This window comes from Luteolibacter algae, assembly GCF_042683045.1.
GTDB classification, from domain to species: domain Bacteria; phylum Verrucomicrobiota; class Verrucomicrobiia; order Verrucomicrobiales; family Akkermansiaceae; genus Luteolibacter; species Luteolibacter algae.
Window position 1 is genome coordinate 1 of the sequence record NZ_JBHUIT010000002.1, and the last position, 57,671, is coordinate 57,671.

Genomic DNA, 57,671 nt, shown 5'->3' on the forward strand with positions numbered 1-57,671 from the left:
CGGGGCTTGAACATCGGCGGGGCCAGCCTGACAGGTTGGCAGGCGTTTTTCAACAGGCTGCTAGGTGCTGCGCGGCCTTGATCTGCTGTCATGAATCAAGAAATAGAAATCTCAATCAAAACCACCGCGAGGCAGGTCACTTGGGCGATCAGGCTTATTGGCGCTCTAGGAGAAATGGCTCTCCGCCAGATTTGCTGGGGAAAGCCGATGCTTGGAATCCCTAGAAGACTGAACTTCAATGAGTTGAAAGATTTACGATGAGCCTGGTATGTGGCATTTTTCGCGCCTGCCCGCTCGTGGCTCCAATGGATCGGAAAAGCTGCGTCGGGCCCAGCTCGAGAGCCTTACCGCCCCAATTCGATCAGAGAATATGCGTAGGCAAATCTGACGGAGCGCCGGAGAAATGCTTCAGCTTTTTGAAAGTGTAGGCGATCCGGTGCCTCTGGAGCTAGATTACCTAGGCCAGCCTGGTGATCTCATAAACGACATGGTGGGGAGGACAATTGAGGCAATGGCCGGAATCAAAAACATGCTTGAAAACGAGAGCCAAGACGACGGTAGGGGGAGCTTGAGATCTGACTTCCAATTTAGGCGGGGAAGGTTGCAGGCAGAAGGAATTCAGCATCAATCACCATTGGATGAACAATATTTTTTCGGATTTTAAACTTTTCCTCTTGCTTTTGGCTCAACTTGGTATACTTGTATGCGCAAGCAAGTAAATGAGCTTGCTGAGAAACCAACCAAAACAACAAATGAATACTCCAATTATTAAACCAATCGATCCAGAAGCAGTTGAAGGGAAAGCCAAGCAATTACTCGATGGGGTGAAACGCTCGCTAGGAGCGACTCCTAATCTGTTCACAACTTTAGCTCATGCTCCTGCAGCTTTAAATGGCTACCTGCAGTTTTCTTCCGCTCTTGCTGGCGGAGATCTTCATCCCCAATTCCGTGAAAAACTTGCGCTTACCATCGCCGGGCTTAATGGCTGCGATTATTGCACTGCAGCCCATTCATTCATTGGTGATAAATCCGGGCTCAGTGGAGATGAACTTGCTCTCAACCGTCAAGGTCGTTCGGCAGACCTGACTAGCCAGGTTGGATTAGACTTCGCTGCAAAGCTTGTTAAGAACCATGGCTCAGTGACTTCCGAAGATGTTCAAGCCGTTCGTGACGCAGGTTTTACCGATGAACGTATCATTGAAATCGTAGCCCACGTTGGCCTCAATATCTTCACGAACTACTTCAATAGTGCCTTTGGCACGGAAGTCGACTTTCCGGCAATCGGGCCGATAAGCCAAGATCGAGTAGCATAAGAAAACTAGATATTTTTTTAAATTCGAAAACTTTCTTGCACAAGCAAGTTGAATCAGTAGTCTTCAACCATGTTTAATGACTGTCTCTATTTCAACCTCTCGTCAGTAAGTCGCAGTGTCACTGAGGCCTGCCGAGATGAATTTTCCCGTATAGGATTATCTCCATCTCATGGCTACTTGCTATTCGCGATGGTTGAGGAGAGAGGCTTGGGGCAAAAGGAATATGGCGAACTGTTAGATCTGGAGGCATCCACAATTAATCGTCTCGTTGAAACTCTTGTTGCCAGAGGATATGTTCTCAAAGAAGGCTCAGGAAGAGGGTCAACCATTGCAGTCACTGAATCAGCAATCGAAGAATACGATAGAATTTGTGAAGCGATGTCTCAACTAAAGCTCCGGCTTCAGAAAACTGTTGGTGAGAGCGATTTTGAAGCCTTAGTCGAAGGTCTCGGGAAAGCTCGATTAGCTTTTGAAAAGCTTAGTTCGTAATTCTTTTAGAGAAAATCCACCACTAACTAGTTAATTTTACTTGCTTGCGCAACCAACCTAAAACCGAAATCAATGAAGCACCATATAAATAAACTGATCCTAGCAGGGATTCTAACCACCACTACAATAATGAACGCAGAACAAAATATTGAACCTGAAAGTCGTGTCCGCTACGGGACCGAAAAAGTCGATGATCTAGACATCTTCTACCGCGAAGCGGGAGACCCAAAGAGCAACAAGCCCGCCCTTGTTCTTTTACACGGCTTTCCTTCATCCTCTCATCAATACCGCGAAGTCCTCGCCGCACTTGGTGATGAATACTACCTCATTGCTCCGGATTATCCCGGTTACGGCAATAGTAGTTTCCCAAGTGTCGATGAGTATGAATACACCTTCGATAATGTCGCCAAGACAATGGATAAATTCCTTATCCAGCGCGGCCTAAAGGAATACGTGCTCATGATTCAGGATTTCGGAGCCCCCGTTGGTTTCCGGATCGCCTTAGACCACCCAGAAAAGGTGAAGGGCTTTGTCGTCATGAACGGAAATGCCTACGAAGAAGGCATCGCTCCAGAAGGATGGGGCCCAGTGCTTGACTACTGGAAAGGCAAGACACCTGAACTGGAGAAAACCATCAAGGAAAACGTTTTCACCTTGGAAGGTATGAAGTGGCAATACACTCACGGCACTCGTAAGCCCGAATCAATCAACCCAGATAACTGGGTATTGGACTACTACAACATCTCCCGTCCCGGTGGTCACGAAATGGCATTGAAGATGTTCTATGATTATCAGAACAATCTCAAACTCTATCCAAAGTGGCAAAGCTATCTCCGTGAAAATCAGCCTCCTATGTTGCTCGTTTGGGGCAAGAATGACGCGTTCTTCCCTGTGCCAGGTGCAGAAGGTTACAAGCGCGACATCAAGGACATTGACTACAACATCTTGGATACCGGCCACTTCGCTCTCGAAGAAGAAGCACCCTTCATTATCCGCAAAATGCGTGGCTTCATGAAGACAAAAGTGAAGTAATCGTTCAACGGTGATCCCGCAAGGGGCAGCGTCACTCCACTCGGAAGACATGCCCCTTGCGTTTCTACCCTCCGCACTCTCGCCAAACTTCAAGTCACTATACATATCATGGCCAAAGGATTCCTATCTCGCTTGATCACTCCCGCTGTGCAAGATGCACAGGAGCACTACTACGGTCGTCCCCGCAGCCTTGTGAATGAAGGAGAAGATGCCCTTACCGAACGGGAAATCGACTTCATTGCTTCGCGCGATAGTTTTTACCTCAGCACCGTCAATCAAACAGGTTGGCCCTACGTGCAACATCGAGGAGGCCCCACTGGATTCTTAAAAGTAATCTCTCCGCAGGAGCTCGCATTTGCTGACTACACGGGCAACCGCCAAATGCTGAGTGTTGGAAATGTTACTGCCAACGACCGTGCCTGTCTCTTTCTCATGGATTATGCACGCAAAGCACGGCTCAAATTGATCGGCCACGTTGAAGTCCTGGATGCTCGTCAACATCACGAGCTTGTCCCAGACCTTGCTACCCCAGACATGCACGCAGCGGTCGAACGCATCTTTAAAATACGCTTAGTGAGCTATGACTGGAATTGTCCACAATACATCACGCCCCGTTTCACAGAAGCTGAAGTCAATGAAGTCATTACTCCCCTCGAAGACCGCATTGCTGAACTCGAAGCCCAACTCGCTAAACAAGGCTCATAAGCCACTACCTAAAATTTCATGACCATTTCTGACACTCATTTCGACGCCATCATCATTGGCTCAGGGACCTCAGCCTACTACGCGGCAACTGGGTTGCTCAAAGCGAACAGACGCATCGCTATCATCGACGAGCTTCCCTTCGGTGGCACCTGCGCACTGCGAGGTTGTCAGCCCAAAAAATACCTCATCGCCAATGCTGAAGCTGTTGCCAATGCCCAACATCTCATAGGTAAAGGCATCGAAGCTGCCCCGCGCACAGATTGGAAAGCCCTTCAGGCACTCAAAAATGAATTTCTTGAGGGGCGTTCCGAAGAAGATCTCAAAAGCTGGCAAGAAGACGGCGTCACGACCTTTCGTCATCGCGCCACTCTCACCGGACCTAACGAAGTGACACTCGATGATGCCCGCAAACTCACGGCCAACCACCTCATCCTCGCAACCGGATCCAGCCCCCGTCCAACCGACATCCCCGGATCCGAGCACATCCATATCAGTGACGATTTCCTCTCACTTGCAGAACTGCCGAAGCATATCACCTTTATCGGTGGAGGCTATATCAGCTTCGAGTTCGCACACGCAGCGATCCGCGCAGGCGCTCAAGTCACTCTACTACACCGCTCGACGCGTCCCCTCAATGGGTTCGACCCTGATATGGTGGATGTTGTCCTCGCAGCAAGTCGCGAAGCAGGCATCGAAATCCTGCTCGAGGAAGAACCAGTCTCTGTCGAGAAGACGGGTGCCTCTTATTTAGTCAAAACAACGACAGCACACACGATCGAGACAGACTTCATCGTATCGGCAACAGGGCGTCTCCCAAACCTCAGCGTTCTCAAGGGAGATACCGGAAACGTTGCTCATGGCCCGAAAGGCATCGAAGTCAACGACTACCTGCAAAGCACCACAAACTCCGCCGTCTACGCCATCGGAGACTGCGCATCCCACGGACTCATGCTCGCAACCGTTGCCGACGATCATGGAAAAATCGCTGCTCGCAACATTCTCGAAGGAAATACAACACCAGTCGATCACCGTGTCGTTCCCAGCGCGGTCTTCACCATTCCCACTCTCGCCACAGTCGGGCTCACCGAAGATCAAGCGAAAGCACAAGGCCTCGACTTCCGCATCAAACATGGCAGCCCCACGGCTTGGCCCTCCTCCAAGCGTATCGGTGAAACTCACGCGGCCTTCAAAGTCCTGATCGACAACAAAACCGACCTCATCCTCGGAGCCCACCTCGTGCGCCATAACGCTGCCGAAGTGATTAACCTCTTTGCGCTCGCAATCGCTTACAAAGTCCCAGCCAAAGACATCGCCAACTTCCTTTGGGCCTATCCCACCTCCACCTCCGACATCAAGTCGATGGTCTAAAGGCACAGAAACAATTCACTCAAATAACTAAAAACCAAAAAGAACTCTCACAAAAATGGAAACTCAAAGACCACCTTTGCCACCCTTCGACCACGAATCCGCCATCAAGAAAGTGCAAGCCGCCGAAGATGGTTGGAACGGCCGCAATCCGCAAAAAGTCGCGCTCGCTTACACTCCCGATTGCCTCTGGCGCAACCGCGCGGAATTCATTTCAGGGCGATCTGAAATCGAGAATTTCCTCACCCGCAAATGGGATAAAGAACTCGACTATCGCCTCATCAAAGAACTCTGGACTTACGGACAAAACCGCATCGCCGTCCGCTTCGCTTACGAATGGCACGACGACTCCGATCAATGGTATCGATCCTATGGCAATGAAAATTGGGAATTCGATGTAAACGGACTCATGGCGCACCGCATCGCCAGCATCAATGATCTCCCGATTCAGGAAGCCCAACGCAAATTTCATTGGGCACTCGGACCGCGCCCTCAAGACCATCCAAGCCTCTCAGACCTCGGACTTTAATTCCACAAAAGCTCATCACAAATAGACAGAACCAAAAATCACAATCACCACAATGAAAGTAGTAGAAACCAACTTATCCACCCGCCCGCCTCGTAGCCCTCGTGTCCGTTTAGGAGGCTTTGCGCACTTGCCTCGTTTAATCGACAAGGCGAGAGCAACCGCGAATGAAACCGCCGGAGACTATGTCTATGGAGACGATAGCTTACTCGACCGTGAGTTTTTTAATTTAACAGGAATTTCCTCAGAGGATTTTCTCGCAAAAGTAAGTGAAGGAGGAGGTGACTGGGACATCCTTCAGTGGGTTTTAGAGCATCTGAATCGCCCTATGGCACCCTACGAAATCCAGTCCTGGAGCCAATGGCTGGAAACCCTCCCCGGTTTAAGCCTTGGAGCTCGCGCTTGGTTTGCAGAATACGCAAGCAAGCTGAACCCGCCGCGTGAAGATGTAGCGACATTGTGTGATTATCTCGATATCGACGACTACCTCACTTTTGGCGGAAAAGCATAAACATTAAAACTAACATACAAAATAGAACACCATGAAAAATTCAATTACCCAAGCACTACGACTCGTTGTCGCCGATAATTATGCTCTAATTGGGCAAACGCACGTCTGTCACTGGAATGTTCGCGGTCCCTCTTTTTTCTCTCTGCACACCGCGTTCGAGGAGCAATACAATGAAATGTTCGTCGCTGTTGATGACATTGCTGAGCGCTTGAGAGCAATCGGTTCACTTGCTCCTGGAGGCTTATCCAACTTGGCAAATCTTGCGGAGATCAAAGAAATTTCCGAAGATGCAAGTGCCTCCGAGATGGTCCAACACCTAATCAAGGCCCATGAAAAGCTGTTGAAGGATTTGAAAGCAGCAAGAGACTGCGCACGGGATGCGGATGACTCTGAAACAGAAGACTTAATGATTGCTCGTATCCAAGTGCACGAAAAAACAGTCTGGATGTTAAAAAGCTATTTGGAGGTGTGAATAGAGTCTTACCGATACTCAAGGTTCAGCCCGTTGCCTGTTCCAACTCATGGGTGATAAACTCCTTTTCCATGAACCATACCGAGCCCCCAAGTGGGTTATAGCGAGCCGATCTATACACCACTTTCCCGTTTCAGAATGCTGAAAATGGATCGGTGCAGGTGCAGGTCTCCAGTTTCAGCACGCTTGATCAAAGCCATGAAGTATCCGGCGGGTTTTGTCACCGGGTCGCTCGTCCGCAAGGCGGCATGGTCGGTGAGGAGCACGCAAAGCGCGGCTCCTGTCCGTCCGAGAGCGATACAAGCATTGCCCCAGCTCTGCTGGCTGATCCCGAGAATGGGTCGAAGGCGTGCAGCGGCTTCGACGAAATCGCGCCAGTGGATCTGGCTGGTAGCGAGCGAGAGTTGCTCCCGGAATCTCGCGGAAGTGGCATGAAGCGCATGGGTGAGGGTGATGTGCTGAATCCCGGTGTCAGAAATCGTGCGCTTGCTTTGTCCTCGGCTGTGAACCTCCGGTGTTTCCTTCTTCGAAGGTGGTCGAGGTTCCTTCCTGGATTCGCTGTTACGTCTTCCTTGGAAGCCAATGGGCGAAGCCCCACCTGTATCTAATTTATTAGATTGAGAGTGATTTGTAGAATTGTAGTGGACGACATTCGCGGCGTCCTTGGACGACATTTTCATGGATTCTCTGCATGAAGAGGTCGTATCGCTCAGGTCATCCAGTCTGGCGGAAATGCGTGCGTGAAGCTCTCTGTGAGCCACGAGGATTCCCCGAAGCTCTTCGAGCTGAATGTGGGTGCGGATGGGCTTTGCCAATTCGCGGTAGCTCGTCTCAAACTCCTCGCATTTAGAAATCGCTTCCGGCTGGGCCTCCAGCTCGGCGAGAAGAGCGAGAATTTGTCGGCGATACCACGAGACCCGTCGCTTGGTTTCCATCCATTCACGATCATGCGCCTTCTTCTCTGCGAGCTTCTGCGCAAGCTCGGCCTTCAGATACGCCAACGGGGTAAGATCCACGCCGTAGGCGAAAAGAATGGCTCCTGTCTCAGCGCACCGTTGTCCGTAGCGACGATGATTGCCGCTGTCGTGCCAAGTCATCGCCCCCACCTCGAACAATGCCTGTTCCAGCCTCTGGATCTGGCGTTCTGAAATGGAGAGGTCAAGGGCGGTCCGGGACAAGGACTGGTAAACGATGGGGCTGTGCCCCTCGCTCCAGTCGATGTCACGGGTGAAGCTCATGTAATAATCGAGAAGCTCGATCATGCGGGAAGTGAATCCCGCGCTTTTTCCAATGCGTTTGACGAGTGTGAGCAAGTCATAGCGGTTGGTGTTTTCCTCCAATCCGAGGAAGCTCTCGGCTTCTTCGAGTGATTTGCGAAGCATCGGCGAGCTGACGCGTCCGCCTCTGGGTTGTGACGTGGTTCTTTGTGAGTGGATTTGAAATGTCTGCATGTGATTGTTCTCAGCTCCCTCAGCCTCACGCCGACGAAAGCCGTCGGCCTGAATCAAATACAACTTGCAATAAGGAACGCATGGAACTACTATAGGAACAGTAATCAGGAGTAATCCTCCACGTTCTGAACCGTCGCGCCAACGACGGTTTTTTCGTATCGGTGAAGTGAGGTTGCCTTTCCTCCTTTGCGTTGGTTGAAGGGCGTTCGGAAATCGAAGCCCTCGATTGAATGATCCAGTGAGGCCAAGCCGTGGCCGAATCAATGACTTTGAGCGAGGACACTCGCTCGTGAATGAAGCGAGAATCCTCGCCATCTATGATGGTATCTCATCGGATCGACGCTGTAAAGATGCCGGGTGTTTGACCGGGCTGAAGCCGGGAACGGTGAAAAAGTATCACTGCTACCGGATGAGAAGCACCTTCAGGCCGTTTCATAGTCAGAAACCAATTTGAAGACCATGAAAACTCTTAACACCATCAAAACTGCCTCCGTGCAGGACAAGCTCATCACAAAGAAGATGGCTGCTCAGCGGCTGTCAGTTTCGACAAGAACCATCGACCGCATGGCGGCTGAAGGTTTGCTGGAGAAAGTCTTTGTGGGTTCTGCTCCACGCTTCAGGAACAGCGACATTGATCGCATCGTCGAAAGTGGCCTGTAAAACGCCTTTCGCTTCTTGGAAGTATCCATCCGCCTCGCACTTCGCGAGGCGGATTTTTTTGGGTTTCGTGGCGCGCCCTGGTTGGCAGGCGGAATGCCGAAACCAAGGCTGACGCTATGACTTCACCAGATTGCCGAGTCCTACGGTGAGATGGCGGGTGTCATCGGCGTAGAAGCTCGCGGTCACTTGAATGCTCGAATGCCTCAAGAGCTTGGACGCGGCAAAAATGCCGTGCTGCTCGGTGATGAGACGACCGAACTCCTTGCGCAAGGTGTGAATCGGCTTGTTGTCCTCAACGCCATTCGAGCGAAGCCAGTCGAGCAAGGCTTTGAATTCTTTTTCGGCGCGATAGTAGCGGTAGGATTTGGAGATCTTCGGTGCCCGATCCGAACGGATCACGAAAACTTCACCTGCGGCTTCTTCATGGAAGGCTTTGAATAGAGCCATGACTTCCGGCTCGACCGGAATGTCGTCCGCTGATGCGTCGGATTTCAGACTGTGAAATTCGGAGTGCTGGACGCGGATCACGGATCGCTTCCAGTCGAACGCGGACCACATGAGCATGTCGATCTCCTTGCGGCGAAGTCCGACAAAGATCGCGAGAATGAAAATCTTGAACTGCTCCGGCTCTGCCTCCTGAAGTTCCTCCCCAGCTTTCGCGATGAGGTCTTCGACATTGACCTTGCTGTGGTAGCGGTTGGCACTTTGCCGGAAATACTCGACTTCCCGGAATGGAATTTCTTCGGGAAGCTCGATGCCTCTGAGCTGGCGAATGATCCGTTTACCAAACAAGGCTTTGGAATTCCTGATACAGGAATTCGCGGTTCTCTCCGCCCGCTTGCGCTTCAGAGGATCGGTTCCGGCTTTTTCGACATACCGCTTTTTCCACATGTTGATCTTGGCCGTGGTCAATTGCTCCAATCGGAAGCCGTCCACCTTCTTGCGCCATGCGCCTTGTCCGCCTTTGACGTAATCATACTTTTTGGGCGAATAGGGGATGTTGAGAATCTCGCCCACGATCTGACGAACTTTGCGTGCGTAGCTGTAAAGCGTCTCGGGATTGAGCGTGCATTGAGCCTCCACGGCCTCGATGTATTCGCCCAAGGTCGAAACCTTGGTTTCCTCTTCGGGCTTGGCTTTGAAACGAGCCACCGTTTCCGCCATGCCATTGGCTCTGAGAAAGAGGTAGATGTCCCGCGCTTTGCGGGCGGCTGCCGATTGGTTCTGAGAACCAAGATTGAACCATTCTTCGGATGAGCCGGAGAACAAGCGCACCTGCCATTCCTTAATTTCGACGGTCTTCCCACCGCTCTTGTAAGAGCGTTTCTTGAGACGGCTCTTCCAGTAGCGAACATCGTCTTTTCCAAGTTTGACAGCAGTCCCTTGCTTGTTCCACTGTCCGGTTTCTGTCCGGTTTTTCATGTCCAAAGTAAATCACGCCTGTCTCACTCTGTCGAACTCAAAACTTCATAAACAACTAAAAAAGAATCACTTACAAAGACAAATTGAGACAGAGCGAGACACAGCCAGAAACCGTAATTTACAAACTCATAATCCTTTGGTCGTGGGTTCAAACCCCACCGGCCCTACCCTATTTCCTTTCGACTGAAGGATTCGGGTGCGGATATTTTGGATGAGTTACCATCAATTAGGTATCATTCCAATCTACTCTCAGAATTCCACAAACTCCGCGCGTAAGTTCTCTACCTGCGTCCACACGCGATCTTAACGAGCGTTCATAAGATCGCGACGAATGAGCATCGCATGATTTTGTTGCTCCCCACCACCCGGTCGTCCCAACTCTACTCGCGCAAGGACAGTGAATCGGCAGTGAACATTCGTCGCTTTCGCGAAGTTGACTTTTCTATTCTCGGAAAGGAGCTGATTTATTTGGACATTCTTCGGATACGGGGGATTTTGCGATAAACCAATCTATTCATGTTACTGACCGTCATAGTCGTTGGAGCCGTTTCCGCAGCGCTTATTATTGGAGCGGTTTGGGGCATTTACGGTAAACTTTCCGGTCGGACGGAAGGTTTCATGGTCGCTCTGGCCGGGGGCGCATTAATGGTTTCGGCGATTCTCGAGCTCATCGAGCCTGCGACAAAAAATGCTCCGCTCGGCTGGGTGCTTGGTTCTGTTTTTCTGGGAGCTTTGGTATTTGTTGGCATGGATGTTTTGGTGAAAAAGAAATGGGGCAGCGATAGCGGAGGTGGGTTGCTTGCCGCGATCACCCTGGACGGAATACCGGAAAATTTAGCTCTCGGGGTGGCTCTCATTGGTGCCAGCCCGATGGCTGTGGCGGCACTTTCCGGCTCCATTTTTCTCTCCAATCTCCCGGAGGCAGCTGGCGGAGCCAAAGAGATGGCCGGGAACAAGCGGAAGAAAAAGGGGAGCCTGCTTCTTTGGATCGCAACTGCCCTGATTCTGTCGATCGCAGCGCTGGCAGGAAATCTATTATTGAAAGACACGTCACCGGAGATTCTCGCATACATCCGGGGCTTTGCGGGGGGAGCGGTCATCGCCTCCCTGGCAATTGAGGTTTTCCCCAAGGCGTTTAAAAAAGATAGCTATTATACGGGATTAGCGGCGGCTCTCGGCGTTATTCTGGCAATTTTTCTGAGTTCTTTTTCTAAATAAACTCCAGCAGTTCCGCCCTTTCGCAAAAAGCGCATAGCCTCTGAGACTAAATGCGGAGCTGGAAATGGGCATAGATGGCATGTTTTCCGCGTGTCCACATCACGCAGCCCGCAGACCAAGCGCCCGAACCTCGATTCCGTAACGACCATCAACCCTGATGGCTCGCATTACGTGCTTCATCCGGCGGATGTGAAGGGCCGTTTCACATTTTTCCGCAGAGTCTTTGGTTATCTGCTCATCGCTGTGTATGTGTTGCTCCCGTGGATACCGATCAATGGGGCGCCGGCGTTGTTTTTTGATGTGGAGAACCGGCGCTTCCACATGTTCGGGATCACCTTGTTGACCCAGGATCTATGGGTATTCTTTTTCGCGCTAAGCGGGATGGGTTTTATACTGTTCTTCATTACGGCCCTGCTGGGCAGGCTTTGGTGTGGCTGGGCCTGTCCTTATACAGTTTTCCTCGAGCATGTTTTCCGGAGAATCGAAAGATTCATTGATGGGGATGCCGCATCCCGCCGCAAGCTTGATGCAGCTCCGGGAAGCGTGGGAAAAACTCTCCGGCGCCTCGTGAAATATGGCCTTTATCTGATCGCTTCCGCGCTGATCGCCCACGTTTTCATCAGCTATTTCGTCTCACTGCCGCGGCTATATCAATTCATGCACGAAGGTCCGCTGCAGCATGGAGCGACATTTACCATCATCGCCGCGCTTACCGGTGTGCTGTATTTCTGCTTCGCGTGGTTCCGCGAGCAGTTCTGCATCATCATGTGTCCTTACGGGCGCATCCAATCCGCGCTTAGCGACGATGAGACTATTGTCATCGGCTACGATGCGAAACGCGGGGAGCCGCGCGGAAAGGCCACCAATCCCAATGCCGGCTCCTGTGTCGACTGCACCCGCTGCATCCAAGTCTGCCCGACAGGAATTGATATCCGCAACGGCCTGCAAATGGAATGCATCGGCTGTGCGGGCTGCATTGATGCCTGCGATGATATCATGCGGAAGCTAAAGCGTCCGACAGGGCTCATCCGCTATGACTCGACAAAAGGCTTGGCCGGTGAAAAGCGCAACATTCTGCGTCCGCGGATTATCGTCTATTCAGCGCTCGGACTCCTTGGATTGCTTGCCTTGGGAGCGACCGCTTATTTCAAGGCAAAACCCTTTTTTGCGGAAGTTTCCCGTATGAGAGGGGCGCCTTTCTACGTAGATCCTACAGTCGTAAGAAATCACTACAGACTGCGCCTTCAAAACAAACGCAATCAGCCTGTAGAATTCAAACTCACGCTGGAAAATCCCCCACCGGGTTTCACGCTCAGTGGCACAGGAGATTCCATCACGCTCGGAGCCATCGGTGAAACCAGCCGCCCGCTGGTTATTATCAATGACCGCGTTCACTACAAAGGCCCCACCGATCTCACGCTAAAAATCACTTCCACTCCCGGCAGTTCCACCGTCCGCCAAAATCTGAAATTTCTCGGTCCAAACCCCCGTCAACTCAAGTAATCATGAATTCCGAAACTCCTTCCACGTATCTAAAATTCCGTCCGTGGCTCTTTGTTATCGCGGCATTTCTCTTGTTAATCGCCGCCTGGAGCAGCCTGATATTCATCGCGGTAAAACACGCCCCGGAAACCATTACCGTCCAATCTTCCAACTCGGGACACTAAGCTTTTTAACCTGGAAAACTTGGATCCCGTCCATACAACTCTCGGCGCTCTGATCGCCGGTCTGGTCACCAGCGTCCATTGTGTGGGCATGTGTGGCCCTATTGCCTGTGGGATGGCAGCCATGCCGGCAACCGAGACTGAACGCCTGACAGCGATGACCGTATATCATGGCGCAAGACTGACCGCATATGCCACGATCGGGGCGATCTGCGGTGCGCTCGGGAGACAGCCTTTGGAATGGTTTTTCGGGTCTCCGGCCGTGCTTTTGCCGTGGGTTCTCGTCGCAGTATTTCTAATCTTCGGACTAGGCCTGGAAAAAAAACTGCCTCGTCCTCCGGCTTTACTGAAGTGGACCGCGAAAATGCGGTTCAAACTGGGGCGTCTTTCACCGGTGCGCAGCGGCTTGGCGATCGGGTTTCTCACCCCGCTACTCCCATGCGGACCACTCTATCTGCTTTTCGGTGCGGCGCTACTGACTGGCTCCGCCATGCGCGGCGCTGAGTTCGCGCTGGCTTTCGGGCTCGGCACCGTGCCCCTGCTTTGGCTAGCCCAGCATCAGCTAAAACACCTCCAGAAACGCTTCAAGCCCACCACGCTTGTCCGCATGCAGCGCTCGCTTGCCCTTCTTTCCGCCTGCATCATGGCCTTCCGACTGTGGGGGACCCTTCCTCACACCTTTGCTCCAGCCAGTGACAAGGCACCGGCTTCGCTTCCATCGTGCTGCCATTGAGCAATTTTTTCACATCTGTAGCAGCCAGCTATCCTTTCACTCCGTATGGCCACTTGCATCCACTGCGCAACTCCGTTTTCCGCTTCAGATCAGCTGGAGAAATTCTGCTGTCGCGGCTGCGAATATGTCTACGACCTGATTCATGAGGAGGGGCTGGATCGGTTTTATGAGCTCCGCAGCAGCTCAACCATACGTCCTGTTCGCAGCACTCCATTTGAGGCACAAGACCTCGCTTGGCTGGCGGAACACATCGCCAAAACCGAAGAGAACCACCCCGTCGGGCAGCCGGTGGAGGCAGATTTTTCACTCGAAGGACTTTCATGCGTGGGGTGTGTCTGGCTGGTGGAAAGCATCTTCCTCAGACATCCCGGCGCGTTGGAGGCATCCGCCCACCCCAGCACGGGCCTACTAAGGTTGCGCTGGTCTGCCGGAGAGATGGATCTAGCCGCTTTTGCCAGGGAAATTGCCTCATTCGGCTACACGCTTACCTTACGGAAAGCCGGCATGAGCCGCAGCGAGGCCCGCGAGCTCGGGGCAAGGCTCGGCCTCTGCGCTGCATTTGCGATGAACGCGATGGTCTTCACGCTTCCCACCTACGTGGGCATGCCGGAGGACTTCGCCTTCGCCGGAATCTTCAAGCTGGTGACCTTTCTCTCCGCCACGCTCTCAATGTTGGTTGGCGGCTCTTATTTTATCAAACGGGCATGGCACGCCGTCCTTTCACGGACTCCGCACATCGATCTACCCATCGCACTCGGCATACTCCTCGCCTTCGGAGGATCGCTCATCGGGTGGGCTTTCGATCTTGATGGGTTGATGTATTTCGATTTCGTCGCCACCTTTATTTTCCTGATGCTGGGCGGTCGCTACCTGCAGCTCGCAGCAGTCGAAAAAAACCGGAATCGCCTGCAACGCCGCCGCCCCCTGCCAGAGCATTTCTCTTCCCCGGACCGGGCGGAACCTATTTCGATTTCGGAGCTTAACCTTGGAATCCGTTTCAAGCTTCAGCCCGGCCAATCGGTCCCTGTCGCAGCCACCCTTGATTCGTCCGCTGCGGACTTTTCCCTCGAATGGATTAACGGGGAAGCGGAATCCCAAACTTTTCATGCCGGCCGCACACTTCCCGCCGGAGCCATCTACCTAGGGAAAGACTCCATCACCCTCACAGCCGGAGAAACCTGGGAAAACTCCCTTCTGGCCCGCCTCACCGGCTCTGACCGGACTGCCGCACGCATACCCGCGCTTGAGAAGATTCTTAGAATCTATCTCCTCGTTATCATTCTGGTGGGCTGCGCCGGATTTGGTGTCTGGCTGGCCACAGGAACCGCAGCCGAGGCCTTGCAGGTGATGATTTCCGTATTTGTGGTCTCATGCCCCTGCGCATTGGGAGTCGCTTTGCCCCTGGCCGATGAGCTCGCCAGCTCCCGCATGGAACGCGCGGGGGTTTTCATCCGGGAAGCTCAGATCTGGCCAAGGCTCTGTACAATCAGGTCTATCATCTTCGATAAAACAGGCACCCTCACCCTCGAACGCCCGGTTTTGAAAAATCCCGAAGCTTTGACGGCTCTGGACGATTCCGGACGCCTGGCACTCGCCCGCCTTACTTTCGGCTCCCTGCATCCCGTTTCCCGCAGCCTTCTAGAGGCATTGGGAAAAAAAGGGCAGGAATTACTTCGTTCCGCACCGGGCGCAACCGTCGAGGACGTTCCCGGGCTGGGAAGATTTTTCGAGAACGATACCGGCAAGTGGTCCCTTGGACGCCCCGGCTGGGCAGCTGGCAAACCGCAGACACTTTCGCCCCACGATGCGGAATTGTCGCATAACGGGGAACCGATCGCGCTTTTCAACTTCAGCGAAATGCTGCGTCCGGACTCCACCCAAGCACTCCGGAATCTCAAAGCCAGCGGACACCGCCTGATTATTTTATCCGGAGATAACAAGGAAAAGGTCGCCGCCGTGGCTGACTCCCTGGGTATCTCCAGGGACGATGCCCATGCTTCGCTTTTCCCGGAGCAGAAAGAGGAAATCGTCCGCAGGCTGGACCGACAGGATACCCTCTATCTAGGCGATGGAGCAAACGATTCACTCGCGTTCAATGCTGCCTACGTGACAGGCACACCGGTGGTCGATCGCAGTCTTCTCGAATCAAAATCCGATTTCTTTTTTCTCGGGCAAAGTCTGCAATTCCTCCCCGCTATGCTCTCTCTCGCCCGGCGCCGGAAGCAGACCGTGAGAATCGCCTTCAGCTTTGCCCTGATCTATAATGCTGCTGCAATTACCACAGCCTTGTTGGGTCATATGAACCCGCTCCTTGCAGCGATCATCATGCCGTTGAGCTCCGCCATCTCCCTTGCAATCGTTGCCCGTGGTCTCAGAGGCAAAGGCTGATCGTTCATGCCCCTTAAAAAAACGGCTCTCACCCGTGCGAAGCGGGAGAGAGCCGTGAAAGCAGATACAAATTTTACGTTGAAACCGCACCTTTAGCGGCGACGGCGGCGGATCAAACCCAGAGCTCCCAGAGCTGAAAGAACTGCCACGGAAGGCTCGGGAACATTGATTGCCACGTTGTCCAGGATTCCACCGGAGACTACCTCGGAGCCATCAACGCCGGCGTTGAATTTGACCGCGATGTAGTCGAAGTCCTCCATGTTCACCCCGCCAAGATTGAGATCGATCGCAGCCGTGCCCAGAACTCCCGCTGTGCCGGTGAAGGTTCCGAAAGCGGTAGCGGAGGTGTTGCTTCCCGAACTGCCATCCAGGAGGTTGGTCCATGTTGCCAGGCCGCCCAGATTTCCAGGCTTATAGTCGCGGCCGTTGATGGCATTGAAAAACTTGTCCGCCGCGTCCGGAGTCGCTCCCTCGTTGATCTTGAATCCAAGGATCTGATAGGTGACACTCAAGGAATCCCCAACTGCGGAATCCGGTGCAGTCCAGTCAAAAGATAGCTGGAAATTGTCAGTTCCCGTCTGGCCCGCGATCGGAGAGAATGCGGATGCCACACCCCGCCCATAATTCGAGCCAACAGTCGCTTGCTCATTCGAAAAGGTCTGGGTTGTGGAGCTCCCAGAACCCCACGTGAAATTTTTCGCTTCCCAACCTTGGTTCGCTGAGCTGAAAGCCAAACTGTTTCCGTTAGCAAAGCGGGCGTCTCCTGAGAAATCTCCGAAGGCGATCAAGGCAGCTTGGGAGCTTGCCGTAAATGCGGTTGTCGCGGCCAGCGTGATGAGTAGTCGTTTCATAGAAAAATAAATATGGTTTTACGACCGATCTCCTCCCGGCGAATCCTGAAAAGGAGGATATATCGGTATCTTCTATCCCAACCCCTACGCCGATTGCCGTCTACCTATGATCCCGCATAAAATATAATACATCCCGCGTTTTTATAAACAAATCGGTAAAAATTAGCCGATTCCAAAACAGTCGGAAGTTGCTAGGCGGATGAAAGCTGTCTACGTTCTGCTCTGAACGCCCAAACCACATCAGAGAAATGACAAGCGACCCGGATCACTTCAATCATGCACTTCAGGAAAAGGTGCTGAAGTCCGAGCTTTTTACCACCTACCAGAACGCTTTCCGCTGCGCCACAGGGTTGCCGCTGAGATTTGTCCATGCGGATGCGGATATTTCCTATCTTTGTGAACAAGCGGAAAATAGCAGTTCATTTTGTGACAAACTCAACCTATGCGAGAGTGCCTGCAAAGCCTGTATGGAGGTGAATCGCAGACTCAACGAGGACGCTAAGATAAACGGTCCGACAACCTGTCATTGCTTTTCCGGCATGACTTCCACTGCGGTCCCGGTGATGTGTGGTGGAGCGATTATAGGGATGTTGCGCACCGGACAGGTTTTCCACAAAACTCCTGATGAGCAGACCTTCTCCGCCGTTGCGAAGACTTTATCGAGGCAAGGGCTCAAGCCAGAAGATGTGAAAGCGCTTCACGATGCCTGGTTCAAGACGCAGGTGATAGATCCCGAGCGATATCAGGCGATGGTCAATTTACTTGTCACCTTTGGAAAACAATTGAGCAGCTATGCGGAAAAGTTGGCGCTCATCAGCGATGGAAGTGAGCCTGCCGCTGTGGCACGGGCGCGGAAGTTTATCGAGAACACGCTGGCAGATCCCCTGCCGCTTTCACTTGTCGCCAAACACGCCGGACTCAGCGAGTCCCATTTCTGCCGGGTCTTCAAGGAATCCACCGGGCTTACTCTGACAGACTACGTGAATCGCAGGCGGATTGAATGGGCAAAGAAAGAACTCCTGAAGCCGGAAGCCCGCGTCTCTGAAATAGCGTTCCATATTGGTTATCAGTCGCTCTCTCAGTTCAATCGAAGTTTCGCCAGGTTCACTGGAAATTCTCCGACGAACTTCCGCCGTGAAGAACTGGCGAAGGCGACCTCCTTGTCTGCGGGCGGTTGATTTTTACTAAAGAACAACCATCAAAGCATGGATGACACCCGGGAGCCACATGATGATGGTGAGGATGATATTTAAAACGAAGCTTTTCCCAAAGCCGGAATGCAATCCCACCGCAAGCGGAGGAAAGATAAAAGCGAGAATAACTAGAAGGATTTTGTTCACTGGTGCTGCTTGTGCCATAATATTGATGATTGGTTATGCTCCGTAGCTCTGGGCACGGAGTCATGGAACGTTTTCGCATTCGACGTGCCGCAGGTGCAAATCCCTGGCAAAAAGGCCCAGAAGCGCCTTTTTCCATGGGCTGAAGAGGATTGACCAACTTGGGCGCTACAGCACCCCACGATCCATAGAGCGGCAATAGTGCAATCTTCGCTGAATTAAACATTGCACATTGCACGAATCCTCAGTGGAGCGCACATTACGGAACCTACAAACTCAACGACTGACGGCAGTGCCAAACAAGGCACGCTGCCTGCAATAAGGATTTTCTATGAAAATTGGTCCAACTCACTTGAAGCGCTACAAGGATGTCGCAATGTTGTTTCTCAAACACGGCAACTCCGAACTGGCAAAACAAGGAGACTTTGCGTCCAGCACAGATATCGAAGAAACCCAAGGAAAAGCCTCGGCAGAAGACCTCGCAAACGACCTTGAGAAACTGGGGCCGACATTTGTGAAGATCGGACAGTTGCTCTCCACCCGGAGCGACTTGATTTCCCCCGTTTACATGGATGCGCTCAGTCGCCTGCAGGACGATGTGGAGCCTGTGCCTTATGAAGCGATCGAAAAGGTGGTTCAGGAGCAACTGGGAGTGAGAATTTCGAAGGCCTTCGAATTTTTTGACAAACAACCAATAGGCGCGGCGTCTCTTGGGCAAGTTCACCGGGCAAGGCTGCGCGGAGGACGCGAGGTAGCGGTAAAGATTCAGCGTCCCGCCATCCGCCAAGAAATCATTACCGACCTGGAAAGCCTTCAGGAAATCGCCGACTTTCTGGATGACAACACAGATTTTGGGAAGCGTTATGAAGTTGGCCGGATACTTGCGGAATTCCGGACCAGTTTGATGCGCGAGCTGGATTACCAGAAAGAAGCCAGACATCTGAAGGAACTCAAAGAAAACCTCCGCGAATTCAAAAAATTGGCCATTCCGGAGGTGATTGATGATTACAGCACCTCAATGGTTCTGACTATGGATTATCTAGCCGGCAGCAAAGTGACTTCCCTTTCAGGCACGGTGTTAGCGGACCTGGATGGTGAGGTGCTCGCGGACGAGCTTTTCCGCGCCTATCTGCAGCAAATCCTGGTGGATGGCTTCTTCCATGCGGATCCGCATCCCGGGAATTTGCTACTTACTCCGGATCACAGAATCGCCATTCTGGATCTGGGCATGATCGGACGATTGAACCAGCGCCTCCGCGATCAGTTGGTTCACCTGCTCGCAGGAATAAGCCATGGGGATGGGATACAAACCGCAGAAGCCGCCATCCGCATCGGGGAACCTCGTGCCGAAGGGATTGACCGAGCTGGTTTCATAAACCGAATCGAAGATCTCGTCGGGGAGTCCCACAAGAGCGATCTCGCGGGTCTGCAGATTGGCAGTATCGTGCTGCTGGTCATGAGTGCGTGCGCCGATTCCGGCATCCGCATCCCCGCGGAAATCAATCTGCTCGGGAAAACCCTGATGAATCTGGACCGGGTGGGGATCGCTCTTTCACCTAGATTTGATCCCGCCTCCGCGATCCGCAGAAATCTCGAAACCATCTCCGCCTCACGGGTGAAAGATTCATTTTCGATCGCATCGCTGATGGGGGCAATGACGGAAACAAAGGATTTCCTGGGTGCCCTCCCCAGACGGATGAACGAAATCCTGGAACTGGTGGCGACAAACAAACTTCGGGTAAAAGTGGATTCGATCGATGAACACAAACTGATGCTCGGTCTGCAGAAAGTGGCGAACCGTATCACGATCGGTCTGATCCTATCATCCTTCGTGCTAGCGTCATCCATGCTCGCGCGCGTGGGAACCAGTTTCCGTATTTGGGGCTATCCGGGGCTTGCCATGATCTTTTTCCTCATCGCGGTCATCGGCTCCTTCATCCTGATCGCGAGTATTTTGATCAAAGATGAATAAAAATCAGAAAACCTGGCACGGCCTGTGCTTAATTATGATCGGCGGTCCGACTGAGACGCCCTGGGTTATTGGGTTTTCCCTGGGGATGATCGGTCGGGCCGCCTTTAATTTCTTCCGATAAATAGACGGATGCACATTCCAAATTCCGTATTATACTGGACTGAGAATGACCGAGACAGAGCCAACCATCGAAGCGGAAGTCGTCGAAATAGACGGGATCGCCGTAGACCCACGTGCAGCAGCGGATCATACCAGGCAGGAGTGGAAGGATTGGCGGAAATGGCAGGGAAAAGTAAGACAGCTGGACGCGAGATGGATGCCGTTATGGATCGTCCTTGGCTTTATCCTTCTCGTGTTGGTGGTAGCCATAGGGATGTGCGCCGCAGTCCTGTGGCTAGGCTATAAATTCGTGAAGAACATACTCGGCGGAATAGCCTCAGTATTTATTCCAAGCCATGAACTCCAACGGCGCTGATTCAGCTGAAGGAACGGCCGATCATCAAAAGTCTCAATCCATTCAGGCAAACCAGAACCGTGCTGCCCTCGTGACCGACAACACCCACGGGGAGAGGTAATGAAAAGCCTAGCGACGCTGCCAACAAAACCAATATGACCGCCGAGGCGAAGATCAGATTTTGCATCAGCACTCTCCTGGCTCTTCTCGAATGACTTAAAAGGAGAGGAATATTTTCCAATCTATCACCCATCAATACCACGTCCGCCGTCTCCATGGCCACATCTGTCCCAGCCGCGCCCATGGCCACGCTTAGGTCTGAAGTGGCCAGGGCCGGGGCATCGTTCACACCATCCCCGATCATCATCACACGACCTTCCTTTTTGAGTTGGCGGATGATGTGGAGCTTGTCTTCCGGAAGTAGCTCGGAAAACACCTCATCCACTCCTGCCTCCCGTGCGATGGACCGGGCTACAATGCCGTGATCACCGGTAAGCATCACCACTTTTTTCACGCGGAGCTGATGGAGCTTTTCTGTCAATGTCCTGGCTTCTTCCCGGATGGTATCGGCCATCGCTAGGACAGCGATCGCCTCCACCTTGTCATCTTTTTTCGTCCCCATCCATACGCAGCTGCGTCCTTGCTCTTGAAGCTTCTTCGCTTCTCTCAAAAGCTTCGCAAGATTCACGGCATTTGCCTCGCGGAACCATCTTTCGCTACCGATGATATAACGGATGTTTTCAATCGTAGCCTCGGCTCCCTTACCTGTGATTGACTGGAAAGCTGTCGCTGAAGGCAGTTCCATTCCCATCTTTTCCGCAGAGCCGACAATCGCATGGGCCAAGGGGTGCTCCGACCTCACCTCCAATGCAGCGGCCGAGCGAAGGATTCCCCTTAAATTATCAGGCAGTTGCCCATCGAACCCGAAGATTCCGTCTAGTGTCACTATTTCCGTAAGCGAAGGCTTCCCGATCGTCAGGGTGCCTGTCTTGTCAACAGCTACGATATCGATAGTAGCTGCCCGCTCCAGATGCGAGCCACCCTTGATCAAAATTCCGCGCCGCGCCGCACCACCGACAGCTGACAGGACTGTGGCGGGCGTGCTGATGATCAGTGCGCATGGAGAGGCGACGACCATGACCGTCATCGCCCGATAAAATGCCGCGGAAAAGCTCTCCCCCCATAGCGCCCAGGGAATCAGGAAAACGCAGCCAGTGAAAAGAATCACTCCCATTGCGTAATACTGTTCCGCTTTCTCCAAAAATCTTTGCGTTTTGGATTTTTCGGCTTGGGCTTCGGCCACCAGTTTCACCATACGCGCAAGGGCAGAATCCTCGGAACGCTTTGTTACGCGTAGCTCGATGCCACCGCTTTGATTGATCGTTCCGGCAAAAAGACTGCTACCAATTTCCTTGGAGACCGGCATGGACTCGCCTGTTAACGATGCTTCATCCACGTGTGTGCTGCCTTCCGAAAGCTCGCCATCCACAGGGATTTGTTCGCCGGGCTTTACGACAACCGTCTCGCCAATTTGCAAATCCTCCACACGCACCAACTCGGTGCGGCCATCGCGCTTCACGTGCGCTTGCTCGGGCCTCAAGGTAAGCAGGGATTCGATCGCCCGATGGGTGCGCTCCATCGCATACCTCTGCAAAACATTGGAAAAACTGAACAGGAAGAGGAGCAACGCCCCCTCGAAAGGGGCCCCAACCACCGCAGCACCGAGAGCAGCCAGAACCATTAGGACATCCACATCGAGAACGCGCTCGCGCAGGGAAGCAATCGCAGACTTCACGCCTTCCTGCCCCGCGAAAAAATACGCAAGGAAGTAAAATAAACCACTCGCCCAAGGTGCCGCCAGGTATTTGCCTGCCAGCAATGCAGCTATCAAAAACATCAATCCGAGAGCACAGGAAATTTCCTCATTGAGACGCCCAGATCGCAACTCTTCCACAAAAGATTTCCGCTTCCTCTTACTCACCTCCAAAGGTGCGAGATTCGCCCCGGTTTCCCGCAGCCCGGATAAGACCTCGCCTTCCGGAGCCAGCGATGAGTCAAAGGTCAGACAGAGAACTTTTCCCAGATAGGTTGCCGTTGCCCGCCGGACGCCGTGGATGGCTTCCACCTTTTTCTCTAGCCTCAAAGCACCCGCCTCGCAGCCGGAACTCTCCAATCGGAAGCTCAGCTTTTTCAAATCCAATGCCACACCGCCGGCATCAAGTTCCGCAGCTTTTCTAAGATCTGCCTCGCTCAGCTGATCGGGATCATACGCAATCTCCAGGCGACCATGCTTTGGATCCGCATTAACTTCCAGAATCCCCTCCCGGTCGGCCAATTCGTGAATATTTTCTCCGAGAATGTCCGGTATCGAGGATTCGTTCTTCATTCGGATTATTGATACGCCGTTCCAGGATATTGTGCGAGTGCTGAATGGACTGGAGCTTTTTTCCGCCAGCTTATAAAAATATCCAAATGAACGCTCTGAAATCTTTGTGTCTCGTGCTCGCTGCCATTTTCGTCACGTCCTTGGAGTCCCAAGCTGAGTTAGCTCCGGAAGCCTATAGGAAAATGCAGCTAAGCTCTCCGGAGGCGCTGACGATTCAAGTGGTGGACATCACCAGCACAAGGACGGGTCTCTTTGATTTCAGCGGGGACAGGGCCCAGGAAGTGACTGCAAAAATTATCAAAGTCGAGCGGACGATCACCGGACTAAAAATTGGCGACCATATTGTTATCCGCTACATCAGCGAGAATCCCGGGCGAAAGATTGCCGGACCCGGTCCCATTGCGAAGCTGGAGAAAGGTCGTATTTACCCCGCCTGGCTCGAAATTAGCGCGGGGAAAACCAGTTATTCACCGGCAGCCCGTCGTGCCAGCTTTTCACCCCTTGTTGAGTAAATCCTTCTTGAGCTTCTCCGCCTTCAGCATGCCGCAGCCCGCAGCCACATCGATGCCCCGACGCTGCCTGAAGGTGCAGGGAATACCCGCCTCACGGATAATTTTTTGGAAAGCCAGACCGCTCTCGCTAGCAATTCCTTCGAAGCCATTTGTCGGATTGAGCGGGATAATGTTCACATGGCTGTCGATCCCTTCCAGTAACGCGACCAGACGCTTCGCTGTCTCCGGAGAATCGTTTTTCCCCGCAATCAACGTCCACTCGAAGAAGATTCTCTTCCCCGTCGTTTCGCAATAGCTCCGGCAAGTATTGATGAGCATTTCCAAATTCCATTTCTTGCTGGTAGGAACCAGAGACACCCGTTCCTCTTCTGTGGATCCGTGCAGACTCACCGCCAGCCGGTAGGGACGTCCCTCCTCCGCCATACGGAGGATATGCGGCACGTAGCCAACCGTGCTGATTGCGATTCGAGAAGGGCCGATGGATGATCCGCGCACATCGGAAACCGTATCCATCGCCTTCATCACCGCGTCATAGTTATGCAAAGGCTCTCCCATTCCCATGAGAACGATATTCCGTAAACGACGGTGCGGATGGCTGGCTGCAAGCGCTCGGCGGACATGCAGGACCTGGGCGACGATTTCACCCACAGTCAAATGACGCACAAAACCCATCTGACCTGTGGCACAAAACACACAACCCATCGCACAGCCCGCCTGAGAACTGAGGCAGGCGGTATAGCGGCCATCGTAGCCCATTAGAACTGTCTCAATGACCTGACCATCCTGTAGACGCAGCAAATACTTTCGGGTCAATCCGTCGCTGCTGTGGATTTCCTCCACCTGTGTGGGAGTATCGAGAAAATACTTTTTTCCCTGCCCCACATTTGCTTCCCACCACTTTTTCACGGGAGGAAGGAAATCGCCGGAATCGGCATCCCTGACATGATCCCGATGAATGGCACGCCAGACCGCCTTCGCATGAAATGATAAAACGCCATCGGCCTGCAGCGCATCGGAAAGCTCTGAAAAGCTCAGACCAAGTAAAGAAATAGAAGAAGAAGAAGGTTTCACGGTTCGACAGGGAGTGCGCGGGGTGCGCGGGGAGAAATTTCAACCGGTTGTGCACGGGGAACCACGATTTGCGCCTTTGGCGGCTCCGGCTCCTCCACAGGGATCGCCTTGAGATTGGGCTTCACCAAGATCGCCTTTGGCGGCTCCGGCTCGGCAGGCTTGACTTCCGGCGCCGGCTTTTCCTCAGGCACCGGCTTCGCCGTTGGGACGGGCTCTGCCTTTGGAGTAATTTTGATCGGCTCGTCGCCAGGGGGAGTTTTGCGCATCTTGATCTCGACACGCCGGTTCGGTGCTTGGGCATCGGCATCCCCGGAGGTGATGAGTGGCTGGCTTTTTCCATAGCCTCTTGTGATGATCCGGTCCGGATCCATCCGCATGGACTCGACCAAATAAGCTTTGACCGCTTCCGCTCTCTTTCTCGAAAGTACAAGGTTCGTCTCCTCCCCGCCGATCAGGTCCGTATGACCTTCGATCCAGCAGTAGAGATTGGGATTCTTGTCTATCAGGAGGGCAAGTTTCATCAGCCCGATCTTGGCGCTTTCCCGCAATTCGGAGCGGTTGAACTCGAAGATCAGATCACTCGGAAGCAAGGTCTTTTTCGACAGCAACAGATTCGGCGGAAGATCCAGCAAATCATCCAGCGATTCAATTCCATCAAGCTTCCCGTTTTCCACCAATCCGTTGTTTCCCTGTTTGATAAGCTCGTCGGTGAAATCGGTCATTTTGCCATCATCCACTTGCACAGCGCCCGGATCGACAGTGATCTGGCCTATCGCGGCAGGCTTCAAATCCTCCTCCATTCTGCCGAAATCCGGTAAATCAGCTTCCATATCAATCTCTGTGGAAACCGCGGAATCCACCGCATCCAGATCTCCCTCAGCCAACGGATTGGACATTTTCAAGGCGTATTCCGGATCCAGAATATTGGGAGCGATATCCACTTCTACGTCTTCCGGAAGCAGGTCCAGCAGATCCACTTCCTCGAGAAGCGCCGCACTCTCATCAGGCGGAGTGACTGTCTCCTCCGGCGGCAGAGCATTCTGAGGCTCGTAAGGACGGACTTCTATCTGCCTCACGTTCACCGGCTGAGTGGAAATTTCCTCTCTCTGCTGGATGCCCAGAGCGATTTTGACATGGTCCAGAGCGAAGAAAACCATCACATGCAGCAGCAGAGAAACAAACATCGCGACGGCTGCCCAGCGCCCGAGATGCTCCGGCCCCGGCAGCCGGTAACTACCCGTATCGCGCGAGTCGCTCCATCGAATTTCCTGCTCCATAGGGGATACAATAAACTATGGAATCAAGCTGGCAATGCTGGAAAAATCTGCCTATGGCGTTCTCGGCACCAAACGTGCTAATCCCATATCACAACCTCCAGAAATAATATGCCAGCCAAGAAAACAACAAAGAAAGCCGCCGCTAAAAAAGCTCCGGCAAAGAAAGTCGCGGCAAAAAAAACTCCTATAAAAAAAGAGACCGAGAGCAAGCCCGCAGCGAAAAAGGCCGCGCCTGTCGCCAAGAAATCAGCCGTCAAAAAGCCCACTGCCAAGAAAACAGCCAGCGTGAAGCCAGCACCAACTCTGGAGGAAATCACGAAGGCCGCTTATCTCAACTACCGCCGCCGTGTGGAACAAGGCCTTCCGGGTGACCACGATAGCGATTGGCTGGAAGCCGAGCGCAGCCTGAGCAGCTGATAACCGCATCATAAAACCTTCTGAAACGGAACGCCTGTCACGCCAATGACAGGCGTTTTCATTTAACTTGTTATTCCAAATGGATCGATGATAGTTGATGTATCTTGATCAAAAGAGATGTCATTTGGCTGCCTTTTGAAAGCCATGAACGGATCGGTTTCGATCCCACCGGATGCTCCCGTGATGCTACCTCGCGGCACGCTCCATCTACTTCTCCCGCCTGCCAGTGCGCTACCTTTTCACGCCTGAATTATAAACATCAACCCCATGAACCCCAACACAGAGGCCATGCAACCTGCACTATTTGAAGAAACAAACGCCGTCGCCCCACCACGCAAAACCCGTCGATCAGCGGCAAAAGCGATCGAAGAGTTTGGCCTCAAGGCTCCGTCCAAAATGGGCAAGAACTACGTATTGGATACAAATGTGCTGCTGCACGATCCAGCGTGCCTGGAGAGATTCAAAGAAAACCACATTTGCATTCTGGTGGATGTCCTTGCCGAGCTGGATAAATTCAAGAGCGAGCAATCGGAGCGGGGAGCGAATGCCCGCCGGGTCCATCGGCGCCTTACCGATATTTTTTCCGGTGCCACTACGGTGACGGGAGGCGTAGCCACCCAAGGCGGAGGCACGATACGTTTGGTGATTTATGATCCGGATGCGTGTCCGGATAACATGGATCAATTGAAACAATTTTATCGGATTTTCCCGGACCGTGAGCGTGTGGATCACCGCATTCTTGCCGCTTGCTTCCTTCTGAAGCAATACAATCCGGACGGGCAGGTCGCCCTCATCACAAAGGACATCAATCTTCAGCTCAAAGCACGGGCCGTCAGCGTAGAATGCCAGGATTATCTCAATGACAAGGTCGACGCCCGCGAAGTATCGAACTACGAGGTCCGCCGTATCGAGGTGGATTCCTCCGAGTTACAGCGCTTTGCGAGCAGCGGCGAGTTAACGATCGATCAAGAGCGTTATTACAATATTTCCACCAATGAGTATGTGCTTCTCTGCTGCGGAGATAAACAGACGATTCCCGCTAGATTGCAGTTTGAGAAAAAGTTCGTCAGATTGAACATACCGGAGGTTTTAAAAATTCCCGACGGACAGTCCCTCAAGCCATTGAATCTCGGCCAGCGCTGCCTGATCGACGCTTTGCTCAATCCCGACATTTCACTCGTCACCTGCTATGGACATGCCGGAACCGGAAAGACTCTTGTGGCCGTAGCCGCAGGCTTGCATGAAATGTTCAACCGCAAATATAACGGTATCACTGTGAGTAGACCGGTAGTTTCCATGGGAGATCAATTGGGATTTCTCCCAGGATCGCTGGATGAAAAAATGCGGCCTTGGTTGCAACCAATCCATGACGCTCTCGATCTGTTGATGCGCCCGAATGTTCCTCTCGGTCCGAAACGGAAACAGACCAAACCAAATCCCGGCGGCACTCCACCCAAGAAGCCTTACGAAGCTCTCATGGAACAAGGTATCCTGGAAATAGAAGCTCTCTGCTACATCCGTGGACGCTCCATCCCCAACCGGTTTTTCATTCTCGACGAGGCCCAGCAGCTGACCCCGCAGGAGGCGAAAACGATCGTTACCCGAATGTCCCGTGATTCAAAGCTCGTCCTGGTGGGAGATCCGGCACAGATCGATAATCCCTACGTTGATAGCCGTAGCAATGGACTCGTTTACACCCGGAACCGGCTAAAAGATCAGCCTTTCTCCGCCCACGTCGCCTTGAACCGCGGAGAACGCTCTGAGCTGGCGGAAGCTGGAGCACAGTTGATGTAGAAAAAAATCGGCCTGGATTTCCAAATAGCCACGTTGCGGAATCTACTCCGCCGCGTGGCTATTTTATTTCCTCCAGAATATAGAACCTACGTGGCTCGCCCAGCGCGGATACATGCGTGTAGCTGCCTCCACCCAGCACTCCCGAGAGAGGCTCCCAGGTAGCCAATGTCGAGGAATGATGAATTCTATACGTGGCACCAGGCGCAGCAATCCATGTCAGGACCACATCCTGCCCGGAGATACTCACCACCAGATCCGGTGCACTCCCGCTTATATCAAAAATAGAAATGGATCCGCTCGAAGAGCCCGAAGGATCGTCCTGAGGAACTCCTACTGAAACGTTCCTTCCCGAGATGGCGACTGCCTGACCGAAGAAGTCTGAAGAAGCAGGACTTGGGTGGACCAGCTTATGTTTCTGCACGCCCGTGAGATCGAAAACATAAGCCGCTCCAGCGGAGCTCGCCCCATCATCATCAAAAAAAGCACCAATCACCGCTAGGTCTTCTAATGCGACCGCACTGCCGAACCGGTCATCCGCAGCTCCATCCCGGGGGCTCAATTGAGCGACTTGGCTGCCGGTGGTGAGAGCATATAAGTAAGCCTTTCCCGCACCTAATTCCGTGTCAGAATCATTGCTGTCAAAACCGGGAGCACCGATAAGACATTTCCCGCCATACGCACTTACTGCAGCGCCAAAGACGTCTCCAGTCGTTCCATCAATCGCGGTGATTTTCCTCAGCTGGTTGCCCGACGCGCTATCGAAGAAATAGGCAGCTCCGGAATCCACACCCTTTGCATCCGCAAAAGGCGATCCCACCACCACGAAACTGTCACTGATCCCAACCGCCCCTCCGAATTGATCCGAAGGAGCAGCATCGGAGGCTGTAAGCTTTCGCAGCTGAGCTCCGCTTGAGGCATCAAAGATATAGACAGCGCCGCGGTTATCACCGCTGTCCCCGTCTTTCCATGCCCCGACAACCACGTAACCATTCCCTATTGCAACGGAATACCCGAATTCATCGCCTGCGGCCGCATCGCTCGCGACAAGCTTCATGGGTTGGTAGCCAGCCTCATCCAGCCGGGTGGTCTCGAACAAATAAACAGCTCCGGAGGCATCACCGGCATCATCATCTTCTGGTGCGCCCACCGCAATCCGCGTCCCTGACACAGCAACTGACGCACCAAAGGAATCGCCTGCCACTCCATCATGGGCCCGCAATTTTCTCAGTTGAGTCGCATTCGCCGTATCAAAGAGATAAACCGCACCCGCATTATTGCCCAAGTCATCATCACCTGTGGCACCGGCAACGAGCAGATCTCCGGAACAAGCGATCGCCTGCCCGAGACGATCAAAAGATCCCCCGTCCGCTGCCACGACTTCCTTCCACTCGCCAGCTGCAAAAGCTGAATTCACAATGCAAAAAAATAGTAAGGCACGACGGATCTTCATATGAACTAAAATTAACTTTCCGGACGCAAATTACTCCATGCTTTTTTCCAAAATCAGCAACGCGGCATTTTCCGCCCCCGGCATCTGAAGCACGTCTTCAGCCATGACAAGTGTGCGCAGGCAATGTTTGTAATCGAAACGCTTCGGATTGCCGCTGCGGGAAAGCTCGGAAGCAGTCCTGGAAGTCGGGCTGATATAGATCATACCAGTTGGCGAGACGTCGGCGAGAAAACGTGACACACCAATCCACATCGCCTGGCTGAGTTGTGTTCTGAGATTTTCATTCCTACTCGTCGCCAGATATCGGGAAGCAAACGCCATCCCCACCATTTGGTAGCTGGGATCGAATTCGTTTCTTTCCACGAAACAACCGTCCGCCTGCTGAGCTGCGAGGCCCGCCACAATGTATTCGTCCGCCAATGCCTCCAGCGTGAGATCCCGGCTGAACCATGCGGTCTGCTGTAACGCCGCCGCACGGAGAAAATACCGGTGTCCAAAGGGCAAAAGGTTCGAGCTACTTCCCGCATCATCAGCGATCACGAACCAATGTGCGCACAACTGGCATTTCCTCCGCCATTCTCGGATCGTATTGCGATACATCTGCGGCTGATGTCTACGGAGAGCCAGGCCCGCCCTGCTTGCAGCTTCCAGAAAAAGCGACGCGCTGTGCACTGCGTCCCCGGTGCCGGGAAACGAACCGTCACTAGCTTGGCGCGCGAATCCCCATTCAATCATTTTTATCCCTTCTGCGATCAATTCCTCATCATCCAGAATGATTCCCGTCTCTATCACATCCGCTCCGTATCTTTGCTGCTCTATAAAAAATTGGTCTTCAATTCCCGCTTCCCAATCTTTGTTCACCGAAAGGGCGCCATTTTCTGAAACCGGCAGCGACTCCCCATATTCGTTACGCAGAAACTGTCCATCGGGACGGCTCAATGTGGTGAACAATACGTTCCACCGGCTCGTCCCCCTGGCCGCATCCAAAACCTTTTCGACATCAAAGGATGATGAATCCGGCACCAATCCATTGCCGGGGAAAAGACCCATCGTTCTACCTAGCGCACTCCCGTAAAACGCTCCGTAACGCTCGCCCATTTTCAATGACGGTGTGAACCTCAGCTGGACATCGTCGAAGCTGGAATCACTCAGCTCGCCAGCCTCGACCGCGCTCCCACCCCGTGCACGATCCTCGATCAGTAATACGGTCTTTCCAGTATTTCCAAACAGCAAGAACTGATCTTTCGCGCCGGGATTCGCATCAGCAGCGGAAAAGAGCGGCTGCCTCTTTGTATTATCACCACTTCCCTTGGGGGTGTATCTCCAGGCATTTGAAAGAAAGACGTCCTTTATATTATTCGGAATGACAAAGAAGACGACCCGCTTCCCGAGTAGCTCGAAATCCGCAGGACGGAAATTCACAAAACCACCCGGATCCAGGGTCCTGTCATCCATAAGAATATGTCCGTATTTCACCGCACATTCGCGGAATAGCAGGCTGGAAGCACCGAGATCGGAAACGGTATCCAGCTCCACCACGCCCAGACTAAATTTCATCGGCGACCGATCGTCCAGGAAATCGATGCGGTAGGAAATGTCCTCCGAAGGCATTTGGAAGACTCCTCCCGTTATCTCATATTCGGGCAGATCCATCATCTCAGCAATCAATCTGGCTTTCACACCGCGGGAGCCCAGATCGCTCATTAGACCGGCTTGACCGGCAATGACATCATCATGCTGGGTCACCTCCTTGGCATGCGGAATGATGTCGATCTGAATAACCACATCATCAAAGCTCCCATCTCCTGCTGGCTCATCTTCAAATGCCAGGACGATGGACTTCTCGTCAGATTGGGAAAATCTGGAGGCAACCAATACCTTCCCCAGAGGATTTCTAGCAGCATCCTGACAGATTACATTTTCCCCGTTGCTCGAAGAAATGAGAAAGCGTAGATCCGTCCCGGCTTTCAACAAGCCCAGGCTCATCCGGGATCCCTGCTCAAGGGGACCGTCCGCGCCTGTAGCGACATGACTCCAGATTACCTGACCACCAGGCGGCAATTCCGATAACGCATTGTCATACCACGCCAGAGAGCTGTTCTTTCCCGCACCATCAAATAATAGGGTGACAATCACTTCGCTATCCTCAGTGAGATGAAATGCGTTTTCATCAAAACCTTTGACTGCGGGATCAAACACACCTGTAAAATACTGGTTCCGCACGGAATTCCATTTATCCCGAGCCGCCTGATATGCCTCGTCGGACACTTCGAGAAATCCCAGATCCGTAATTCCATTGGAATCGACCTTCACAAATAATTTTTTACTGGATCCAAGCTCTCCATCGGAAACATTCAGCCGCAAGGTATAGTCACCTGGCTCGGTAAAAGTAAAAAAACTATCCGCCGCCGCCGGAGCGGAGATGAAGCACCCGGAGGCCGGGCCACCCACCAGCTCCCAGGCAACCAACGAACCGCCCGCGGCGGGGAGACCATCATCATCAATGGAAGGGGAAACCCAGAGCCTGGCATTTCCCGAAATATCCATATCCGCCGGATGAATAAATATGTGCGGCGCTTCGTTCCCACGTGCCAATCCTATTAAGGCTGCCACAAGAAAGCATGGAATCGATATATATTTGGCACTCATTCATCCATTAGCTTTGAAAAACTACATTCTTAAAAGCATATAACCGGAGAACCCTAACGTCCTCCGGTTATATCGTTCCTTACATCCAATTAAAAATCGCCTTTTTGGCCTTTCAGGTATCCATCAATCCCATCCCAATCGAGCGTTGGATCCGGAGTTCCCTGATAATATCCGCCACCTCCGAAGCTCATCGGAGCAAGGGCAGGTGTAATACGCAGCCACGTGTCGGAGAAATTCGAATCACTCGCCTCGCCGGCCTCACGGCTGGAAACTCTGCTGTGGTCTTCGATGGCGATGATCGTGCTATCGACATCAGTGAAGCTCATGAATTGATCCAAGGAACCAGGATTGGCATTGATCATGGAGAACAACGGCTGGCGTTTGGTATTATCCCCCGCTCCCCTTGGAGTGTAACGGAATGGATTCGTCACAAACCGATCCAGCTTATTGTGCGGCAGAAGCATCAGAACAACCTGCTTTCCAGCTAGACCAAGAGCGGATGGATCAAAGGTCACCCGATCACCTACATCTGCATTGCGGTTATCGAGCACCGTTACTGCATTGGCAGCAGCGATTTCACGGAATTCCAGCAAGCCTGGGACAACCGTTTGGATCTTCCCGTAATCAACCAGCGACAATGTGAAATCCAACGGACTCTCATCACGCAGCAGCTCAATACTGACCGGTCCTGAAGCAGGAAGCTGGAAAAGATCCGCAGTGATCTCATTGGCAGGATCATTGAGCCCGAGAGAATCGAGAACCGATGAAACCGCATTTGAGTTCAAGCCATCCCGGCCAAACTGAAGTGTAGCAGGTGCAGTTGGGACGATCTCGATCATCACAATAACATCATTGAAGTCATTATCACGTCCTGCTGCCAACTGATCCTCGAAGGCAAGCACGAGCTTATCTCCGGAAACCTCGATCCGTGAGGCCACCATTTCCAAGCCACCGATATTCATGTAGGAGTCCTGATAGATTTTCTGCTCTCCCGCATTTCCGCCATCCATCACCAGACCGAGCCTCAATTCCGTGCCCGCAGGTAGGATGCCCAGGCTGGCAGTCGAGCCGGGGACCAGCGGTGCGGCTGGGCCGGTTCCAAACTTTTTCCAGAATACATCCCAGCTGCCTGCAGGATCCGCAGCATCATACCACGCGACAGAGTTCACATGTTTTGCCCCATCATAGATGACGGTTACGAAGACTTCGGAGTCCTCCTCCAGATAAAAACGCTCTTCATCAAAGCCACGCTTCTCATCCTCCAGAGGAATGCCCTGGGTATTGCAATTGAGCTTGGTCTTCACCTCATTCCATACATCGCGGGCATAGCTGTAGTAGGTTGGGTCTACGCCGTAGCTGAGAAGCTGGGCATCCGTCAGTTGGAACTCGATGTAATTGTCCTCCAGATTGCAGAGTGGACATGGGTCAAGATCTGTCGGGATCCCGTCGTTATCGTCGTCCTCGTCCAGGAAGTTCGGAGATCCATCGCCATCAGAATCCAGGACAAGTCCGGTGCGGGCATTTTCATCGCGGTCGCTGACACCATCGTTATCTGAGTCTGTGTCCAGTGCGTTGGGAATACCATCACCATCGAAGTCTCCGCGCCCTTCGTCACCATTCAGAATACCATCGCCATCTTCATCACGACCGTCGAAGCCGTCGAGATAATCGATAATGCCGTCACCATCGGTATCGCCATCGCCTTCTTCTCCATCGGATAAGCCATCGTTATCGGAATCCGCATCAAGGGTATTGGGGAGGCCATCCCCATCAGCATCACCCGGAGCCTCGTCCACATCCAAGCGGCCGTCTCCATCCGAATCCGTATCCAGGTGATTCGGGGTTCCATCTCCATCCACATCAAAGGCATCCGGAATACCGTCTCCACTACTATCGGTGTAGTCGGTGAGCGTTCCATCGCCATTGTCTCCATTATCGATTGTGTCTGTCCAGTTACGGATACCATCTCCGTCCTCGTCACCATTCGGATTATAGGTTCCTCCTTCGAAGTCATCCTGTGTGCCATCGTTATCATCATCGATATCGTATTCATCGGAGATACCATCGCCGTCTGTATCAACGACTAGAATTTCGTTGGAATTGATCGTCCCGTCATTGATATTTGTTTTCGGCGCACTGGCAACCCAAGTTACACTTCCGTTCACAAGGTTTACGCGATACGCACCAGTGCCGCGGTTATCAAAGCCGTAGACCGCCCCGTTGAAATCGCAGATCAAGGCACCGAAAGTTTTTCCATTATTTCCGAGAACGATGGTATTTCCGTTCGTCCGGTCAACCTCGAAAAAGCCACCATTGCTCGTGCTGCCATACATTTTCCCATTCACCGGATTGAACGTCAGGTCAATCTCTGTGGAGTTCGGGTTCGGGCTATGGGCAAAATTTTTCTCAACGCTCATTGTTTTCACGTTGATGCCGAAAAGACGACCACCGCCGGAAACCCAATAGAGCCCGTCATCAGCGAAAGTTCCCGCCACATATGACCGGGGGAGACCCGCAATTTTTCCCATTCTGATGATACTGCCGTCACTGCCGATACGTAGCAACTCGGGAGAATTCGTCGTAGTATCAAGCCCGTAGATATAATCGTCCGCCGTGTTGTAGGCGATTGCATTGTAGGTCAATCCGTGATCGGTATTTCCGATCTTGATGAAGACGCCTTTGTTCACATCCACCAGCGCAAACTGGGTGGGAGAATTATATGACTCAAATGCAAATCCGGAACCCGCAAAGGCAGGCTGGTAGTCCCGATAGTCGGGAATTCCATCCGCATCGGTATCATTAAAGCCTTCCACAGCGTCCAGAGCACCATCGCCATCGGAATCGAGGTCGAGATAATCCTTTGTGCCGTCGTTGTCGGTATCCAGAGTAAGTGTTTCCTCGGAATTCCATAGTCCATCCTTATCGCTGTCTTCACCTGGAGCGTCCGGCGTTCCATCGTTATCGGAATCCGTATCTTCAAAATCCGGGATACCGTCTCCATCGAAATCCCCCGAACCTTCGCGGAAATCCTCTACTGAGTCGTTGTCGGAATCCGTATCAATGTATCCGGGCTGCCCGTCCGCATCGATATCGCTGCTCCCATCAATGGAATCGGGAATGGTGTCTCCGTCGGAATCCAGATCCAAAAAGTTCGGCAATCCGTCGCCATCCACATCAAGTTTTCCTTCAAATGCGTCGAGCAAGCCATCGCCATCAGAATCCAGATCGATAAAATTCGCCGCACCATCACCATCGCTGTCGGTGGTGAAAGGCACGAAGGAAATATCATCCAGACCGAAAGCCGATGCCTGGAGTGTCGTCTTTGCGCTTACAATTTCCAGTTTCACCGAAGTAGCGCCCTCATTGTAGTATGCCGCATAAGTGCGCTCCCATTCGCCTGGGTCACCTCCAATTACGGGAACTCCCAGAGAAACTCCGTTGACCCTCAGATCAAGCGCTGGCCCTAAATTGGGGATCGCCGTGGCCACCGCCGCAGAGAACGCATAAGTCATCCCCGGCTCTACGGGAACTTGTTGACTCCAGACTACTTCGCCTACCGTAGGTCCGGTCAGCACTGCCATCATATTTCCGCCGCCGCTGGCGTCTCCGAAGGAAAGGAAATTCACCGTTGCCCCATTCGCATCCTCGGTGATCTCATACGCCCCATTAGGCTGTGGGACACCTTGATCTATCTGGCCGAGCGTTTTCTTATACGAGGTGGAGAACCCGGTATTTCCCAAAGTAAAATCTCCGTTGGCAACGAGTTCGATACCTCCCTTTGCGGCAAAGGATTCTTCAGCATTCGGGATTCCATCACCATCGACATCGCCGTCGGCACCATCCGGGATCCCGTCCTCATCAGAGTCCGCGTCCAGGTAATTTGCCAGACCGTCGCCGTCATTATCAGCGCTACCTTCCACGGAATCTTTAAGCCCGTCATTGTCGGCATCTGTATCAAGATAGTTTGCGATACGATCATTATCCGGATCTGCAATACCCTCTTCGGCATCCGTCCTTCCATCGCCATCAGAGTCCGTGTCCCGGAAATTTGCGATTCCGTCACCGTCGACGTCCGCAGTTCCTTCAATCGCATCCGGAATGCCATCGTTATCTGAGTCCCTATCCCGGTAATCGGCAAGTCCATCGTTATCTGAGTCCGCATCTTGTTCGATCAAGTCGCTGATTCCATCGGCATCGGAATCTTTATCCAGATAGTCTTTGATTCCATCACCATCGGTATCTGGATTCACATCCACATAGCTTCCCGCATTGATGAGAAAAGACTCAGGGCCGGATACACCGCTCCAGAATTCGCTGCGGATTTCAATGTGCCTGAGGTCTTTCATCACTGCCTCGAACTTTTCCTGGGTCGCCTCGAAGGCGGAAGCAGTCAGCGGCACCGAATACTGGCAAACTTCTCCGAAGGCAGCCGCCGGCGGCTGACTCTCGAAAAAGCCATGCTTCAAGTCCATGTTGATTTCGACTCCGGAGTTCGAAACAAACGCCACATCCCGCGTGGTCGTCGTAGCCCACTTCCCGTTCAGATTCTTTACCAGAATACCGAACTTCAGATGTGATCCGATCGAAGCAGACTGATCACCTGTCCATTCGGTAATACGGAAATAGCCGTAGCCGGACTCGGTATCATTGAACTCGAGCGCGGCCAGCCCATGGGCGGTTGTCTCCGCGACGGATCCTTTCCAGCCGGCATAAGCACCTGAACCAAAAGCTCCGGAAGCAACCACAAGATCGGAAGAAACACTGCTGAAGTTATCGAACTCCACAGTATCCACGATGGTATCCGCGTCAGCGTCAGCAGCCATAATATTCTGCTGGAGCGCCAAAGCGCAGATAATTCTAAAACATGTTTTCATAGTAAATTCTGAAGATTTATAATTCCCGAAACTCCGGATTAAGCTTTCCACGGTCCTCTGATGATCACGCCTGCGACAGGGGGAATCCCCTGCGCGGAGCCCGTCCAAGGACCGGCGACAACATTATTTTCCCCACGGCTTCCACTAGGCCTTGCCGCGTGGCTACTTCCGGATTCTTCCGCTCTGTTGAGCTGAGTGAGGCTGTAGAAGGAGATAATGTTCATGATCTTATTTTTTGGTTGAGGCTTTCAGGAGGCGATTACGTTAACTTTATACCCTCCCACTTGCTTTCGCGGTATAACGCCTTCACGGCTACGTCATCGCGGAGGGAGCCGGCGCTTTCAAAGGCCGGCAATCAGAACACAAAAAAAAGCCACCGGATTTCTCCGGTGGCTTTTGGGAAACAGATCTGGGAGGCGGATTATGCCTTGAAGTTTTCCGAGACAACATCCCAGTTAACCACGTTCCAGAATGCATCGATGTAAGCAGGGCGCTTGTTCTGATAGTTCAGGTAGTAAGCATGCTCCCAGACGTCGAGGCCAAGGATTGGAGTGCCGCCGCAGCCGCCGAACTCTTCTCCCATGATCGGATTGTCTTGGTTTGCCGTAGAGCCGACACAGAGCGAGCCATCAGATTTTTTGCACAGCCACGCCCAGCCGGAGCCGAATTGACCCGCACCCGCATCCGCGAATTTTTTCTTAAAATCCTCGAAAGAGCCAAAGGCTTTGTCGATCGCTTCCGCGAGGTCGCCGGAGGGTGCACTGGCACCGCCCGGAGAAATAACTTTCCAGAAAAGTGAATGGTTCACGTATCCACCACCATTGTTGCGCACCGCAGTGCGGATATCCGCCGGCACAGCTGCAAGATCCGAGATAAGTGCCTCCGCGCTTTTGGATTCGAGATCGCTTTTGCCTTCGATCGCAGCGTTGAGCTTATCTGTGTAAGCCTGGTGATGCTTGTCGTGATGGATTTCCATAGTTTTCGCATCGATGTGTGGCTCGAGCGCGTCAAAGGAATATCCGAGGTCAGGTAATGTATAAGCCATAATATAAAAGTGGTTGTTTGTCTGGTTTGAATTGTCGCGGGGACACAGGGAAAGCATGATCCCGCCAACAACTTACATCAACGCTAGCTTTTCCCTGGCCGCAAGCAGAAATCTCCCATGTCAGAACTTGAACCCTATATCCCATATATTGCCACGGCACTAGTCGCCCTTTTTGTTGGCTGGCTTATTACATTTCTTGCAGCCGGCAGTGGCAAATCCGCGCTTCTCGAGCGCTTGAAGGCGGAAGAGCGCCGCTCCGCGGAAATCGAAGCACGGCTGGCGAATGCCGAAGCTGAAGCGGAGCGCAGTGAAACAGAAGCCCTCACATACCGCACACAGCTTGGCGAGCTCACCAGCCGCCTGGATGCGGAGCGCAAAGCCGCCAATGAGAAACAAGCCCTTTTGGAGCGGGCGGAGGCCACACTATCAAACACCTTCAAAGCTCTCTCTGCAGACGCACTGCGGGGTGCCTCCGAGCAATTTCTCCATCTGGCCAAGTCCACCCTCGCCGCCCAGACTGAAGAAGCGAAAGGTGATATTGAAAAGCGGAAAACGGCGATCGAATCGCTCGTCCGGCCAGTAGCCGAGTCTTTGGGAAAATTCGAGCTCCGCATCGGGGAAATCGAGAAAATCCGTGAAGGCGCTTATTCCGCGCTGAAGGAGCAGGTTCGCGCCCTCGGCGAAGGCCAGCTTGGGTTACAACGGGAAACCGCCTCCCTGGTGAAAGCCTTGCGCCAGCCGACCGGCCGCGGCCAGTGGGGTGAAATGCAGCTCCGGCGCGTTGTCGAGCTCGCCGGGATGCAGGAACACTGCGATTTCTCCCTCCAGACATCGGTCACGACCGATGAAGGCAAGCGCCTGCGTCCGGATCTGGTGGTGAAACTACCTCTGGGTAAAACAATCGTCATCGATTCCAAAACACCTATGGACGCATACCTCAATGCACTTGAGTCCGCCGATGACAAGGAGCGCACGAATTTCCTTCTTCAGCACGCCCGCCAGCTACGCGATCATATTCAACAGCTTTCCTCGAAGAAATACACAGAACAGTTTCCCGAAAATCCTGAATTCACCGTGCTTTTTCTACCCAGCGAATCCTTCTTTTCCGCAGCTCTCCAGGCAGACCCCGGCTTGATCGAGCGCGGTGTGGAAAATGGTGTGATTCTCGCCACTCCGACGACCTTGATCGCGCTTCTCAAGGCTGTAGCCTACGGCTGGAGACAAGAGGCTCTGGCTATCAATGCAAAAGAAATCTCGGAACTTGGCCGCACCATGCACGAGCGGCTCGGGAAACTGGCGGAACATTTCGGCAAGCTTGGCAACTCGCTCAATAGCGCGGTAAGCCACTATAACAGCGCCATTGGCTGCTACGAGACCCGCGTGCTAAGCACGGCCCGGAAGTTTGAGGCATTAAAAGCCGCTCCAGAGGGGATGACTCTTCCTGATCTTGATGCGATCGATAAAAGCACCCGCCCATTGCTCACTGCGAATCCCGATGTCGATATCGAAGCCGCTGACGATTTCGCATTCGTCCCGGAGAAAGATACCGCCTCCAAAAATGCAGCCAGCGATCTCCGCAGTGCTTTTGAGGACTTTTAGCAAGGGCAAATGATCATCCAACGGCTTCCTTTTTCCTACGAGGGTATCGACGGTGATATCCAGCGGCTTGGAGCGTTGCTCAAGCATGCTTTCACTACCGCCGGGTTACGGTTTAGCGGGCGATTGTCGATCCTGAATCTCGCCTGCGGACGGGCGGACGAGACCGGTGTGCTTTCCACTGCCATCGCACCGGCAGAATGCGGATTCTACCTCGGGATGGACTTGCGGGCGGACGCGGTGGCGGAGGCCAGAAGACGCTGGGAGCTAGTGGATGGTGAAATCGATTTCCGTGAAGGAAATGCCGCCATGATCGGCAGGATGAAATTGCTGCCAAAGTTCGATCTCATTTTCATCCGTCATCAGAATTACTGGCATGAGCCTATGGTCTGGGAAGGGATCATTGATGAAGCCTTGGCCGCTTTGGACGATAGCGGAGTGCTTGTCTGCACGTCCTATTTCGATTTGGAGCACGAGCTCCTGGTTGCAAGCCTGCGCACACGTGGAGCACAGATTCTCGTAAATCTCCGGCATCCGTTCTCCCGGGAGCTACCGGATGCCGAAGGAAAAAGCGTGGATCGCTGGGTGGCGATATTTAAAAAAGATCCGCTTTAAATATGGACGATCACCCGCTCGTGCGGGTAACGCGCTTTCGGCGCTACTGCGTATTTGTCATCCGCGGAGCGATAGCCGAGCGCACATGCCACGGCTGTCGCATACCCACTATCCTTCAGGCCCAGCACCTCATCGTATCCATCGGCGGAAATTCCCTCGAGAGGGCACGAATCGATCCCCATGAGTGCTGCTGAAGACATCAGCTGCCCGAGCGCGATGTAGACCTGCCGGGCGTTCCACGCCTGTTGCTCAGCTGGGGTTTTGCCAGAGGAGAAAGAAGAAATCACGCCCGATAACCCTGCCAGAGCATCGAGAGGTGTGCCTTGCACTTCCGAAAGCCGTGCGATCCAGGAATCGATATCCTGCCGGGAGAGATCTGTGCGCGCCGTAAGAACCACCAGATGCGAGGCATCCGTCACCTGGCTCTGCCCCCAGGATTCCGCCTTGAGTTTTTCACGGATATCCGGGGAATCGATCACGAGGAACTTCCACGGCTGAAGCCCGAAGGAAGATGGAGTCAGCGTCAAAGATGTCTCAATAGCCGACCAGACCTCAGGTAAAATTTTTTGAGAAGAATCGAAAACCTTGGTCGCGTAGCGGAAATTCAGAGCAGATAGTAACTCGCTTGGTGAGATGGACATGATAAGGGCACTATTGGGTCTCCAGACTGAAAGGCAAGGAGGCGGAAGGGAAATCTTTCAATGTCAGGCTAAAGACGATGCCGAACTCATCCTCGTAGCGGTTATCCCGGTGGCTGATGCCCACTCCGGCGACCCAGTTTCCCAAATCGCGCTGAAGCACATACTGCTGCAGCTCCAGGATACCATCGTCCATTTCCATGACATGGTTCGTGCCAACACCCCAGTTCTCGCTGAGCCGCAGATAGGTATCCAGCTCGATACGATCCGAATCCAAGAGCACTGGATGATTGCTAAGATGGCGATAACCCAGGGCGAACTCCAGGTTCTCATGCGGCATGAATCTTACGCGGGAGCTGAGCTCCGAGAAACCGGATCCTCCGTCGATCACAGGAACCTGGGTTTCCAGATCGAGACCCAGCCAAGGCAGCGGCTGCCACCGGATATCATTGTAAAGATTTGAGAAACTCCGGTTTCCTTCCGGATCATCCACGTAGGAATCCATGTAGGTATCGACAAACAGCCATTCGTGGGATTGATCGTCCCGGCGGGTGATGAGGTGGTTCCGTGCGCCGAAGCGGACGATATTCCAGCTGTCAAACTCATCAATCGCCGTGAAACGCGATGGATCCAGCGAGCGCGGACGGGTGGTAAATGTCAGACGATCGATTTTCGGATAATCCGAGCTCAACTCATCCGCGGCAACTACCGACCAATTCACGTAGGCCTGCATCACGTGTAGAATTCCGTTCAGCCCCAATCCCGGGTTTTCATAGTTTCCGTAATCCTTGGAGAGTTTCACCGCTGCTTCCGCACCGCCATGCAGCATAAATCGGGCATCGGACTCGGCAGGTCCCTGGACGGAAGAGTAATGGGTATATGCCCCACCCACGTGCGGGGTGAGCGTAAACCAATCGCTATAAGTGATCGGGGCCGAAAATGAATGATTGGTATGGAATCGGTTGAAACCGGTATCGAGCAGCTGCGAGCGGATGGACTCCGCACGGGGATCGCCCGGCGGCAGAGACCGTATGAGCTGCACCAGGGATCGCTCGTATCCATTGAGCTGGGAAAGCAGATCCGGATTGAGCGGAGTGCCAGCGGGCTGCGCGAGAAGTGGATCGATGATGTTGCGCCGGGTTAAATCCGCTGCCTGCACTCCGCGGACGGAAAATGAAGTCTGCCCCTCATGCAATAGCGGAGAGCCAAACAATGGCCTGCGGACCTGATCGAGAGCAATCTCGGGACTTTGGGTATCCTCACGGTAGAAGTCATTTACCCGGATCCGCCCGAAGATCGAGAGCAAGGAAGTCTCGTCACGGCGGAAAAGCCCGATGGTATTGTCCGGTGCCGGATTGGAGCGAAAGATGTCCGGCTGGAAATCCTCCAGATAATATTGATCCGAAAGCAGGGTCAAATTCGTATCGAACCTCCAATCGGCATTCGGTTCGAAGTCCAATTCCTGACGATCTTTCAGCTGGACCTCATAGCGGTTGGGATCCGTGGAAAAACGCGGAATGCCGGTCCGTGAATCCTCCGGATCAAGATCGTGAAGGTAATAGAAGCTCAGCCCGGAGATTTCTTCCCGATTTTCTTCACGGATATCGATAAGATCGAGACCGACTCCCGCACCACGCGTCGTCCGGATGTCAAAATTCCATTTGGAAAGCAGCCAGGCATTCTCGTTTTCACCGGTCAGAGGGTTCGGCTCCCCACCGAGCATGATTCCATAGCTGTTCAAGAGGTATGGCCCCCAGTTCGAACGTGCTCCGGGCACGAAATGATAGCCCAGCTCCGCATCAAGTGGCTGGCTGAAATATGGCAGCCAGAAAACCGGCGTTTCTCCCGCGTAAAGTTTGAGATTTTTGAAGGTAACCTTATCTCCCGGATAAACTGTCGTCTTATCGGAACGCACCCAGAAATTCGGGTTTTGCACATCGTGCGTTGTAATCCCCGCATGCTCTCCGATGAAGATTTGTTTACCGTTTACGGATTCACCGGTGAATTTACCGGATTCCAGCAAGATCGGATCCATCGAGACCCGCAATCCCGAGGCGTCCAGCCGGCCGGACTCATAATAATAAACCGCCGCATCGCCGCGCTGCAGAATATTGTCTTCGTAGACTGATACATTCCCCACGAAGGTGACGGACTTTTCCTTCAAATCCACGTTCGCGCGATCGGAAAAAATTTCCAAACCATTATCTCCTGTGACATGGACAGGCCCACCCAGCCGTATCCCGTCCTCCAGATTTCCTTCTATGGTGCCACCGAGGTTATCGATTTTGAGATTATCCGGCAGGCTCGGTCCCTCCGTCATCGCTCCGAGTGGAATTTCCGGGGCTGGCACGGGCTGGATGAGATCGACAGGCGGTGGCACGGAGCCATCCGGCAAAAGCTGCCCTTCCTGAGCGGACAGGGTGAGTGACAGAAGCGGGAAAAGCCTTGCGGCGGCCGGGATTCGGAAGGACGACATCGCCGCAAAGTGAACAGGAAAGCACCGGGGTAAGTAAAGGAACAAGATGGATTCCCCTAAAGACCCTCCAAGCCCTGCATTCCGGCGTTTAACGCAGTCCAAGCGCATAGCGCACTTCCGGATCCTTCAGTGCATCTGTAAGTAAAGGGTGCCGCAACAGAGTGCTGAAACGTTTCTCCCGGGCAAGATTTCTCAGCTCCGGCTCGTCCACAATGATAGCACGTGGATAAGGACGCCCCGTGTCTGGATCAAGCACAGGCGCCAACGGGTTCTCGGGATTTGCTGCAATAATCTTGGCGAGTTTGACTCTCGGGTCGGAGGTAAGCGGATCCAGGTAACCCATCACTTCTGGCGGGATCGCTACAGCAATGGAGTTTTTGAGCCGACCGCCCAGCCCCCAGCTCTCGCCGGTCTTCTGAGTGGATTCCTTGATGTCCGCGATGGAGCTGAAATGATGTAGAATTGTTGCTGCCATCAGGCAAAGAAGCGCCGCAGGAAGCAACGTAACCATCAGCCGGAAGACCAATTGCCCGATTGAACGTGGAGCCACATCCTCCGCCGCCTTTGGAAGCGGTGCGCGAAAAAAACCAATGATTTTCCGCAAAACCACAAGCGTTACCAAAAAAGCCAGGATCGGTAGCCCCGTAGTGATCACAGGAGAAGTTTTCCCTGTCCATTCGATCGCCAAAGCCGGGGCTTTTTGCCAAACCTCGAAGCCAGCCCAAGCACTCGCCACCAAGAATGCCGAGTTAACAAAAGTCCTCGCCAGCCCCCGCAGAAACATGTAGCCGGCACATACCGCAAAGACGATGAGAGCTGCCGTGCCTAGAGAGATTTCCGGAAGGGTTTCCATACGAAGCTCACACTCGCATGATCGCCCGTTGGCGCAACAAGTGATCGGTAAGGACCAGAGTCGCCATCGCTTCGACGATCGGAACCGCACGTGGGAGCACGCAGGCATCGTGTCTACCACGTCCTTGCAGTGTGGTATTTTCCCCCTTGTCGGTGACGGTGTCCTGCTGGGAAATGATCGTTGCCGTAGGCTTGAAGGCCACCCGGAAGATGATGGTTTCACCATTGGAAATGCCACCCTGGACACCGCCTGAATGATTGCTGGTTGTGCGGATCTTTCCGTCTTTCATGACGAATGGATCGTTGTGTTCCTTGCCTGTGAGAAGCGTCCCGGAAAAGCCCGAGCCAATTTCAAAACCCTTTGTCGCGGGAATCGAAAGCATTGCCTTGGCCAATTCCGCCTCCAGCTTGTCGAAAATCGGTTCACCCAAACCCGGAGGACAATTCCGTATGACACACTCGATCACCCCTCCAACAGAATTTCCGTCGGAGCGGATCTTCTTGATATGCTCGATCATGTCTGCGGCCATTTCGGGATCCCCGGTGCGGACGATATTTGATTCGATGGTTTCGGCGGTCACCGTCTCCGGATCCACATTTGCCTCGAGATGCTGAATCGTCTTCACCCATGCAAGCACTTCAATGCCCGGAGCGATCTTATCCAAAACCTGTTTCCCTACCGCCGCTGCCGCCACGCGGCCAATCGTCTCGCGGGCGGATGCTCGTCCCCCACCCGATGGAGCACGGATACCATACTTCGCATCATAGGTGTAATCCGCATGGGAAGGACGGTATTTCACGGCCATCTCCTCGTAGGCCGAGGGGCGCTGATCCGTATTGCGAACCAGGATCGAAATCGGCGTGCCCAGAGTTTTCCCATCGTGAAGGCCGGAGAGAACTTCCGCAGTGTCCGCTTCTTTACGCGGAGTGACAATCTCGGATTGACCGGGACGGCGCCGATCCAGCTGATACTGAATGTCTTCGAGAGAAACCGGTATGCACGGAGGGCAACCATCGATAATCACGCCGACTCCTCCGCCGTGTGACTCGCCATAAGTATGAATGCGGAAAATTTCGCCAAAAGTGGATGACATGGGAAGAATAAGGAAAAATGATCTTACAAAATGCGCCGGGGCGCTGGAGAAACGTGTAGCTATTCCAAGTGCTTGGCCAGCTTGAAGGGCAGCAAGAAACGCAGAACCGCTTGGCGGAACGGCGGGTTGATCTCGAGACATGTTACGGAACCTTTCCGGACCTCGATGCAATCTCCCGCCGCGCCTAACGCGTATTCAATGAACTGGGAGAAATCGGGCTCATGCCCGACAAGCATGACGGTCTCGAAATCACGGAAGCCGGCCAGCTCGGTCACCGCTCTAACCGGGTTCATCCCTGCGGATAACCAGGATTGACTGATCGCTCCGGGCAATCTTGCCGCCATCGTAAAGGCATCCGCCGTTTGTCTTGTCCGGACCAGCGGACTGCAAAGAACGAGATCCGGCAACATTTCAGCCGCGGACAGGACACGTGCTGCTTCCCTGGCTTGCTGGTGGCCTTTTTCGACCAAAGCTCGTGAGAAATCGGTCCCTCCAGCCGGCCTGCGTTCTTCTGCTTTCCCATGGCGGAGTAATAGAAGATTCATAGACTGGAAGGATTCGATTGATTGGGAAGCAGGTCTCTGCTGCGGGACATTACATCGTCATGCCACCGTCGACTGCGATGACCTGGCCAGTAATATACCGGGCGGCGGGACTAGCCAGGAAGGTTACGGTTTTTGCAATATCCTCCGTTTTCCCGAAGCTTGCCAATGGAATTTTCCCGATAACTGCTTCTTTCACGTTTTCGGGAAGTTCATCAGTCATATCCGTAGTGATGAAACCCGGCGCAATCGCATTGCAGGTCACCGCCCGCCCGGCAAGCTCGCGCGCCACCGCTTTGGTAAAGCCGATAAGGCCGGCCTTACTCGCGGAATAATTCGCCTGCCCGGCATTCCCGATCAATCCGATGACCGATGCAATATTGATAATGCGGGAGTTCTCCCCCTTCATCAGAGGCCGCATGAAAGCTTTCACCGTATTGAACGCACCTTTGAGATTGGTATCCACAACGCTATCCCAATCCCCTTCCTTCATACGCATAAGCAGTCCGTCACGAGTAACGCCCGCATTGTTTACCAGGATATTCACCGCGCCGACTTCGTCTCCAATACGTTTTGCCAGAGCTTGCACCGCCTCGTGATCGGCAACGTCTACCGCATAGGATACGCACGAATCCGGGAAGGACTTATTGATTTCCTCCGCTGCAGCACCACAGCTTCCTTCACTACGGCTGATGAGCACAACTTTTGCTCCACCTTCGGCGAAAGCTCGTGCGATTTCCTGACCGATTCCTCTTCCGGCTCCGGTAACTACAGCGATCTGATTTTCGAATAACATGATTATTTCTTCTTGGGGTAAAATTTTAAGCTTGGGTGAAATTTCTTAGAAGTTTCTCGAAATTCTCGAGCGCGGTCGAGTATTTCCCGGAGAGTTCCTTATTCGGCTGGAGCAACGAATCCGGCGAGGCCTTGCAGAACGATTTCTGCAGCTCCGGAAGATCGTGACCAGCGGATGCGGCAGCGATCAATGCGGCACCAAGAGCCGCTGAGTTTGTGACCTCAAATCGCTCCACGGGGACCTGGAAGACATCCGCGACCAACTGGGCGATTCCATCATTCATCGCAGCGCCACCCGTCAGACGGACACGTCCGGTCTCAACCCCCATCCAAGCGGAATGAAGCTTCATATTCAGAAACTGACCTTCCACCAACGATCGGATTCGCAATGCGGCATCCGGACGTTCGGAAAAGTCGATAACCGGCTCCTCGAAATCAAAACGAGGAGTGATTTCCGCTCCATAAAATGGCAAGGTGATGTTCTTGCCTGCCGAAGACAACGTCTCTACCAATGCATCCTTATCGAAGGCTGACCAATCCACACCGAGCTCGTCACGGAGAGCCTCCCGGGCAAGTGAACCATTCCGGAAACAGATCAGCGACATGAATCCTCCAGCCGGATTGCCAAACACATGGCCAAAGCCCTGCGGGTCGGTCTTCGGAGTCGGCATAGCAGCAAAGAATGTGTCGCTGGTGCCGAGAGAAATCACCACCTGTCCTGGAGTCGTCGCACCCATTCCAACGAGGGACGCCGGATTATCTCCCGTAAACGGACAAACTTCGCAGTCCGGAGAAAAGCCATATTTTTCGGTGAAGTAAGAGGAAATCCGCCCCCCGGCAACCAAACATGAGCCCACCCCCGGAAGCTTCTCCGCCAGATCCGGTGCAGTCGCTTCCAACAGCTTTTCATCCCATTTCAAATCACCCAAGTTCAACAAATTCATGCCTGCTCCATCCCCGTAATCAATCGGCATTGATTTCCCCGCCAGCACAGATGCGATGAAGGAACTTACTAAATGTATACGTCTGGTTTTTTTGTAAGAATCAGGATTCTTTTTATAAAACCGTCGGATTTGAGGTCCTGTAAACCGCTCAATCGCCACCGATCCCGAGAGGACGCACACCTCTGCTGCGCCGCCCACCTGGGCCGAGATCTCAGCACACTCCTCATGTGTCGAGGTGTCCATCCAGATCGGCGAGGTCTGGCGCACCAGCGCTGGAGCGATCTGCTCCGGGAGCGACTTTCCTTTTGCTAGGCTCTCAAGCACTTCATCGAAGTTTTCGCCAAGATAAACCGAGCCATGTTGCTGACCGGAACCCGCAATCCGCTCAATGGAAGAAAGATCCGTGATTTCCGAAAGACTGGAAAACAGTGAATCCAATGCATCAAGCCACATCATCGGATCCGCGTGAACTACACCATCTTCCCCGCCCGGGATAAAACCGCTCGGCGCTTTATATTGAGGCAGGTCTTTCCCGAAATTGATCGAAGAGGAAGCGACAACCCGTCCAGTCGATGGATCGATAACCATCGCGCTGAGGGATTGGGTAGAGGAATCAAGACCTAAATACATGGGCGGAGTTTTTGTAAGAAATCAAAGCGTTCAAGCACGAACACAAAAAAAGAGCGGCTGCCTAAGCAACCGCCCTTAAAATATATTCTAAATCGTAAACTTCAGATTAGAAGCTGACGGAAAGAAGGGAACCAGCAACAAGCTCGTTGCTGTAACCTTGCGATGCTGTGGTGCCGAGGCCCCATGAGTGTGCAACGAAAGGAGAAAGTGTAGCTGTTTCTGTGAATGCCCAGTCGAGAGCAACCTTAGCGGTAAGGTGAGCGAAGTCACCTTCCTCGAAGAGGTATGCAAGAGTAGCACCTGTGTTCAGAGTGAGGCATGGGCTGATTTCGAAGCCTTTGCCAGCGGAGAGCTCAGCATAGCCGTCGTTGTCAGTTTCGATGTCCCAGAAATAGGTAAGTGCGAAGTCTACACCGAAGTATGACTGAGCAGCGGAGAAGTAAACTTCCTGTGCGTCGTCAATGGGAAGGAGGTTACGGTTGGCGCTACCTTGTTGGTTGTAGTAGTAGATGTAACCAATGGAACCTGTGAAGTAGCCAAGATCCTTGGAAACTTCAGCATAGAGGTCAAGTTCGTCAGCATTAGCATTGTTGAGAGAACCACCTGCACCTGTTGGTGACTCGAAGCTGCCATACCAAGCGCCTGCGCTAAGGCCAAGGCCATTCCATTCACCTGCTACGTCTACACCAGCCTCGATGAGGTCTTGACCAAGGTCAACACCGCGGAAGAGGTAAGCGGAAGTATAACCAGTGTGGAGTTCGTATTCGACTTCAGCCGAGGCGTTGCCAGCCACGAGGGCGGAGGCAGCTGCCAGGGCGCCAATTGTTTTGCAGTAGTTTTGCATAGTTGTTGTTGTTGGTTTCGGTTGCTGCTTGCGTCCCTGACTGGACCCTAGGGTTCAGAAAAGGATGTGCCTTGAGGTCGCACGCTGCGCACCAATGATCGAAAGAGCACCCGTTGGCAAGTTATTTAACAAAGCTAAAGGATGTGTCCAGTGAAAATTGGAACGCGGGAGCTCCCGCACGGCGGAGGTTTACGAGGGGCAGATAACCGACGCAAGATCAAATTTGGAGATTTTAAAAAGTTTCAGCCATTCGGAATCCTTTGTCCTTCAACGCATTCCAGTCTTGGCACGCAGGATGCTTCTGGGGAATTCGCTGCCCCCGAGCCAACCATCGCAAGGCCGCAGCTCACAATATCCGACAACCCCGACCAATATGACCAGACGACATCCAACAACATTGCGAGCTCTCGCTCTAGCGGCGGCAGCTTGCTTCGCCATTCCACTCATGCCGGCAACAAGCCACGGGCAGGAGGAAACAAGCCCGGCACCTACCGAACAAGTGGTCGATGCCGAGGTGACAACGGAAGCGCCTCCGGCAGAGGCAGCGGAAGAGGCCCCTGCTTATGCCAGCTATGAAGACTTCATGGCGGGCCCGGATGCAGCAATGTTTACGGTGAACAACTTGTGGATTCTCATCTCCGCCGCACTCGTATTCATCATGCACCTTGGCTTCTGTTCCGTGGAATCCGGCATGTGCCAGAAGAAGAATACGGTGAACATTCTCTTCAAAAACGTTTTCATCGTCGCCGTTGGCGCGCTTGGCTATATGGCCTGGGGCTTCAATGCGATGTATCCGGGCGACTGGGCAATCGATGGCTGGTTTGCCATGGGTAGCAGCCTGGGCAACGGTTTTGCCGACGAGGCGGGCCGCGTAGCAGGAGTTACTTCGGAATACAATCCCGGCTATACAATCTGGGCGGACTTCATCTTCCAGGCAATGTTTGCTGCCACTGCCGCCACCATCGTTTCCGGTGCGGTCGCAGAGCGTGTGAAACTCACCAGTTTCATGGTTTATGCAGCGATCCTCGTGACCATCCTCTATCCGATCACTGGCTCCTGGAAGTGGGGCACTGGCTGGCTCGACCGCATGGGCTTCGCTGACTTCGCCGGCTCCACACTCGTTCACGCTTTCGGTGGTTTTGCAGCACTTGCCGCCATCCTGATCCTCGGCCCACGTCGTGGAAAATTCACCAAGGACGGTGTCAAACCAATCCTTCCACATAACCTTCCCCTTGCGAACATCGGTGTATTCATGCTCTTCCTCGGCTGGTTCGGCTTCAACGGTGGTTCCGTTCTCAGCGCGGATCCGGAAAGCGTTTCCCGCGTGTTTGTCACCACAGCCATGTCCGGCTTCGCAGGTGGTCTTGCAGCGATCTTCGCTTCATGGATCCTCCTCAAAAAGCCTGATCTTTCCATGGCTCTCAACGGTATCCTTGCGGGCTTGGTAGGCATCACCGCTGGTGCCGATGTCATCAGCCCATGGGCATCTGTCCTGGTAGGACTGATCTCCGGCGCTCTTGTGGTCTGCTCCGTTCTCTTCTTCGATAAAATCAAAATCGACGATCCGGTAGGCGCAGTATCCGTTCACGGTGTTTGCGGTATCTTCGGCACACTTGCTGTAGCAATCTTCGGAACAGGCAGCTTCATGCCACAGCTCATCGGCACAGTTTCCATCTCGATCTTCGCCTTTGTCACTTCGTTCATCCTCTTCTACATCATCAAAGTAGTCATGGGAGTCCGGGTAAGCGCTCAAGAAGAACAAGAAGGTCTCGACGTTGCAGAGCACGGATCTCCTGCCTACAGCGACGGTCACTAATCAAATCCAGGAAACTTTCAGGAGTTTTCCCCATCCACGGGCGAGCCTTTCATGGCTCGCCCGTTTTCATTTGCCGTTAAAGCGTCATCCGCTACCTATTCCCGCATGAAGCGACAAATGCTCCGACTATTTCTGGCTCTGCTGCTAGTCTCACTGACCATTCTTGCCGCGATGATCTGGAGTGGGAAATATGATGGCAGCCCGGATCCTGCAGCCCGTTTTGAAATCGAGGCCGTGCGCCTCAAGCCGGATCGCGGTTACGTATGGCTGGAGGCACACCTGAAAAAGAGTGGCGATAAGGACCATGATCTCCGCAAACCAGTGCGACTAATTACAGGAGATGGCATCGAGCACGAGCCTGCAGATACGACCTTTTCCGGCTCACCAGAGACCGGTTTCACGGAAATATGGTTTAAGTTTTGGCTGGAGAAGAAGGCCCTCGAAGGGCCTATGGTCCTCAAGCTCAATGACGCGGAGCTGATGGTAAAATCCACCGCGGAAACTCCTGAGCTCCCGGCTGGCAAAGACACGGTTTTCAGATCATCCAAATGGAAAAAATCATGGCTTGGCTTCTGATCGATAATTCCAACAACCGCACAAAGCTACGTCTCGGGAACAGCAATGGCCTAAGCGAGCAGAGCGTTGTCTTGCCTACCCAAGAGCTTTCCGAACAAAGTTTAAAAACGCTCCTTGAAGGTATTTCCTTCAGCGCCGTTGTCATCGCATCGGTGGTGCCCGCAAAGGCGGAACTTCTGAAAAATTATTTTTCGGATAGTCATCCCTGCCATTTCCTCACCTACAGGAGCCCGCTCGGATATGGATTTGATCTCGCTGCACCAGAGCAGATTGGCAACGACCGCTTGGCAAACGCTTTAGCGCTCAAAACCCTCTACGGCGCTCCGGGAATTGCGATCGATTTCGGCACTGCAGTAACATTCAGCGTCATAGCCGAAACTGGAAATTTCGCCGGTGGGGTAATCGCGCCAGGCATGTCCGCAATGACGGATTATCTGGCCGATCGCACCGCCCAGTTGCCCTCTGTCCAGCCTTCCATCCCCAATTCCGCCATCGGCAAAACCACTTATGAGGCCATCCAATCCGGCGCGGTTTTCGGCCAGCGCGGGATGGTCCGCGAAATTATTCACGAGCTTCAGCGCGAACTCGACGGCTCACCGAAAATCATAGCTACGGGCGGCGGCGCGGAATTTCTCGCCAAAGCGCTGCCCGAAATACACCTCATCAATACCGACCTAACCTTGGAAGGAATCCGCATTCTAGCCGGAAAAATCTTCCCTGAAGATATAAGCTCCACAGTTCTCCCGTGTTAATTCGGTTTTTATATAGATCTTTTTTCCCATAGCCACTAGGCAAGTCCCCGACAATGAATGACAGTCCTTTGGCAATCGGCATCGACTTTGGTGGCACCAGCGTGAAAACAGGTGTCGTGCGGGGGCGTGAGATCATCGATCAAGCACCACCCATCGCCACCCAGGAATTTGAGACTCCTTCCGCCCTGATCAACACCATCGTCCGCACGGTCGAGGACCTGCGCCTGCGGCACCCTGGAATCCGCGCCGTCGGAGTCGGCATGCCTGGATTTGTCGATTTTGAAAAAGGCCTTGTCTTGAATCTCACCAATGTCCGCGGATGGGTGGATATTCCGATCAAACAAAAGCTAAGCGAGAAACTGAAGCTACCCGTTGCCGCCGATAATGATGCCAACTGCATGGCCTTTGCTGAATGGAAATTAGGTGCCGGCTTGGGCTACGACCACCTCATCTGTGTCTCATTAGGCACCGGCGTAGGCGGCGGAGTCATCGTCAACGGACAAATGGTTCGGGGTGCGAAATTTGGCGCTGGCGAGATCGGCCAGACATCGATCGATTATCAAGGCCGCCAAGGTCATTATGGAAATCTCGGCGCACTGGAAGATTACATCGGCAACAACGAAATCACCCGGGACGCTATGGCGGACTACAGAGCTGCGGGCATCACCCGTGACCTGGAGAACTGCACACCTGCCGCTCTCGCAGAGGCAGCACAGCACGGGGATCCCATAGCGATCGCACGCTGGAACGAAGTTGGCCGAATGTTAGCCACTGCGATGATGAATACCTGCTGGCTCCTCAATCCCGAAGCTCTCGTCATTGGCGGTGGCGTCGCACGTGCAGGCGAGTTAATCTTCAGCCCATTCCGTGAGCATCTCATGAAGCAACTCTCCGGACCCTTTAAAAACAGCTTGGCCATCCTGCCCGCCTTATTGGGACATGAGGCAGGCACCATCGGTGCCGCCGCCATGGCACTGGAACAGGTCCAGCCTTGAAAGTCATTTCAAACCCAGCACTAGAAACGGCGGTGCCTCAATCTCCCCGCCCGCTTTCTGACCAAGCAAACTCTGGTAAAGCGGACTCTCCGGACTCAGCAGCGTAATTTCCTTGTCCCCGTATTTTACCTCCAGCCCGCCACACGCTGGTGCCAACAGAAAATACGCCTTCTCACGGCTACCTTTCCGCTGGGTTTCCACCAATGCTCCCGCATCGATTTCATCCTCGTTGGTAAAATCCCTTAGTTGGAGGTTCTCAAAAATTGCCAAATTCTCCGCGAGTTCCTTTACATGCCTTGCTTGCCCCGTCGCCAGGTAAGACTCCTCCAGACTGCGGGTGTCATACTTGCTCTCCGCCTTCGATCCGGGATCCGTCGCAGCTTCATGGGCTGCCATCGCCGCCTTTGCCAAGCGGCTTAGACTCGCTCGCAGCTCCACACATATTAATTCGATCAAATCAGATTTCATCTCAGAAAAAGCAAACATCGGTGAAAAACTCAGTGGTTGCAACACATTGCCGCAAGTGGAGGCTTGACCGGATGCCCGGGGATAGGCAGTTTGTGCGCCCCGTGGGTGCCTTGGTGGCATTCCGCCGGCACAAACGAACTTACAAATCGATTAGGTATGGCTGCGAAGATTTATACAAACAAGGACGCGAATCTTACTTCGCTCAAGAAGAAGACGCTCGCCGTGATCGGCTTTGGCTCACAAGGCCACGCCCACGCGCTGAACTTGAAGGACAGTGGACTTAACGTCATCATTGGCCTCTACAAGAAATCAAAATCCCGCGAAGTTGCACAGAAGCTCGGCTTCGAGGTAATGGACACCGCAGATGCTGTGAAAGCAGCAGACGTCATCTTCGTTGCTACTCCAGATACCGTAATTCCTGAAGTATACAACAAGGACATCGCCCCACACCTCACCAAAGGTAAGACACTTCTTTTCTCCCACGGCTTCGCCGTTCATTTCAAAACCATCGAGGTGCCAGAAGATGTCGATGTCATCCTCGTTGCTCCAAAAGGCCCTGGCCATACCGTCCGCTCCCAATTCGTAGACGGCAAAGGCGTTCCAGGTCTTATCGCGGTTCATCAAGACGTTTCCGGCAAAGCCCACAAAACCGCTCTTGCATGGGCACGCGGCGTAGGCTGCACACGTGCAGGTGTTTTTGAAACCAACTTCCGCGAGGAAACCGTTACCGACCTTTTCGGAGAGCAAGTCGTTCTTTGCGGTGGTGCATCAGCACTCGTAAAAGCAGGCTTCGAAGTTCTCGTAGAAGCCGGATACCAGCCGGAAATGGCATACTTCGAATGCCTTCACGAGCTGAAGCTTATCGTGGATCTCATGAACGAATCCGGCATCGCCGGCATGCGCTTCTCAATCTCCGAGACAGCCGAATACGGTGATGTCACTGTAGGCCCGAAAATCATCGACGCTTCCGTCAAGAAGCGCATGGAGAAGCAGCTCAAGGTTATCGAAGACGGCAAGTTCGCCAAAGAGTGGACCAAGGAATACGAAACCGGCTGCAAGAACTTCAACGCACTCCGTAAGGAAGGCGCAGATCATCAAATCGAGAAGGTCGGTGAGAAGCTCCGCTCCACAATGAGCTGGATCAAGCAAACCAAGCTGAAAAAAGGTGCAAGCCAGGCAAGCTACGTTTCCTCTTCCAAGTAAGCTCCCTGAAGCAAACTAACGTTTTCATAAAAACGCCCGGTCGCCTTTTGGCAGCCGGGCGTTTCTTCATTCGGATCAGTCGATCAACGTGCCGTGGCGGGTAGCCATGCTTTTGCCCCCGCACTCCGACGGGCGGACTCCCGAAAGAACCCTGCCAATCCGGGGCGGTTTTCCAAATCCTCAATGGCTGCATCTGCCTTCGCATGCTTCCAGCGGAATCCGGCCTCTTTCAGACGGAGCGGCTCCGCCCAGCGACTTTTCAATACCAGCTCCGTTTCCGTATTCATAAAAGCGGCGCCGATCTTTGCCAGTCGCTCGCCAGCAGGCAGGCCGATCGGCATACCGACCGTTTCCCGGAAATAGCGCATCCATTCACGATTCGTCGGAAAATCCGGCGCGGTGAGGTTCACCATCCCGTCCATAAATGGCTCGCGCATCACGAACTCAACCGCACGTAGGAAATCCTCCATGTGGATCCAGCTTATTCGCTGGTCTCCATTACCGATCGCCCCGCCCAAGCCGCGGCCGGCCATCGAACTCAAGATATCATATACCGTCCCCGGTTCATTTGCTAAAACCATACCCATTCTAAGAGCGACCTTTCTCGTTTCTGCGGGGATTTTTGCAGAAAAGAACGCATCTTCCCATGCTGCGGCAACCTCATGGGAAAAGCCCTCCCCGGGCTCACCATCCCACTCATCCTGCGCACGGTCCTCCGCATGCCGATACCATGTCGCAGTGCTCGCATTCAGCCACAGCCGTGGTGGGACACGGCACTCAGAGATTGCCCGGCCGAGAACTGTGGTGGAATCCACTCTGCTGCGGATTATTTCCTCCCGATTTTGCGGGATATAGCGGCAGTTCACACTGCGTCCGGACAAATTAATCACAAGCTCAGCTCCCTCAAGCGCATATGCCCATGGGCCGATCTCCTTTCCATCCCATTCCAGGAACATTCCGTCACCACTCCATCCCTCTTTCTTTCGAGCGATGGCAACTACCTCTCTGCCATTCCTCGCAAAGTAACGGCATAGATAACGCCCAAGGAAACCATTTGCACCGATAATTACTACAGTCGTACTCATTTCGATATAATCCTCATTTTAAAAATCTCAGCCCAGTAGCTTGCTCGCCAGTTGTATCGCCAGTCCATGCTTCATCGATGAAACTCGATCCGACATCGTGGAGGCGAAACCTACAAATTCCTCCAACTGCTTGACCTGGCCGTGAAATGCGACGGCCTCCTCACTTGCCAGCCCCTTTGTCTCATCCGCACATTTCCTCAGAATTGCTAGTGCTGGATCAATCTCACGGCGTTTTCTTTCCCGGGTTATGATAGTGAAAATCTGCCAGACATCTTTCTCCGCCTCGTAGAAATCCCGCCGGTCTCCTTTCTGAACGATCATGCGAATCAAACCCCAGTTGACCAATTCCTTAAGATTGGTGTGCGCGTTTCCCCGGCTTATCGACAGCTCGTTCATCACGTCATCCGTGCACATGGACTTCGGCGAAGTCATGAGCAATGCATGAATTTGAGCCATCGTTCGGTTGATTCCCCACTGCGTGCCCAAGGCACCCCATTGGGCAATAAATTCATCCTTCGCTACCTTGAGTCGATCTCCCGCCGCATTCATATCTTTCACTAAATACTGAAAATTCTGAATTTCAAGTAATAAGAAATCTGAAGTTCATCCCAGCGCAAAAAAAGCCGCTCTCCCGGGGGAAGGAGAGCGGCTTTCGTGGAAATGTGATTAAAATATCCTAGAGAGATGCTTTCAGAGCATCGAACTTGGTGCGCTTGGCATTGAGCTCACGCTCCAAAGATTCGATTTCCTGACCGAGCGAAAGCATGGTGCTCAGTTTGTTTTGCATACTACCTTTACCACCTGCGCTGGAACCGCGGCCTGATGATAAGCCAGCATTCTTAAGCCAGGTCGCGATGGTAAGTTGGGAAATACCAAACTTCGCCGCAGCCGCACTTTGGCCGCCACGTCCGTTTGCCGCATTATAATCTGATACGAAGGAAACAACCTTGCCCTTTTCTTCAGGGGTGTAGCGTTTGCCGCGCACGATGTCTTTCTTGTTTGATGTACTCATTGCACTGCAAAGCTACAATAAGCCCTACCCCTCGCAAGCTGAAATTATATTAGTGAAAAATATGCAAGCTTAACTATTTGATCAAATCTGTTAGATCCTCTTGTGTATTGAAATCCTCAATCCAAATATCTGCTCCTTCTTTGACCTTTCCGCGCTGCACTACCCCGCCGAAACCAACCATAAGGTCTACGTCCGGCTTTGTCTCCAAATCGGAAATACCATCGCCTATCATAACTACCCTCTCCGGTAGAAGTGCCTTTTTCCAATCTCTGATGATTTCATTTTTCCCTAGGTTCCTAGTGGTTGGGTAGTCTTCTCCATATCCACAATATTCACCTAACTCATTGAAATTGAGCGGCACGGCTTCCACATGGCGGATCCCTAAATGATCGGCCAAAGGTTTGATAATAGGAGCGAAGCCCCCCGAAATGATGACCGGCAGCCACCCAGCCTCAATCACCCGGGAAATCATGGATTCCACACCTGGCACCATGGTCTCCAGATAGCATTGGCTCACTTTATCCACCATTGATTTGCTTGGCTTAATAATGTCCATTCGTTTCTTAAACACATCATTTAATGGCACCTCTCCATTCATAGCTGCATTAGTCAAATTCACTACTTCTGCAAATATTGCAGGATCTGAAAGCCTTGCTAATTCATCTATTCCTTCGATGGATGACAATGTGGAGTCACAATC

Annotated in this window: 52 protein-coding genes (1 of these 52 running past the window's edge); 27 read left to right on the top strand and 25 right to left on the bottom strand. The window is 53.0% G+C overall.

What is annotated here, in order from left to right; genetic code table 11:
- Positions 1-752: 752 nt before the first annotated feature.
- The 8 genes from ACFSSA_RS01295 to ACFSSA_RS01330 all read left to right on the top strand — a co-directional run bounded on the left by ACFSSA_RS01295 (position 753) and on the right by ACFSSA_RS01330 (position 6,413).
- Positions 753-1,313, top strand: coding sequence for a carboxymuconolactone decarboxylase family protein (locus ACFSSA_RS01295; protein WP_386817958.1), 561 nt, complete (start codon positions 753-755; stop codon positions 1,311-1,313).
- Between the two features lie 69 nt (positions 1,314-1,382).
- Entirely contained in the window at positions 1,383-1,802 is a 420-nt protein-coding gene (locus ACFSSA_RS01300; protein WP_386817959.1) for a MarR family winged helix-turn-helix transcriptional regulator, read from the top strand.
- A gap of 129 nt (positions 1,803-1,931) precedes the next feature.
- Positions 1,932-2,834 (top strand): alpha/beta fold hydrolase, encoded by a 903-nt coding sequence (locus ACFSSA_RS01305; RefSeq protein WP_386817960.1) that lies wholly within the window; start codon positions 1,932-1,934, stop codon positions 2,832-2,834.
- A gap of 108 nt (positions 2,835-2,942) precedes the next feature.
- Positions 2,943-3,539 (top strand): pyridoxamine 5'-phosphate oxidase family protein, encoded by a 597-nt coding sequence (locus ACFSSA_RS01310; RefSeq protein WP_386817961.1) that lies wholly within the window; start codon positions 2,943-2,945, stop codon positions 3,537-3,539.
- Between the two features lie 18 nt (positions 3,540-3,557).
- The gene (locus ACFSSA_RS01315) at positions 3,558-4,907 is read left to right on the top strand and encodes a dihydrolipoyl dehydrogenase family protein (protein ID WP_386817962.1); all 1,350 of its coding nucleotides are present in this window, start codon (positions 3,558-3,560) and stop codon (positions 4,905-4,907) included.
- A 55-nt stretch (positions 4,908-4,962) separates the two neighbouring features.
- Positions 4,963-5,433 (top strand): nuclear transport factor 2 family protein, encoded by a 471-nt coding sequence (locus ACFSSA_RS01320; protein WP_386817963.1) that lies wholly within the window; start codon positions 4,963-4,965, stop codon positions 5,431-5,433.
- A 52-nt stretch (positions 5,434-5,485) separates the two neighbouring features.
- Positions 5,486-5,941, top strand: a complete 456-nt coding sequence (locus ACFSSA_RS01325) for a DUF5069 domain-containing protein (RefSeq protein ID WP_386817964.1) — start codon at positions 5,486-5,488, stop codon at positions 5,939-5,941.
- Between the two features lie 31 nt (positions 5,942-5,972).
- Positions 5,973-6,413, top strand: a complete 441-nt coding sequence (locus tag ACFSSA_RS01330) for a Dps family protein (RefSeq protein WP_386817965.1) — start codon at positions 5,973-5,975, stop codon at positions 6,411-6,413.
- A gap of 113 nt (positions 6,414-6,526) precedes the next feature.
- Here ACFSSA_RS01330 and repC read toward each other — a convergent pair whose 3' ends face one another.
- Complete coding sequence (gene repC / locus ACFSSA_RS01335; RefSeq protein WP_386817966.1) at positions 6,527-7,795, bottom strand: plasmid replication protein RepC; 1,269 nt, start codon at positions 7,793-7,795, stop codon at positions 6,527-6,529.
- A 528-nt stretch (positions 7,796-8,323) separates the two neighbouring features.
- On the opposite strand from repC, the gene ACFSSA_RS01340 reads away from it, so the two are divergent.
- Positions 8,324-8,524: an excisionase family DNA-binding protein gene (locus ACFSSA_RS01340; RefSeq protein WP_386817967.1), complete on the top strand. Its 201-nt coding sequence runs from the start codon at positions 8,324-8,326 to the stop codon at positions 8,522-8,524.
- 114 nt (positions 8,525-8,638) lie between these two features.
- Here ACFSSA_RS01340 and ACFSSA_RS01345 read toward each other — a convergent pair whose 3' ends face one another.
- The gene (locus ACFSSA_RS01345) at positions 8,639-9,946 is read right to left on the bottom strand and encodes a tyrosine-type recombinase/integrase (RefSeq protein ID WP_386817968.1); all 1,308 of its coding nucleotides are present in this window, start codon (positions 9,944-9,946) and stop codon (positions 8,639-8,641) included.
- 516 nt (positions 9,947-10,462) lie between these two features.
- Here ACFSSA_RS01345 and ACFSSA_RS01350 point away from each other — a divergent pair.
- The 5 genes from ACFSSA_RS01350 (at position 10,463) to ACFSSA_RS01370 (ending at position 15,949) form a co-directional block, all read left to right on the top strand.
- Positions 10,463-11,164 carry a ZIP family metal transporter gene (locus ACFSSA_RS01350; RefSeq protein WP_386817969.1) on the top strand — a complete coding sequence of 234 codons (702 nt, stop codon included), beginning with the start codon at positions 10,463-10,465 and terminating at the stop codon, positions 11,162-11,164.
- 90 nt (positions 11,165-11,254) lie between these two features.
- On the top strand, positions 11,255-12,667 hold the full coding sequence (ccoG, locus tag ACFSSA_RS01355; protein ID WP_386817970.1) for a cytochrome c oxidase accessory protein CcoG: 1,413 nt from the start codon (positions 11,255-11,257) through the stop codon (positions 12,665-12,667).
- Between the two features lie 2 nt (positions 12,668-12,669).
- Positions 12,670-12,831, top strand: a complete 162-nt coding sequence (locus ACFSSA_RS01360; protein WP_386817971.1) for a hypothetical protein — start codon at positions 12,670-12,672, stop codon at positions 12,829-12,831.
- Between the two features lie 19 nt (positions 12,832-12,850).
- Positions 12,851-13,561: a sulfite exporter TauE/SafE family protein gene (locus tag ACFSSA_RS01365; protein WP_386817972.1), complete on the top strand. Its 711-nt coding sequence runs from the start codon at positions 12,851-12,853 to the stop codon at positions 13,559-13,561.
- 45 nt (positions 13,562-13,606) lie between these two features.
- The gene (locus ACFSSA_RS01370) at positions 13,607-15,949 is read left to right on the top strand and encodes a heavy metal translocating P-type ATPase (protein ID WP_386817973.1); all 2,343 of its coding nucleotides are present in this window, start codon (positions 13,607-13,609) and stop codon (positions 15,947-15,949) included.
- A 92-nt stretch (positions 15,950-16,041) separates the two neighbouring features.
- On the opposite strand, the gene ACFSSA_RS01375 is transcribed toward ACFSSA_RS01370, so the two are convergent.
- Positions 16,042-16,800 (bottom strand): PEP-CTERM sorting domain-containing protein, encoded by a 759-nt coding sequence (locus tag ACFSSA_RS01375; RefSeq protein ID WP_386817974.1) that lies wholly within the window; start codon positions 16,798-16,800, stop codon positions 16,042-16,044.
- 248 nt (positions 16,801-17,048) lie between these two features.
- On the opposite strand from ACFSSA_RS01375, the gene ACFSSA_RS01380 reads away from it, so the two are divergent.
- Positions 17,049-17,978: a helix-turn-helix domain-containing protein gene (locus ACFSSA_RS01380; protein WP_386817975.1), complete on the top strand. Its 930-nt coding sequence runs from the start codon at positions 17,049-17,051 to the stop codon at positions 17,976-17,978.
- Between the two features lie 6 nt (positions 17,979-17,984).
- Here ACFSSA_RS01380 and ACFSSA_RS01385 read toward each other — a convergent pair whose 3' ends face one another.
- Complete coding sequence (locus ACFSSA_RS01385; RefSeq protein WP_386817976.1) at positions 17,985-18,158, bottom strand: YqaE/Pmp3 family membrane protein; 174 nt, start codon at positions 18,156-18,158, stop codon at positions 17,985-17,987.
- Positions 18,159-18,468: 310 nt separating this feature from the next.
- Here ACFSSA_RS01385 and ACFSSA_RS01390 point away from each other — a divergent pair, with 310 nt between their 5' ends.
- Together ACFSSA_RS01390 and ACFSSA_RS01395 are read left to right on the top strand one after the other, a co-directional pair.
- A complete protein-coding gene (locus tag ACFSSA_RS01390) occupies positions 18,469-20,109 on the top strand; it encodes an ABC1 kinase family protein (RefSeq protein ID WP_386817977.1) in 1,641 nt (546 codons plus the stop codon).
- A 166-nt stretch (positions 20,110-20,275) separates the two neighbouring features.
- Positions 20,276-20,584, top strand: coding sequence for a hypothetical protein (locus ACFSSA_RS01395; RefSeq protein WP_386817978.1), 309 nt, complete (start codon positions 20,276-20,278; stop codon positions 20,582-20,584).
- 1 nt (position 20,585) lies between these two features.
- Here the strand turns inward: ACFSSA_RS01395 and ACFSSA_RS01400 are convergent, their stop codons facing one another.
- Positions 20,586-22,949: a heavy metal translocating P-type ATPase gene (locus tag ACFSSA_RS01400; protein ID WP_386817979.1), complete on the bottom strand. Its 2,364-nt coding sequence runs from the start codon at positions 22,947-22,949 to the stop codon at positions 20,586-20,588.
- An 86-nt stretch (positions 22,950-23,035) separates the two neighbouring features.
- Here ACFSSA_RS01400 and ACFSSA_RS01405 point away from each other — a divergent pair, with 86 nt between their 5' ends.
- Positions 23,036-23,461: a hypothetical protein gene (locus tag ACFSSA_RS01405; RefSeq protein WP_386817980.1), complete on the top strand. Its 426-nt coding sequence runs from the start codon at positions 23,036-23,038 to the stop codon at positions 23,459-23,461.
- Here ACFSSA_RS01405 and rlmN read toward each other — a convergent pair.
- Both rlmN and ACFSSA_RS01415 read right to left on the bottom strand, forming a co-directional pair.
- Positions 23,444-24,532 (bottom strand): dual-specificity RNA methyltransferase RlmN, encoded by a 1,089-nt coding sequence (gene rlmN, locus ACFSSA_RS01410; RefSeq protein WP_386817981.1) that lies wholly within the window; start codon positions 24,530-24,532, stop codon positions 23,444-23,446. The genes ACFSSA_RS01405 and rlmN overlap by 18 nt on opposite strands.
- Positions 24,529-25,809, bottom strand: a complete 1,281-nt coding sequence (locus ACFSSA_RS01415) for an OmpA family protein (protein ID WP_386817982.1) — start codon at positions 25,807-25,809, stop codon at positions 24,529-24,531. The genes rlmN and ACFSSA_RS01415 overlap by 4 nt, the downstream gene beginning before the upstream one ends.
- Positions 25,810-25,917: 108 nt before the next feature.
- On the opposite strand from ACFSSA_RS01415, the gene ACFSSA_RS01420 reads away from it, so the two are divergent.
- Together ACFSSA_RS01420 and ACFSSA_RS01425 are read left to right on the top strand one after the other, a co-directional pair.
- Complete coding sequence (locus ACFSSA_RS01420; protein ID WP_386817983.1) at positions 25,918-26,226, top strand: hypothetical protein; 309 nt, start codon at positions 25,918-25,920, stop codon at positions 26,224-26,226.
- A 267-nt stretch (positions 26,227-26,493) separates the two neighbouring features.
- Positions 26,494-28,020 (top strand): PhoH family protein, encoded by a 1,527-nt coding sequence (locus ACFSSA_RS01425; protein ID WP_386817984.1) that lies wholly within the window; start codon positions 26,494-26,496, stop codon positions 28,018-28,020.
- A 58-nt stretch (positions 28,021-28,078) separates the two neighbouring features.
- Here the strand turns inward: ACFSSA_RS01425 and ACFSSA_RS01430 are convergent, their stop codons facing one another.
- The 5 genes from ACFSSA_RS01430 to ACFSSA_RS01450 all read right to left on the bottom strand — a co-directional run bounded on the left by ACFSSA_RS01430 (position 28,079) and on the right by ACFSSA_RS01450 (position 38,038).
- Positions 28,079-29,434, bottom strand: coding sequence for a hypothetical protein (locus tag ACFSSA_RS01430; protein WP_386817985.1), 1,356 nt, complete (start codon positions 29,432-29,434; stop codon positions 28,079-28,081).
- A gap of 66 nt (positions 29,435-29,500) precedes the next feature.
- On the bottom strand, positions 29,501-32,119 hold the full coding sequence (locus ACFSSA_RS01435) for a hypothetical protein (protein ID WP_386817986.1): 2,619 nt from the start codon (positions 32,117-32,119) through the stop codon (positions 29,501-29,503).
- Positions 32,120-32,208: 89 nt separating this feature from the next.
- Complete coding sequence (locus ACFSSA_RS01440; protein WP_386817987.1) at positions 32,209-36,942, bottom strand: DUF6923 family protein; 4,734 nt, start codon at positions 36,940-36,942, stop codon at positions 32,209-32,211.
- An 89-nt stretch (positions 36,943-37,031) separates the two neighbouring features.
- Positions 37,032-37,217 (bottom strand): hypothetical protein, encoded by a 186-nt coding sequence (locus ACFSSA_RS01445; RefSeq protein ID WP_386817988.1) that lies wholly within the window; start codon positions 37,215-37,217, stop codon positions 37,032-37,034.
- A 197-nt stretch (positions 37,218-37,414) separates the two neighbouring features.
- Positions 37,415-38,038, bottom strand: coding sequence for a superoxide dismutase (locus ACFSSA_RS01450; protein ID WP_386817989.1), 624 nt, complete (start codon positions 38,036-38,038; stop codon positions 37,415-37,417).
- A 117-nt stretch (positions 38,039-38,155) separates the two neighbouring features.
- On the opposite strand from ACFSSA_RS01450, the gene ACFSSA_RS01455 reads away from it, so the two are divergent.
- Together ACFSSA_RS01455 and ACFSSA_RS01460 are read left to right on the top strand one after the other, a co-directional pair.
- On the top strand, positions 38,156-39,637 hold the full coding sequence (locus ACFSSA_RS01455; RefSeq protein WP_386817990.1) for a DNA recombination protein RmuC: 1,482 nt from the start codon (positions 38,156-38,158) through the stop codon (positions 39,635-39,637).
- Between the two features lie 9 nt (positions 39,638-39,646).
- Positions 39,647-40,249, top strand: a complete 603-nt coding sequence (locus ACFSSA_RS01460; RefSeq protein ID WP_386817991.1) for a hypothetical protein — start codon at positions 39,647-39,649, stop codon at positions 40,247-40,249.
- On the opposite strand, the gene ACFSSA_RS01465 is transcribed toward ACFSSA_RS01460, so the two are convergent.
- From ACFSSA_RS01465 to ACFSSA_RS01500, 8 genes are all read right to left on the bottom strand, one after another.
- Positions 40,246-40,890, bottom strand: a complete 645-nt coding sequence (locus ACFSSA_RS01465; RefSeq protein ID WP_386817992.1) for an NAD(P)H-dependent oxidoreductase — start codon at positions 40,888-40,890, stop codon at positions 40,246-40,248. The genes ACFSSA_RS01460 and ACFSSA_RS01465 overlap by 4 nt on opposite strands.
- 10 nt (positions 40,891-40,900) lie before the next feature.
- Complete coding sequence (locus ACFSSA_RS01470; protein ID WP_386817993.1) at positions 40,901-43,363, bottom strand: LPS-assembly protein LptD; 2,463 nt, start codon at positions 43,361-43,363, stop codon at positions 40,901-40,903.
- Between the two features lie 88 nt (positions 43,364-43,451).
- A complete protein-coding gene (locus ACFSSA_RS01475) occupies positions 43,452-44,216 on the bottom strand; it encodes a hypothetical protein (protein WP_386817994.1) in 765 nt (254 codons plus the stop codon).
- A gap of 7 nt (positions 44,217-44,223) precedes the next feature.
- Positions 44,224-45,309 (bottom strand): chorismate synthase, encoded by a 1,086-nt coding sequence (gene aroC / locus ACFSSA_RS01480; protein WP_386817995.1) that lies wholly within the window; start codon positions 45,307-45,309, stop codon positions 44,224-44,226.
- Positions 45,310-45,368: 59 nt separating this feature from the next.
- Positions 45,369-45,854, bottom strand: coding sequence for a SixA phosphatase family protein (locus ACFSSA_RS01485; RefSeq protein WP_386817996.1), 486 nt, complete (start codon positions 45,852-45,854; stop codon positions 45,369-45,371).
- Between the two features lie 49 nt (positions 45,855-45,903).
- Positions 45,904-46,647, bottom strand: a complete 744-nt coding sequence (fabG, locus tag ACFSSA_RS01490; protein WP_386817997.1) for a 3-oxoacyl-[acyl-carrier-protein] reductase — start codon at positions 46,645-46,647, stop codon at positions 45,904-45,906.
- A 25-nt stretch (positions 46,648-46,672) separates the two neighbouring features.
- Positions 46,673-48,220 carry a xylulokinase gene (locus ACFSSA_RS01495; protein WP_386817998.1) on the bottom strand — a complete coding sequence of 516 codons (1,548 nt, stop codon included), beginning with the start codon at positions 48,218-48,220 and terminating at the stop codon, positions 46,673-46,675.
- A gap of 106 nt (positions 48,221-48,326) precedes the next feature.
- Complete coding sequence (locus ACFSSA_RS01500) at positions 48,327-49,064, bottom strand: TorF family putative porin (RefSeq protein ID WP_386817999.1); 738 nt, start codon at positions 49,062-49,064, stop codon at positions 48,327-48,329.
- A gap of 373 nt (positions 49,065-49,437) precedes the next feature.
- Here ACFSSA_RS01500 and ACFSSA_RS01505 point away from each other — a divergent pair, with 373 nt between their 5' ends.
- The 4 genes from ACFSSA_RS01505 (at position 49,438) to ACFSSA_RS01520 (ending at position 53,203) form a co-directional block, all read left to right on the top strand.
- Positions 49,438-50,880, top strand: a complete 1,443-nt coding sequence (locus tag ACFSSA_RS01505) for an ammonium transporter (RefSeq protein WP_386818000.1) — start codon at positions 49,438-49,440, stop codon at positions 50,878-50,880.
- Between the two features lie 117 nt (positions 50,881-50,997).
- On the top strand, positions 50,998-51,456 hold the full coding sequence (locus ACFSSA_RS01510; protein ID WP_386818001.1) for a hypothetical protein: 459 nt from the start codon (positions 50,998-51,000) through the stop codon (positions 51,454-51,456).
- On the top strand, positions 51,441-52,208 hold the full coding sequence (locus ACFSSA_RS01515) for a type III pantothenate kinase (RefSeq protein ID WP_386818002.1): 768 nt from the start codon (positions 51,441-51,443) through the stop codon (positions 52,206-52,208). The genes ACFSSA_RS01510 and ACFSSA_RS01515 overlap by 16 nt, the downstream gene beginning before the upstream one ends.
- Positions 52,209-52,261: 53 nt before the next feature.
- Entirely contained in the window at positions 52,262-53,203 is a 942-nt protein-coding gene (locus tag ACFSSA_RS01520; protein WP_386818003.1) for an ROK family protein, read from the top strand.
- A gap of 3 nt (positions 53,204-53,206) precedes the next feature.
- Here the strand turns inward: ACFSSA_RS01520 and ACFSSA_RS01525 are convergent, their stop codons facing one another.
- On the bottom strand, positions 53,207-53,671 hold the full coding sequence (locus tag ACFSSA_RS01525) for a transcription elongation factor GreAB (protein ID WP_386818004.1): 465 nt from the start codon (positions 53,669-53,671) through the stop codon (positions 53,207-53,209).
- 156 nt (positions 53,672-53,827) lie between these two features.
- On the opposite strand from ACFSSA_RS01525, the gene ilvC reads away from it, so the two are divergent.
- Positions 53,828-54,874, top strand: coding sequence for a ketol-acid reductoisomerase (gene ilvC, locus ACFSSA_RS01530; protein WP_386818005.1), 1,047 nt, complete (start codon positions 53,828-53,830; stop codon positions 54,872-54,874).
- Between the two features lie 83 nt (positions 54,875-54,957).
- On the opposite strand, the gene ACFSSA_RS01535 is transcribed toward ilvC, so the two are convergent.
- From ACFSSA_RS01535 to ACFSSA_RS01550, 4 genes are all read right to left on the bottom strand, one after another.
- On the bottom strand, positions 54,958-55,959 hold the full coding sequence (locus ACFSSA_RS01535) for a TIGR01777 family oxidoreductase (RefSeq protein ID WP_386818006.1): 1,002 nt from the start codon (positions 55,957-55,959) through the stop codon (positions 54,958-54,960).
- A gap of 27 nt (positions 55,960-55,986) precedes the next feature.
- Positions 55,987-56,508 carry a GbsR/MarR family transcriptional regulator gene (locus ACFSSA_RS01540; protein ID WP_386818673.1) on the bottom strand — a complete coding sequence of 174 codons (522 nt, stop codon included), beginning with the start codon at positions 56,506-56,508 and terminating at the stop codon, positions 55,987-55,989.
- A gap of 127 nt (positions 56,509-56,635) precedes the next feature.
- Entirely contained in the window at positions 56,636-56,971 is a 336-nt protein-coding gene (locus ACFSSA_RS01545) for a hypothetical protein (protein WP_386818007.1), read from the bottom strand.
- Positions 56,972-57,044: 73 nt separating this feature from the next.
- A protein-coding gene (locus ACFSSA_RS01550) for an HAD-IB family phosphatase (protein WP_386818008.1) crosses the window boundary here: on the bottom strand, positions 57,045-57,671 show its 3' portion. 504 nt of this gene lie beyond the right edge of the window; 627 of the gene's 1,131 nt are visible here — the last part of the coding sequence; its start codon lies beyond the right edge, outside the window; its stop codon occupies positions 57,045-57,047.

Bases quoted from the DNA above. Each gene is read 5' to 3' on its own strand.
- ACFSSA_RS01295 (WP_386817958.1), top strand. From the start codon at position 753: ATGAATACTCCAATTATTAAACCAATCGATCCAGAAGCAGTTGAAGGG.
- ACFSSA_RS01300 (WP_386817959.1), top strand. From the start codon at position 1,383: ATGTTTAATGACTGTCTCTATTTCAACCTCTCGTCAGTAAGTCGCAGT.
- ACFSSA_RS01305 (WP_386817960.1), top strand. From the start codon at position 1,932: ATGAACGCAGAACAAAATATTGAACCTGAAAGTCGTGTCCGCTACGGG.
- ACFSSA_RS01310 (WP_386817961.1), top strand. From the start codon at position 2,943: ATGGCCAAAGGATTCCTATCTCGCTTGATCACTCCCGCTGTGCAAGAT.
- ACFSSA_RS01315 (WP_386817962.1), top strand. From the start codon at position 3,558: ATGACCATTTCTGACACTCATTTCGACGCCATCATCATTGGCTCAGGG.
- ACFSSA_RS01320 (WP_386817963.1), top strand. From the start codon at position 4,963: ATGGAAACTCAAAGACCACCTTTGCCACCCTTCGACCACGAATCCGCC.
- ACFSSA_RS01325 (WP_386817964.1), top strand. From the start codon at position 5,486: ATGAAAGTAGTAGAAACCAACTTATCCACCCGCCCGCCTCGTAGCCCT.
- ACFSSA_RS01330 (WP_386817965.1), top strand. From the start codon at position 5,973: ATGAAAAATTCAATTACCCAAGCACTACGACTCGTTGTCGCCGATAAT.
- repC (WP_386817966.1), bottom strand. From the start codon at position 7,795: ATGCTTCGCAAATCACTCGAAGAAGCCGAGAGCTTCCTCGGATTGGAG.
- ACFSSA_RS01340 (WP_386817967.1), top strand. From the start codon at position 8,324: ATGAAAACTCTTAACACCATCAAAACTGCCTCCGTGCAGGACAAGCTC.
- ACFSSA_RS01345 (WP_386817968.1), bottom strand. From the start codon at position 9,946: ATGAAAAACCGGACAGAAACCGGACAGTGGAACAAGCAAGGGACTGCT.
- ACFSSA_RS01350 (WP_386817969.1), top strand. From the start codon at position 10,463: ATGTTACTGACCGTCATAGTCGTTGGAGCCGTTTCCGCAGCGCTTATT.
- ACFSSA_RS01360 (WP_386817971.1), top strand. From the start codon at position 12,670: ATGAATTCCGAAACTCCTTCCACGTATCTAAAATTCCGTCCGTGGCTC.
- ACFSSA_RS01370 (WP_386817973.1), top strand. From the start codon at position 13,607: ATGGCCACTTGCATCCACTGCGCAACTCCGTTTTCCGCTTCAGATCAG.
- ACFSSA_RS01375 (WP_386817974.1), bottom strand. From the start codon at position 16,800: ATGAAACGACTACTCATCACGCTGGCCGCGACAACCGCATTTACGGCA.
- ACFSSA_RS01380 (WP_386817975.1), top strand. From the start codon at position 17,049: ATGACAAGCGACCCGGATCACTTCAATCATGCACTTCAGGAAAAGGTG.
- ACFSSA_RS01385 (WP_386817976.1), bottom strand. From the start codon at position 18,158: ATGGCACAAGCAGCACCAGTGAACAAAATCCTTCTAGTTATTCTCGCT.
- ACFSSA_RS01390 (WP_386817977.1), top strand. From the start codon at position 18,469: ATGAAAATTGGTCCAACTCACTTGAAGCGCTACAAGGATGTCGCAATG.
- ACFSSA_RS01395 (WP_386817978.1), top strand. From the start codon at position 20,276: ATGACCGAGACAGAGCCAACCATCGAAGCGGAAGTCGTCGAAATAGAC.
- ACFSSA_RS01400 (WP_386817979.1), bottom strand. From the start codon at position 22,949: ATGAAGAACGAATCCTCGATACCGGACATTCTCGGAGAAAATATTCAC.
- ACFSSA_RS01405 (WP_386817980.1), top strand. From the start codon at position 23,036: ATGAACGCTCTGAAATCTTTGTGTCTCGTGCTCGCTGCCATTTTCGTC.
- ACFSSA_RS01415 (WP_386817982.1), bottom strand. From the start codon at position 25,809: ATGGAGCAGGAAATTCGATGGAGCGACTCGCGCGATACGGGTAGTTAC.
- ACFSSA_RS01420 (WP_386817983.1), top strand. From the start codon at position 25,918: ATGCCAGCCAAGAAAACAACAAAGAAAGCCGCCGCTAAAAAAGCTCCG.
- ACFSSA_RS01425 (WP_386817984.1), top strand. From the start codon at position 26,494: ATGAACCCCAACACAGAGGCCATGCAACCTGCACTATTTGAAGAAACA.
- ACFSSA_RS01435 (WP_386817986.1), bottom strand. From the start codon at position 32,119: ATGAGTGCCAAATATATATCGATTCCATGCTTTCTTGTGGCAGCCTTA.
- ACFSSA_RS01440 (WP_386817987.1), bottom strand. From the start codon at position 36,942: ATGGCTGCTGACGCTGACGCGGATACCATCGTGGATACTGTGGAGTTC.
- ACFSSA_RS01445 (WP_386817988.1), bottom strand. From the start codon at position 37,217: ATGAACATTATCTCCTTCTACAGCCTCACTCAGCTCAACAGAGCGGAA.
- ACFSSA_RS01450 (WP_386817989.1), bottom strand. From the start codon at position 38,038: ATGGCTTATACATTACCTGACCTCGGATATTCCTTTGACGCGCTCGAG.
- ACFSSA_RS01455 (WP_386817990.1), top strand. From the start codon at position 38,156: ATGTCAGAACTTGAACCCTATATCCCATATATTGCCACGGCACTAGTC.
- ACFSSA_RS01460 (WP_386817991.1), top strand. From the start codon at position 39,647: ATGATCATCCAACGGCTTCCTTTTTCCTACGAGGGTATCGACGGTGAT.
- ACFSSA_RS01465 (WP_386817992.1), bottom strand. From the start codon at position 40,890: ATGTCCATCTCACCAAGCGAGTTACTATCTGCTCTGAATTTCCGCTAC.
- ACFSSA_RS01470 (WP_386817993.1), bottom strand. From the start codon at position 43,363: ATGTCGTCCTTCCGAATCCCGGCCGCCGCAAGGCTTTTCCCGCTTCTG.
- ACFSSA_RS01475 (WP_386817994.1), bottom strand. From the start codon at position 44,216: ATGGAAACCCTTCCGGAAATCTCTCTAGGCACGGCAGCTCTCATCGTC.
- aroC (WP_386817995.1), bottom strand. From the start codon at position 45,309: ATGTCATCCACTTTTGGCGAAATTTTCCGCATTCATACTTATGGCGAG.
- ACFSSA_RS01485 (WP_386817996.1), bottom strand. From the start codon at position 45,854: ATGAATCTTCTATTACTCCGCCATGGGAAAGCAGAAGAACGCAGGCCG.
- fabG (WP_386817997.1), bottom strand. From the start codon at position 46,647: ATGTTATTCGAAAATCAGATCGCTGTAGTTACCGGAGCCGGAAGAGGA.
- ACFSSA_RS01495 (WP_386817998.1), bottom strand. From the start codon at position 48,220: ATGTATTTAGGTCTTGATTCCTCTACCCAATCCCTCAGCGCGATGGTT.
- ACFSSA_RS01500 (WP_386817999.1), bottom strand. From the start codon at position 49,064: ATGCAAAACTACTGCAAAACAATTGGCGCCCTGGCAGCTGCCTCCGCC.
- ACFSSA_RS01505 (WP_386818000.1), top strand. From the start codon at position 49,438: ATGACCAGACGACATCCAACAACATTGCGAGCTCTCGCTCTAGCGGCG.
- ACFSSA_RS01510 (WP_386818001.1), top strand. From the start codon at position 50,998: ATGCTCCGACTATTTCTGGCTCTGCTGCTAGTCTCACTGACCATTCTT.
- ACFSSA_RS01515 (WP_386818002.1), top strand. From the start codon at position 51,441: ATGGCTTGGCTTCTGATCGATAATTCCAACAACCGCACAAAGCTACGT.
- ACFSSA_RS01520 (WP_386818003.1), top strand. From the start codon at position 52,262: ATGAATGACAGTCCTTTGGCAATCGGCATCGACTTTGGTGGCACCAGC.
- ACFSSA_RS01525 (WP_386818004.1), bottom strand. From the start codon at position 53,671: ATGAAATCTGATTTGATCGAATTAATATGTGTGGAGCTGCGAGCGAGT.
- ilvC (WP_386818005.1), top strand. From the start codon at position 53,828: ATGGCTGCGAAGATTTATACAAACAAGGACGCGAATCTTACTTCGCTC.
- ACFSSA_RS01535 (WP_386818006.1), bottom strand. From the start codon at position 55,959: ATGAGTACGACTGTAGTAATTATCGGTGCAAATGGTTTCCTTGGGCGT.
- ACFSSA_RS01540 (WP_386818673.1), bottom strand. From the start codon at position 56,508: ATGAATGCGGCGGGAGATCGACTCAAGGTAGCGAAGGATGAATTTATT.
- ACFSSA_RS01545 (WP_386818007.1), bottom strand. From the start codon at position 56,971: ATGAGTACATCAAACAAGAAAGACATCGTGCGCGGCAAACGCTACACC.